This is a genomic window from Pseudomonas sp. TH21, assembly GCF_016651025.1.
Taxonomy (GTDB): Bacteria; Pseudomonadota; Gammaproteobacteria; order Pseudomonadales; family Pseudomonadaceae; genus Aquipseudomonas; species Aquipseudomonas aylmerensis.
On the sequence record NZ_JAEKEQ010000001.1, the window covers coordinates 1,150,662 to 1,208,332 of the forward strand.

The window sequence follows — 57,671 nt, forward strand, 5'->3', positions numbered from 1 at the left end:
GATACCCTGCCGCAAATCGCCAGCCAGTACTTGCACAAAGGCAAGATCGAGCTGTCGGAAATGATCGCGGTCGATGCCAAGAAAAAATTCGGCCTCGACGGTCGCGTGCACTTCAACGTCGGCGGTTCGCAGTCGATCGAAGACTCGCTGAAAGTGGTGCGCAACGCCACCAACGGCAAGAGCCTGATGTTCGCCTTCGAAGGCGGCTACCACGGCCGTACCCTCGGTGCGTCGTCGATCACTTCCAGCTACCGCTACCGTCGCCGCTACGGCCACTTCGGCGAGCGTGCGCAGTTCATCCCGTTCCCATACCACTTCCGCGGCCCTAAAGGCATGACCAAGGAAGAGTACGGCAGCCACTGCGTGCAGCAATTCGCCCGCCTGTTCGAGACCGAATACAACGGCGTGTGGGACCCGAAAGTCGGCCAGAGTGAATACGCCGCGTTCTACGTCGAGCCGATCCAGGGCACCGGCGGTTACGTGATCCCGCCGATGAACTTCTACCGCGAACTCAAGCAAGTGCTCGACCAGCACGGCATCCTGATGGTGTCCGACGAAATCCAGATGGGCTTCTACCGTACCGGCAAGCTGTGGTCGATCGAGCACTTCGACGTGCAACCGGACGTGATCGTGTTCGGCAAGGCGCTGACCAACGGCCTCAACCCACTGGGCGGCATCTGGGCCCGTGAAGAGTTGATCAACCCGAAGATCTTCCCGCCAGGTTCGACCCACTCCACCTTCGCCTCCAACCCACTGGGTACGGCGGTCGGCCTGGAAATGTTCAAGATGACCAACGAAGTCGACTACGGCGCGATGGTCATGGCCAAGGGCAAATACTTCCTGGAAGGCCTGCAGGACCTGCAGAAACGTTTCCCGATCATCGGCGACGTCGACGGCCTGGGCCTGGCCCTGCGCTGCGAAATCTGCGGCCCGGATGGCTTCACCCCGGACAAGGCGACCCTGGACTACATGGTCGAGGAAGGCATGAAGGGCGACATGGTCGTCGATGGCCAGAAACTCGGGCTGATCCTCGACGTGGGCGGCTACTACAAAAACGTGATCACCCTGGCACCGTCGCTGGAAATCAGCTACCCGGAAATCGACCTGGGCCTCAAGCTCCTCGAGCAACTGCTGGTGCGGGCGACCAAACGGTGAACAGCCTCGGGATCGACCTCGGTGAAGGTGATGCCGGCTTCGTTCTCGGTGAAGGTCCGGTCGGGATCCTGTTGATCCACGGCCTGACCGGCACCCCGACGGAATTGCGCCAGGTCGCCAAGGGCCTGGCCAAGGCGGGTAACTGCACGGTCTACGTGCCCACCCTGGCCGGGCACTGCGGCGATAACAGCGACCTGCAGGCCACCGGCTGGCTGGACTGGTACGAAGGCGTGCGCAAGACCTTCGTCCAGGTCAGGCAACGCCACGCGCAAGTCTTTGTCGGTGGCTTGTCCATGGGCGCGGTGATGTCGATGTACGTGGCCGCCGAGCACCCTGGGCAAGTCGCCGGGCTGTTGATGTATTCCACCACCTTGAAGTACGACGGCTGGAGCATTCACAAACTGGCGTTTCTGACGCCATTGCTGATGAAGATTCCGTTCGGCGTGCACATCTGCCGCTTCGAAGAGAAGCCGCCGTATGGCATCAAGAACGAACGCCTGCGGGCGATCGTCGAGCGCCAGATGAAGGAAGGGGAGAGCAGCGAAGCCGGTCTGCTGACCATGGAAGGCATCACGGTGCGTGAGTTGCATCGGATGAACGCCGTGGTCAAGAAACGCATGCCCGAGGTCAAGGTACCGGCGCTGGTGCTGCACTCCATCGAGGACGACATCACCAGTCGCTGGAACGCCGATTACGTGGAACGCCACCTCGGCGGGCCGGTGACCAAGATCCTGCTGGACAACTGCTATCACATGATCACCGTCGACCTGCAATACCGCCGGGTGATCGAGTTGAGTGCCGAGTTTGTCGAGCAGCATGCGCGCATCCGTGGTGAGCGGGTTTCACAGGGGCAACGAGCTTCTGCGGCTGAAGCTGTGTTCCAGGGTGAGGCAGCTTCGCATGCTGGAGCTGGTTTGCAGGCTGAACCTGCTGCTTATGCTGAAGCTGTTTTCCAGGCTGAACCTGCTGCTCATACTGAACATGTTTTCCACGGTGAACCTGCTTCTCGTGGCGAGCGGGCTTGCCCCGCGTTGGGTGGCGAAGCCGCCCCCTCGCTGACACTGCATGCTTCCCGTTAGGGCTGGGGTGGCTGGATTTGGGGCGGCTTCGCCGCCCAACGCGGGGCAAGCCCGCTCGCCACAATAGAGCGGTTGCCACGAGAGGATTGCTGCCACACCACGCCCGATCATGACCACAGGCCGGCTCGCTCAAGAAATAGAAAAAGGGAAATCCGTGATCACCGCCCAAGCCTTCTCGACCATCCGGGCCATCCAGCGCAGTGCCTGGAACGACTGTTTTCCCGGTGCACTGGAGGATTGGGACTTTTACGTGGCCGTGGAAAACGCGGCCATTGATGATTTCAAATGGCGTTACCTGGCGGTCTACGACAGCGGGTCGCTGGTGGCGGTTGCGCCCGCGTTCATCACGCAGTATCGACTCGACACCACGGTGTCGGGCACCGGCAAGCGCTTTACCGAGCGCCTGGAGCGACTGTGGCCGGGTGTTTTGCAGTTGCCGTTGTATGCCATCGGCTCTCCGGTGGCCGAGCGCTGTGATGCGGGCATTGCCAGTAGCGTGCCCGAGGCGCGGCGCCCGCTGATGATCACGCACGTACTCAAGGCCGCGCGCCAGGACGCCAACGCATTCGGCATCGGCCTGGTGGCGGTCAAGGATGTGCCCACCCACGATACGCAGTTTGCCGCCAGTTGCCGAGTTGCCGGATTTCAGAGCATGCCGAGCCTGCCCAGCGGCTGGCTGACGGTGCCTTACGGTTCGGTGGACGCCTACCTGGGGTCGCTGTGCAAATCGACCCGCAAGGACCTGCGCCGTAAACTGCGTGCGCCGGGGCCACGGGTGGAATGGCGGCACAACATAGACGACGTGTTGCCGCAGGTGATGCGCCTGTATGAAGACACGCTCAGCCGCGCGGATTTACAGTTCGAACGCCTGCCGGCGAGTTACTTCACCGGTATCCTTGAACGGCTTGAAAAACGTGCGGTCTGTGCACTTTATTGGGTGGACGAGCGCCTGGTGGCGTTCAACCTGATGCTGGTGGATCAGCACCGCTTGGTCGACAAGTTTTTCGGGCATGACCGTGAGTTCAGCCGTGAGTACAACCTGTACTTCAGGTGTTGGCTGACCAATGTCGACTATTGTATTCAGCACAATATCCCCGTGTATGAATGCGGCCAGGAGGGCTATGCCAGTAAGCTGCGCCTGGGGTGCGAATTCCGCGGCAACAACCTGTTTTTCCGTCACCGTAATCGGCTGGTCAACGGCCTGCTCAAACTTGTGAAGATGTACCTCCGACCGGATCGTTCCGACCCTGCCATGGCTGCTGCGATAAGCGAAACCTGATGATCACCAAGACCCGCCAGAAAGCCCGCCCCTTTGCCATTTCGCGTTGGAGCGTCCAGCGCAAGCTGGTGCTGGCGTTTTGGCTGGTCAGCGTCATTCCCACCATGATCGCGGCCGAACTGGCGGCGACCACGCTGTCGCAGATTTTCGACAGCAACGTGCGGATCTGGCTGCAAGAGTCGACCAAGATCGTCAAGGACGAAATCGGCGACATCCTTCATGACAACGCGCGCATGGCCAAACTGTTCCTGCGCTACACCAGCCCGCCGTCGAACAAGCAGGCGGCCAAGCACGACCGGCTCACCGCCGACATCGCCGATGCCACTGATATCGACGTGGTCGCGCTGATTCGAGTCAGTGACCACAAAGTGGTGTTCAGCACGGCGGCCGACGATGTCGTCAAACAGATCGACCTGACCAGCAACGCGGTGCTGCAGACGGTCAAGGTGGCGGGGGTGAGTACGGGCCTGGTGGTGTCGACCTTCGAAACCACCCAGGAGGGTGTCGACTACCTGCTGCTCGTGGCCACTTACCTGGACAGCAGCTTCCTGACCAGCGTGGCCGATGTGCATTCGCTGGATTTGCGCTTGTACCTGGCTAACCCCGACGGTTTCTCGGAGATCTTCTCGACCCAGCGTTTCGAGGATCACCCTTCGCGCATCCCGAAAAATGTCGAAGCCGCGATGCGCAGCACCAAGCAGCCCAGCGAGCAGTTCACCAATAACTACAGCGGTCTGTACTGGCCGATCTTCAACGATGCCGGCGACCTGCAAGGCGTGATCTTCAGCGGCCTGCTGCGCCACACCAGCCTGGTCGGGCTGGTGAACCAGAGCAACCTGTTCGTGCTGATTTTCCTGCTCAGCTCGGCGCTGTCGCTGGCGGCCGGGGTGTTGGTGTCGCGGCGCCTGACCAAGCCGCTGCGGGATTTGTCCCAGGGCGTGGACGCGGTGATTTCGGGCAACTACGAGCACCGGGTGCTGGTCAGCGGTGGCGACGAACTGGCGCAGTTGAGCAGCACCTTCAACCACATGACCGAGCGCCTCGGCGAGTTGCATCACCTCGAGGCCCAGTTGCGCCGCCGTGATCGCCTGCACGCCCTGGGCGAAGTCGCCATGGGCCTGGCCCACGAAATCCGCAACCCGCTGGGTATCATCAAGACCGCCACCCAGTTGCTGCACCGCCGCGCCGACCTGGCCGAGTCCGATAAGCGCCACCTGGAGTACGTGATCAGCGAAGTCAGCCGCATCAACGACCTGATCACCGAGTTCCTCGATTTCGCCAAGCCCAACCCGCCACTGCGTGTACTGCAGCCGGCCCGGCCGCTGGTGGAGGAGATCCTGGGCTTCTGCTCGCCGGAACTGGCCACCCATAACATTGATGCACAGATCGACGACCAGGCGCCGGGGGCGACGATCTACGCGGACGCCAAGCAGCTCAAGCAGGCCTGCCTCAACCTGATTCTCAACGCCATCGATGCCATGCCCGAAGGCGGCCGCCTGACCCTGGGCATTCGCAGCGTCGGCGACAATACCCTGATCAGCATCGGCGACACCGGCCAGGGGATCCCGGCGGAGATGATCGAGCGCATCTTCACGCCGTTTGTCACCACCAAGGCCTCCGGCACTGGCCTGGGCCTGGCAAAAGTCTATTCGATCATGGAAAGTCACGACGGCAGCATCGAATGCACCAGTGAGAAAGATGCCGGCGCCACCTTCAGCCTGTACATTCCGGCGATTGGCGAAGACGACGAGGACAGTCATGACGCATAACATTCTGGTAGTCGACGACGAACCCAAGCTCTGCGACCTGCTGGCCTCGGCCCTGGGCCAGAACCACGTGCAGGTGTTCATTGCCGGTAATGGCCTGCACGCGCTCAAGGTGCTGGAGCAGGAAGACATCGACCTGGTGATCAGCGACTGGCGCATGCCGGGCATGGACGGGCCGGCCCTGTTGGCGGAGATCAAGGTGCGCTACCCCCAGGTGCCGGTGATTGTGATGACCGCCTACAGCACGGTGAAAAACGCCGTGCAGTCGATGCGCAACGGCGCCTATGACTACATCGCCAAGCCGTTCGATATCGACGAGCTGGACATCACCGTGGCCAAGGCCCTGCAGTTTCGCGAGATCATGCGCGACAACGCGCGCATGCGCGCCGAGCTGGACGAGCACGCGCAATTCGACAGCCTGGTCGGCGACAGCCCGGCGTTTCGCAAAGTGCTGCAGGCGGTGGATTCGGTGCGCGACAGCGCTGCTACCGTGCTGCTGACCGGTGAAAGCGGCACCGGCAAGGAAATGGTGGCCCGCGCCATCCACAAGCACGGTAGCCGCGCCGACAAACCGTTCGTGGCGGTCAACTGCGCCGCCATTCCCGAGGGCTTGCTGGAAAGCGAGATGTTCGGTCATCGCAAGGGCGCCTTTACCGGCGCCGTGACTGACCGGGTCGGACGCTTCCAGCAGGCCGACAAGGGCACGCTGTTTCTCGATGAAGTGGGCGACATGCCGCTGGCGCTGCAGGCCAAGATTCTGCGGGCGTTGCAGGAGCGGGTGATCGAACCGGTGGGTGACCCGCGCGAGCGCAAGGTGGACGTGCGGGTGATTGCCGCCACCAACAAGAACCTGCTCGATGCGGTGGCCAATAAAGAGTTTCGCGAAGACCTGTATTACCGCCTCAATGTCTTCCCGATTCCGCTGCCGGCGCTGCGCGAGCGCGCCGAAGATATCGTGCCGCTGGCCCGCCACTTCGCCCAGACCCTGAGTGCTACCGCGGGTAAACGCATCACCGGCTTCAGCCCGGAGGCGCTGCAGGCCATGGCCGCCTATCACTGGCCGGGGAATATTCGCGAACTGCAAAACTGTGTGGAGCGCGCGACCATCGTGGCGGCCTCGCCGGTGATCGAGGATATCGACCTGCCGGCGTACCTGTTTGCTTCCCGGCCTGGCGAAGGCAGCGTCACCGCGCTGCTGGATGACACACCAGGCGTGCCTGCTGACCTGGACGCGGCCCTGGCCGAAGTCGAGAAAACCTACATTCTGGCGGCTCTGAATGAAAGCAACGGTGTGCAGGCCGCAGCGGCGGCGAAGATCGGGATATCCGAGCGCAGCTTCTGGTACCGCCTGAAAAAGCTGGGCATCCAGGTCGATAAGATCGTGCGCTGATCTCTCTTGAGCCACCGATCCAGATGTGGGAGCAGGCCTGCCTGCGATGGCGGTATGTCTTTGTCAGCTGAGTTGGCGGGTACACCGCTATCGCAGGCAAGCCAGCTCCTACAGTTTTGATCGGGTTGGGTCAGGTGTGAATGCGCGGCGGCGGAATCGGGATATCCGAGCGCAGCTTCTGGTACCGCCTGAAAAAGCTGGGCATCCAGGTCGACAAGATCGTGCGCTGATCTCTCTGTAGCCACCGATCCAGATGTGGGAGCTGGTTTGCCTGCGATGGCGGTATGTCTGTGCCAGATGAGTTGGCGGGTAGACCGCTATCGCAGGCAAGCCAGCTCCCACATTTTGATCGGGTTGAGTCAGGCGTGAATGCGCGGCGGCGGAATCGGGATATCCGAGCGCAGCTTCTGGTACCGCCTGAAAAAGCTGGGCATCCAGGTCGACAAGATCGTGCGCTGATCTCTCTGTAGCCACCGATCCAGATGTGGGAGCTGGCTTGCCTGCGATGGCGGTATGTCTGTGTCAGCTGAGTTGGCGGGTACACCGCTATCGCAGGCAAGCCAGCTCCCACAGTTTTGATCGTGTTGGGTCAGGCGTGAATGCGCGGCGGCGGAATCGGGATATCCGAGCGCAGCTTCTGGTACCGCCTGAAAAAGCTGGGCATCCAGGTCGATAAGATCGTGCGCTGATCTCTCTTGAGCCACCGATCCAGATGTGGGAGCAGGCCTGCCTGCGATGGCGGTATGTCTTTGTCAGCTGAGTTGGCGGGTACACCGCTATCGCAGGCAAGCCAGCTCCTACAGTTTTGATCGGGTTGGGTCAGGTGTGAATGCGCGGCGGCGGAATCGGGATATCCGAGCGCAGCTTCTGGTACCGCCTGAAAAAGCTGGGCATCCAGGTCGACAAGATCGTGCGCTGATCTCTCTGTAGCCACCGATCCAGATGTGGGAGCTGGCTTGCCTGCGATGGCGGTATGTCTGTGTCAGCTGAGTTGGCGGGTACACCGCTATCGCAGGCAAGCCAGCTCCCACATTTGGATCGGGTAGAGTCAGGTGTGAATGCGCGGCGGCGGAATCGGGATATCCGAGCGCAGCTTCTGGTACCGCCTGAAAAAGCTGGGCATCCAGGTCGACAAGATCGTGCGCTGATCTTTCTGTAGCCCCCGATCCAGATGTGGGAGCTGGCTTGCCTGCGATGGCGGTATGTCTTTGTCAGCTGAGTTGGCGGATACACCGCTATCGCAGGCAAGCCAGCGCCTGCAGATTTTGATCGGGTTGGGTCAGGCGTGAATGCGCACCCAGATGCTGACCAATATTGTCGCCGCCATCAGCCACGCCACCGCCGCCACGGCGAGTGATGCTTCCAGGCGCATCCGATCGACCATCAGATACAACGTCGCCAGGTACACAAAGTAAGGAATGATCGACCACATCCCGAACAGGATCGTGGTCTTCAAGTCGTCCAGCGAACGGCCCTTGCCGACGATGTAGTGGGCGATCAGCGCAAAGGTCGGAAACAGCGGCACCAACCCGGCGATGTAATAGTTTTTGGTCTTGGCCAATGCAGCCAATATCAATACCACTGCCGCGCCGAGGGCGGCCTTCAATACCAGATCCACAACGCGCTCCTTAGTGGCTCAAGCCATATTTCTTGACCTTGTCGAACAGGGTGGTCTTGGCCATCCCCAATTCCTGGCTGGCCTGGGTCAGGTTGCCGCCGCTGCGTTGCAGGGCATCGTTGAGCAGGTTGCGTTCAAAGGCTTCCACTGCTTCGGTGAAGGCCAGGCCATGGCTGCCGCTGCTCGCGCCGCTCTTCTTGAAGGCGGGCAGGCCGAGGGCGAAGCGTTCGGCGACGTTGCGCAGTTCGCGCACGTTGCCGGGCCAGTCATGGCTCATCAGGCTCGAGACGGTCTGGTTGTCCAGCTCCGGTGCCGCGCGATCAAAGCGCAGGGACGACTGCTGCAGGAAGTGCTCGAACAGTTGCAGGATGTCTTCACGGCGTTCGCGCAGGGGCGGCAACTCCAGGGTCACCACGTTGAGGCGGTAATACAGGTCGCTGCGGAACTGGTTGGCGCGGCTCAGTTCATCCAGGTCGGACTTGGTGGCGGCGATCACGCGGCAATCCACGGCCACGCTCTGGTTCGAGCCCAGGCGTTCGAGGGTGCGCTCCTGCAGGACCCGCAGCAATTTGATCTGCAGGTTGATCGGCATGCTTTCCACTTCATCAAGGAACAGCGTGCCTTCATGGGCGTGCTCGATCTTGCCGATACGGCGCTTGCCGGCACCGGTGAAGGCGTTGGCTTCGTGGCCGAAGATCTCGCTCTCGAAGAGGTTCTCCGGCAGGCCGCCGCAGTTCAGCGCGACAAACTGGTGGTCGTGGCGTCGGCTGAAATCATGCAGGCAGCGCGCCACCAGCTCCTTGCCGGTGCCGGTCTCGCCTTCGATCAACACGTTGGCCGAAGTGTCGGCGACGTTGGCGATCAGCTCGCGCAGGTTCTGCATGGCCGGTGATCGGCCGATGATGCGGCCTTCCAGCGAGTCGCGCTCGGCCAACTGGCGGCGCAGCGACCAGACTTCGCGTGCCAGCCCGCGTTGCTCCAGGGCGCGGCGGGCGACGTCGACCAGGCGCTCGGGAGAGAAGGGTTTTTCCATGAAGTCATAGGCGCCGTTGCGCATCGCGCCCACCGCCATGGAGATGTCGCCATGCCCGGTGATCAACACCACCGGCAGGCTTTTATCCAGGGCCTTGAGGCGCGTGAGCAGCTCCAGGCCGTCGATGCCCGGCAGGCGAATATCGCTGATGACAATGCCGGCGAAGTTCTCGCCGATGCGCTTCAACGCCTCTTCGGCGCTGCCCACGCCGACGCTGGGAATATCTTCCAGCGCCAGGGCCTGCTGGCAGCCGAGCAGCACATGCGGGTCGTCTTCGACGATCAGGACGGTGAGGTCTTTCGGATCTGTATTCATGTCGACTCAACATGTTGAGCGCCCACCAGCGGCAGGCACAGGACAAAGGCAGTACCACCACTGGCCGGGTGTTCGACGGCGAGGTTGCCGCCGGTGGCCGCCGCGAGGCTGGCGGACAGGGTCAGGCCCAGGCCCAGGCCTTGCTCGCCGGGCTTGGTGGTGAAGAACGGTTCGAATAAATGCTTGCGGGCCTCAGCGTCGATGCCGTGGCCGTTGTCACGTACCAGCAGGCGGTATTTACCGTCGGCGGCGCTGCCTTCCAGCCACAGTTCGGGGGCCGGTTGCGCTTGCATGGCGTCGAGGGCATTGCCGATCAGGTTGACCAGGATCTGTTCCAGGCGTGTCTGGTCGATCTGCAACTGGGCCGGCGCGAAGTCGCGGTGCAGGGTCAGCGACAGGTTGTCCAGGCGTGCGCCCATGACCTGGAACGCCGCGTCGACCGCCTTGCCCAGGCTGGCTTCGCCCTGGTCGTCGCCGCGCCGCGCAAAGGAGCGCAGGCTGGCGGTGATGCGACCCATGCGGTCGATCAGTTCGTTGATGGTCTTGAGGTTGGCGCTGGCGGTGTCCAGCGCGCCGCGTTCGAGGAAGCGCACGGTGTTGCCGGACAATGTGCGCAGCGCGGCCAGCGGCTGGTTCAGTTCGTGGGCGATGCTGGTGGACATCTGGCCGATGGCGGCGAGCTTGCCGGCCTGCACCAGTTCATCCTGGGCGCGGCGCAGGGTCTCTTCGGCCTGGCGGCGTTCGCGGATCTGGCTCTTGAGCCGTTCATTGCTGGCGCGCAAGTCGGCGGTGCGCTCGGCAATCCGGCGTTCCAGCTGGCTGTTGGCTTCCTGCAGCGCTTCGCGCGCGGCCAGGCGAGTGGCGATGACCTTGCGCCGCTCGTTCCAGGCAATCAGCAGGAAGGCCACCAGGCCAAAGGCCACGGCCACCAGGATGCCCTGGTTGATCGCCGCGCGGCGCAGGTCGTTGAGTGGGGTGAGCAGGGTGAAATTCCACGGCGTGTCGTTGAGCGGACGGGTTTGCGCGAGGTAGCTGACCTCGTGCTCGTCGTTCACCACTTCGCTGTTGGCGGGGAAGGTCAGTTTCTCGGTGCCTTCGTTGATACGCTCGCGGGCCAGCGGCTCCAACTCGTTCAGCGTCGCCCAGTAATATTGCAGGCTGTGGGCCAGGCGTTCCTTGGTGTCATCGCTGAGCGGGCGCACGGCCTTGAGGCGGCGGGCCGGGTCGCTGGAGAGGATGATGATGCCGTTTTCGTCGCTCACAAATGCTTCGAGACGCGCGCGCTGCCAGCGCTCTTCCAAGGCTTCGAGGCGCACCTTGACCACGGCGACGCCGATGATCTTGCCGTGTTCTTCCAAGCCATGGGCCAGGTAGTAGCCGGGTTCGCCGTTGGTGCTGCCGATGCCATAAAAGCGCCCGGGCTGACCGCGTACGGCATTCTGGAAATAGGCACGGAAGGACAGGTCTTCACCCTGGTAACTGTCGGCATCGCGCCAGTTACTGGTGGCCAGCACGCGGCCGGTGGTGTCCATCACGTAGATGGCCCGACTGCGACTGCGTCGGTTCAGGCCTTCGAGGTAATCGTTGACTGTCTGCCGGGTCTCCTGGTTGGGGTCGGCGAGCAGCTTGGAGACGCTGGACTCCAGCTCCAGCAGGCTGGGCAGGTAGGTGTATTTGCTGAGTTCGCTTTCGACGGTGCGCGCATGCAGCTCCAACTGGCGTTCGCCGTTGTCGCTGAGAGTGCGGATGCCGTAGTGCTCACTGACCCAGAAGCCGATATAACCCAGGCCGATCATCAGGGCGATGATCAACGGCGGCAGGAACAGTTGGCGAATCAGACGAGGTTTCACGGCAAGTGATGGCGGTGCGGCGCGAAATTGGTTGGGGTCGCATTTCATCACAGATGCCTTGGGTCAACCAGCGCTTGCCAGCCTGCGGGGTCCAATGTGGGAGCGGGCTTGCTCGCGAATGCGATCTGTCAGTGGATGCTTCAGTGACTGAAAGACCGCATTCGCGAGCAAGCCCGCTCCCACAATAGATCCGGTTTCTACAGTGGAAGCGCTGTAATGCTTAGTGCTGCAGGATTTTCTCAAGGAAGTGCTGCGCGCGTTCGGAGCGGGCGCTGATGTCGCCGAAGAACTCTTCTTTCGGGCAGTCTTCGATGATCTTGCCGGCGTCCATGAAGATCACGCGGTCGGCCACTTTGCGGGCGAAGCCCATTTCGTGGGTCACGCACATCATGGTCATGCCTTCGTGGGCCAGTTGCACCATTACGTCGAGCACTTCGTTGACCATTTCCGGGTCCAGTGCCGAGGTCGGTTCGTCGAACAGCATGACGATCGGGTCCATGGCCAGGGCGCGGGCAATCGCTACACGTTGCTGCTGGCCGCCGGAAAGCTGGCCAGGGTGCTTGTGGGCGTGTGCCGACAGGCCGACGCGCTCGAGCAATTGCAGGCCTTTCTTGGTGGCTTCTTCCTTGCTACGACCCAGCACCTTGATCTGCGCGATGGTCAGGTTTTCGGTGATGGTCAGGTGCGGGAACAGTTCGAAGTGCTGGAACACCATGCCCACGCGCGAACGCAGTTTTGGCAGGTTGGTCTTCGGGTCGGCGATGGAGGTGCCGTCGACCACGATGTCGCCCTTCTGGAACGGTTCCAGTGCGTTGACGCACTTGATCAGGGTGGATTTGCCCGAGCCCGACGGCCCGCACACCACGATCACTTCGCCTTTTTTAACCTCGGTGCTGCAATCGGTCAGCACCTGGAAGTCGCCATACCACTTGTTGATGTTCTTGATAGAGATCATACGGCAAACCTTTTTTGCAGACGCTTGACCAGCAGCGAGGCGGAAAAGCTGATGATGAAGTAGACGACACCGGCGAAGATCAGGAACTCATTGGAGCGGCCAATGATGTCGCCGTTGGAACGGGCGGAGTTGAGGAAGTCCACCAGGCCCACGGTGTAGACCAGCGAGGTGTCCTGGAACAGGATGATCGACTGCTGCAGCAGCAGCGGGGTCATCTTGCGGAACGCCTGGGGCAGGATGATCAGGCGCATGGTCTGGCCATAGCTCATGCCCATCGCCTGTGCAGCCGCCATCTGGCCCTTGGGGATCGACTGCACGCCGGCCCGCACGATCTCACAGAAGTACGCGGCTTCGAACATCATGAAGGCCACGACACAGGAGGTGAATGCGCCGATCGGGGTGTCTTCGCCGGTGATCCAGCGCAGCACGAACGGCACCGCCAGGTAGAACCAGGTGATCACCAGCAGCAGCGGGATCGAACGGAAGTAGTTCACATAGGCGCCGGCCAGGCGCGACAGCAGTTTGCTGGACGACAGGCGCATCAGCGCGAGGATCGTGCCCAGGACGATGCCGCCGACCACGCCCATGACCATCAGCTGCAGGGTCATGACCATGCCGTTCCACAGGCCCGGGATGGCGGGGATGATGCCGCTGAAATCGAAGTCCATTATTTACCCCCCACGGAGATCAGGCCGGGCACCGCGACTTTCTTCTCGACCAGGCGCATGAGCAGCATCAGGCTCATGTTCAGGGTGAAGTAGATCAGCGTGGCCAGGGTGAAGGCTTCAAACAGGTTGGCCGAGAACTCGGCGGTCTGTTTGGTTTGCGCCAGCAGTTCCATCAAGCCGATCAAGGACGCCACGGAGGAGTTCTTGAACACGTTGAGGAATTCCGAGGTAAGCGGCGGAATAATGATGCGGTAGGCCTGGGGCAGCAGCACGTTCCAGTAAATCTGCGGCAGCTTGAAGCCCATGGCGCGCGCGGCAGATTCCTGGCCACGTGGCAGCGCCTGGATGCCGGTGCGCACTTGCTCGCACACCCGGGCGGCAGTGAACAGGCCCAGGCACACGACAACGCTCAGGTAGGCCGAGGTGGTCGGGTTCAGGTCTTGTTTGTACCAGTCTTGCAGGTTCTGCGGCAGCAGGTCGGGTATCAGGAAATACCAGATGAACAGCTGGACCAGCAGCGGTACGTTACGAAACAGTTCCACGTAGCAGGTCGCGATGCCCGATACGATGCGGTTTGGCACGGTGCGCATGACCCCCAGAACGGAGCCCAGCAACAAGGCGATAATCCATGCCACGACAGCGATGGCGATGGTCCAGCCCAGGCCGGCGATGTACCAGTCGAGATAAGTCTCGCTGCCAACGCCAGTGGACTTGAAGAACACGCCCCAGTCCCAGTTGTAATTCATTAGGGTCTCCCCTCGAGATCGATCGATGTACAAGCACCCGCTTGGGGAAGATCCTTTCCCACCTGACGTTGAACGCCAGGCACACACGATCGGCTCGAAAACCGCCAGGTCGAGTGTTCCAAAGTAAAGCCAGCAGGTAGTAACAGACGCCTGAGGGAGGTTTGCTCCCTCAGGAGATAAGGTTAGTCAGAAATCAGATTTTTACGTCAGGCGCTGGCTTGTCGCTTGGGTTAGCGATCAGATCCTTAACCTTGTCGCTCATCGGGAAGTTCAGGTTCAGGCCTTTTGGTGGAATCGGGCTCTCGAACCACTTGCTGTAGATCTTGTTGATTTCGCCGGATTTGTACAGGCCGGTGATGGCGTCATCGACAGCCTTCTTGAACGCTGGATCGTCTTTACGAACCATGCACGCGTAGGCTTCAAACGACTGTGGAGTACCGGTGATGACCCAGTCATCCGGCTTCTTGGCCTTGGCTTCTTCGCCGGCCAGCAGGGCGTCGTCCATCATGAAGGCAACGGCGCGGCCGCTTTCCAGCATCTGGAAGGACTCGCCGTGGTCCTTGGCGGAGATGACGTTCATGCCCATCTGCTTGTCGGCGTTCATCGCCTTGATGATGCGCTCGGACGTGGTGCCGGCGGTGGTCACGACGTTTTTGCCTTTCAGGTCGGCAAAGTCGCTGTAGGACGGCTTGCCATCCTTGTCTTTCTTGACCAGCAGGCGGGTGCCGATTTCGAAGATGTTGACGGTGAAGTCGACTTGCTGGGCACGTTCGGCGTTATTGGTGGTGGAGCCGCACTCGATATCCGCGGTGCCGTTCTGGATCAGCGGGATACGGGTTTGCGAGGTGACCAGGTTGTACTTGGTCTTCAGGTCGGGTTTGTTCAGGTCTTTTTTCAGGGCTTCAACGATGGCCAGCTGAATGTCGTGGGAGTAGCCCACTGGTTTGCCCGAACCATCCGCGATGTAGGAAAACGGAATGGAGCTGTCGCGGTGAGCGAGAGTGATGGTGCCGGAGTCGTTGATTTTCTTCAGTGTGCCGGTGAGTTCGGCGGCGAAAACTGGAGTGCTGATCAGAGCAGCAGCGATAGCTGCGCCCAAGATATGGGGAACGATGCGCATCAATACTTCCTCGACATTTGTTTTTTTTATGAAGCCGGCTAAACGGCTCTCTTGTACAGCGAATGCCCGTGACGGCTCCTAAGGCGTCCCAGGTAATCGTCAGGAAGTGTAGAGCATGAGTCGTGCCATACCCGAATTAAAAGGCTAAGCGGCTGATTTATAAGCGTATTAACTTTGTGTAACGATGTATTTTCAAGGCTTGGGTCCGGCAAACCGAATGGTTGGGGGTATGTCGTTCGGAAAACCGAATGCCAGCGGGTCAGTATTTTCTGTAGGAACGAGCACGCCTGCGAGGGCATCGACCGGGCTTATTGATCTGCCCAGTGTCTGCATCGCAGGCGCGCCAGCCCTCACAGGGCTATCGACGGCAGGTTCTGCTGTCAGAAGGTGTAGTCGGCCGAGACCACCGCCGCACGCCCATCGCCAGGCACCGCCCAACCGTTGTTGCGGATGCGGGTCAGGTACTCCTTGTCGAACAGGTTGTTGACGTTCAACTGCAGGTTGAGCTGCTTGTTGACCTTGTAACCGAGCATTGCACGCTGCACCGCATAGCCAGGCGCAGTCGGTGCCCCGGCGGCGCTGACCAGGTACTGCTTGGTCTGCGCCGTGATGCCGTAACCCACCTGGAAGTCGTATGGCAGGTCGTACACCGTCCAGAGGCTGGCCGCATGCTTGGGGGTGAAGGTCAGCGGTTCACCTTTCTGCACATCGATACCGGTGGTTGCCAGGGTGTAGTCGCTGGCGCTGCGCAGTACACGGGTGTTGAGGTAGGTGTAGTTGGCGAAGACCTTCCAGCGATCCGTCAGCGCGCCGCTCAGGCCGAGTGCCACGCCATCGGCACGCGCCTTGCCGTCGAGGGTTTGCGTACCACTCAGGTTGCTCGGGTCGTTATCGGCGACTTTGTAGTTGGTGCGGTCATTGCGAAAGATCGCGCCGGTGACCGACAAGGCATTGTCGAGGAAGTCCCACTTGGTGCCGATCTCATAACTGACGGCGGTTTCCGGGGCGACGTTGCAGTTGTTGGTGGCCGTGCTGGAAGTCTTGGCCGGGGTGTAGCAGCCACCGTTGACGCTGGCTTGCGACGGCGTCTTGCTGTTGCCATAGGCGACATAGAAGCTGCCGTTTTCCACCGGCTTGTAGACCAGCGCCAGGCGGTAGGACGTCAGGTCGTCTGCCTGGCCGTAGCGCACGCCGGGCGTTTCCACGCCGGTGCTGGAATAGGCGTTGCTCACCGAACTGCCGGCGTTGTGCTCGTAACGCAGGCCGCCATTGATTTCCCATTGCGGGTTGAGCTTGAGCGTATCGAAGGCATAGGCGGCGCGGTTGTTCAGTGCTCCGTCGACGTGGGCCGCGCGGGTGAAGTTGACCGGGCCGGTCCAGTCGGAGTTCGGATCGCTGTAGCTGACCGGCGGCGGCACGATCGTGCTGCCGTTGCTGTTCGTCAGCCACTTGCCGGTATCGGCCTGGTATTCCTCGCGGCTGATGGCGATGCCGGTCACCAGCGTGTGGTCGATGAAGCCGGTGCTGAAGTGGCTGGTCACGTCAGTTTGGTTGGTGAACATTTTGTTCTGGGTGTTGCGCTCGTTACCCAATGAGCCACCGGCTGGCTGGAAAAAGCCCGGGCTCAGGCCTGCGGGGCAGGGGGCACCGGTAATCTGGGTGCCGCTGGCCAGGCAACCGGCCTGCGCACCTTCGGGGCCGGAGGCGCGCAGCTCCTGGCGTACGCGCTCGACGCGGGTGAAGTTGCGGACCGACACGGCATCGTTGAAGTCATGTTCGAGCTTGAGGCTGAACGCGTCCGAGGTGATGTTCTGGTCGTTGATGTTGTGGTAACCGTAATAGTCGCTCCAGCCCACGCCCGGCATCGGCTTGCCGTTGTAGATGGGGATGCCGTATTGCGGCGTGTTGTCATCTTTCTGATGTTCATAACTGACGGTCACGCGCGTCGGCGTACCGAGGCCGAAGGCGATCGAGGGGGCAATGCCCCAACGCGAGTAATCTTCATAATCGCGGCCAGGCACGTCGTTACCATGGGCCATCAGGTTCAAGCGGAATGCCGTCGTGTCATTAAGTGTCTGGTTGCTGTCCAGGGTGAGGCGCTTGTAGCTGTCTGTGCCGATGCCGGCGCTGATCGTGGTTTTGTCGCGCAGTTCCGGGGCCTTGGTGACGAGGTTGATGGTGCCGCCGACAGCGCCCGAACCCGAGTACACCGAGCTGGCGCCGCTGACGACTTCGACCTGCTCCAGGTTGAACGGGTCGGTGCGGCTGTATTGCGCACTGTCGCGCACGCCGTCCACGTAGATATCGCCGCTGGCGGAAAAACCGCGCAGGTTGATGCTGTCGCCATAGCCGCTGCCGCCTTCACCGGCACCGAATGTGATGCCCGGCACGGTGCTGAGCACGTCGCGCAGGGTCAGCAGGTTTTGATCGTGAATGACTTCCTTGGGCACCACCGTGATGGTCTGCGGCGTGTCGCGCAGCGCTTCGGTGTACTTGGGTGAAGACGGTGCCACCGGGTTGTAGGCACTTTGCGCCTGGCCTTCGATGCTGGTCGCGCCGAGCTGGATCGGCCCGGTGTTGTCGTCTGGTGCGGCATCCCCCGCATAACTGAAGCCTCCCTGCGCAGCCACTGCCAAACCCACTGCCGATGCGAGCAGATGCCGCGTGGAGAGGGGAGCGGAACGGGTGCCGGTCGTCATTGAATGGTCTCTTGTTAGTAGGATTGAGATGTGGTCGTGTTTGATAACCAATCTCAAATGTAATAGATTGTTACGTAATGTTTCATGAAAGTTTTGTAAGTTTATCCACCGTGGGGAGACGCAAATGCACAGCACCGAGCCTTCTGATTTGGCCGGTAACCCCCGGGCCTACGCACGGTGGGTGATGCACGCCGCACAATTGGGGGATGCCGACGCGCAAGCCACCTTGGGCCAGTTGCTGCTGGAGGGGCGTGGCATCCAACTGGACCAGGCCTTGGCGCTCAGTTGGTTTCGGATTGCTGCGCGCCAGGGGCATCCGATGGCAATCAATATGATCGGCCGTTGCCTGGAGCATGGCTGGGGCGACGCGATCAACCTGGAACAGGCCGCACGGCATTACCGGCAGGCGGCCGATCTGGGCCTGGATTGGGGGCTGTACAACTTCGGTCAGTTGCTGACCCGTGGCCGCGGCGTCGAGCAAGACCTGGCCGCGTCGTTCCAATTGTTCCAGCAGGCGGCTGCCCAAGGGCACGCCAAGTCGATGAACCTGCTCGGGCGTTTCCACCATGAGGGCGTCGTGGTGCCCAGGGATGTGCCGCTGGCACGCCAGTGGTACCAGCGCGCGGCCGAGGCCGGTGATTTCCGTGGGCAATACAACCACGCGGCGGAGTTGGCAGAAGCCGGCGACGAGGCGCAGGCCTGTGTCTGGCTTGAGCGCGCGCTGGTGGGCGCCACGCTGGGCTTCCTGCTGGCGGCTTACCCGGTGCTGCTCGGGTCGGCCTTGCCCGGTATCCGGGACATGGGGCTGCGTTATCAGCGCCAGGCCCTCGAGGCATGAAAAAGCCCCTGGACCTTACGGCACAGGGGCTTTTTTACGAGCGGTTGATCAGGCCGCTTCGATCTTGCGGTTCTGCTCGACCTTGGACAGGTAACGTTGCACGTTGTCCTGTTCCTGCGCCGTGGTGAACAGGCCCAGCTTGGTGCGCCGCCACAGCACGTCCTGAGGTTGGGTCACCCATTCTTCAGCGCACAGATAATCCACTTCGCGGGTGTACAGGCCGCCACCCAGGTGGTCACCAAGATCGGCCAGCGATTGCACGCCTTCGAGCAAGCGCCAGGTCCGGCTGCCATAAGTGGTGGACCAGCGGCGCGCTATCTCGCTTGGCACCCAGTCGAACTTCGCGCGAATGGCCTCGGCCAGAGCTTCCGGCGTGGTCATGTGCTCGCCGCCGGGCAGGCTCGCGGTGGCGGTCCAGCTCGGGCGCATCTGCGTGAAGTACGGCGCCAATTGCGCCATCGCCGACTCTGCAAGTTTGCGGTAGGTGGTCAGCTTGCCACCGAACACCGACAGGATCGGTGCTTCGCCCGTGCCGCCGGACAGCGACAGGGTGTAGTCACGGGTGATCGCCGACGGGTTATCCGACTCGTCGTTGCACAGCGGGCGCACACCGGAGTAGGTGTGGACGATGTCGTCGCGGCTCAGTTGCTTTTTGAAGTGCGCGTTGACCACCTTGAGCATGTAGTCGGTTTCGCCTTCGGTGATCGCCACTTTCGCCGGGTCGCCGGTGTATTCGCGGTCGGTGGTGCCGATGATGGTCAGGTGATTCAGGTACGGAATGGTGAAGACAATGCGCTGGTCTTCGTTCTGCAGGATGTGCGCGTGGGCGCCTTCATACAGTTTCGGCACGATCAAGTGGCTGCCCTGGATCAGGCGGATGCCGTAGGGCGAGTCCAGCTTCAAGTCTTCCTTGATGAACTTGGCAACCCACGGGCCGGCCGCGTTCACCAGGGCGCGGGCGCGGATCGAGAACAGGCTGCCGTCGGCGCGTTCCATGTTCATTTCCCACATGCCGTTGCTGCGGTGCGCGCTGACGCAGCGCGTCTGGGTGTGGATATGCGCGCCTTTTTCACGCGCGGCCATGGCGTTGAGCACCACCAGGCGGGCGTCGTCGACCCAGCAGTCGGAATATTCGAAGCCTTTGGTGATTTCGCTTTTCAGCGGGCTGTCGGCGCCGAACTTGAGGCTTCTGGAGCCGGCCAGCTTCTCGCGCTTGCCCAGGTGGTCATAGAGGAACAGGCCCGCGCGGATCATCCACGCCGGACGCAGGTGCGGCCGATGCGGCAGGACAAAACGCATTTGCTTGACGATGTGCGGGGCCTTGGCCAGCAGCACTTCACGTTCGGCCAGGGCTTCGCGCACCAGGCGGAATTCGTAATGTTCGAGGTAGCGCAGGCCGCCGTGGATCAGCTTGCTGCTGGCGGAGGAGGTGTGGCTGGCGAGGTCGTCCTTTTCGCAAAGGAATACCGACAAACCGCGCCCGGCTGCGTCTGCTGCAATGCCGACGCCATTGATCCCGCCGCCGATCACGGCGACGTCATAGACTTCGGCAAGCGGTGCAGCAGGCAAGGTAGAAGGGTTCATCGGCTGGCCTCGCGATCTTTTCGTATTGGAATTCGAACATTAATGTTCATTTGCGAAAATGGTAGCTGATAAACGCGCGCACAGCCACCCGACTTCGATTGAAAAAACTCATCGAAGGGCGGGAAAAGGAAAATTTGTGAACATAAACCTGTGGAAGCCCGGTTTGCAGGCGATGGCGATCTCAAGGCGCTATCGCCGGCAAGCCGGGCTCCCACAGGTGATCGCATTTCGCCAGGAATTACGCAGTCAAATGTGGGAGCGGGCTTGCCCGCGAAGACGATCTCAAGGGCGCTATCGCCGGCAAGCCGGGCTCCTACAGGTTGATCGCATTTCGCCAGGAATTACGCAGTCAAATGTGGGAGCGGGCTTGCCCGCGAAGACGATCTCAAGGGCGCTATCGCCGGCAAGCCGGGCTCCCACAGGTTGATCGCATTTCGCCAGGCGTTACGCAGTCAAATGTGGGAGCGGGCTTGCCCGCGAAGGCGTCGGTGCAGGCGCCACAGAGATCGAAGGGTCACACGACTTCGAGGCGAACCTTATGCTGATTCAACAGCTGCACCAGCGCGGGCACCGGCTGCTGGTCGGTTACCAGGCAGTCCACCAGGCTGATCGGCCCCAGCCGAATCATGGCATTGCGCCCGAATTTGCTTGAGTCCGCCGCCAGGATCACTTGGCGCGCATTGGCGATGATCGCCTGGGAAACCCGTACTTCCTGATAGTCGAAGTCGAGCAGGCTGCCGTCTTCGTCGATGCCGCTGATACCCACCAGGGCAAAGTCGACCTTGAACTGGTTGATGAAATCCACACTGGCCTGGCCTACCACACCGCCGTCACGGCGCACGTTGCCGCCGGTCAACAGCACGTCGAAGTCGTCCTTGGCGCTGAGCATGGTGGCGACGTTGAGGTTGTTGGTGATGATTTTCAGGTGATTGTGGTTGAGTAACGCGCGGGCGATGGATTCGGTGGTGGTGCCGATATTGATGAACAGCGAGGCATGATCGGGGATTTGCGCCGCGATGGCTTCGCCGATGCGCTGTTTCTCGTCGCGCATCTGGTCGGCACGCATGGCGTACGCGGTGTTTTCGACGCTGGAGTCATAGGCTGCGCCGCCATGGTAGCGGCGCAACAGATTGGCGTCCGCCAGCTGGTTGATATCGCGGCGGATGGTTTGCGGGGTGACGACGAACAGCTGCGCCATTTCCTCGATACTGACGTAGCCGCGTTCGCGGACCAGTTCGAGGATTTGTTGCTGGCGGGGAGGCAGATTCATGGGGCGTCCTTTGGGCTGCCATACAAAAGTGGCCCATGATGACGCAGGAATCCGCTCCCTGCCAGTTACAACCCTATCGCCGTCCGGCGCTTGGCTTATTCAGCGCCTTCGTGGGGTTCCCAGTCGCGGGTGCGGCTGACTGCTTTCTGCCAGCCGGCATACAGCTTCTCTTTGGCGACTTCGTCCAGTTGCGGTTCGAATTCGCGCTCGATCACGGCCTTGCCGCGCAGTTCGTCAAGGCTGCCCCAGAACCCGCAGGCCAGTCCGGCCAGATACGCCGCGCCAAGCGCCGTGGTCTCGCGCATTTGCGGGCGCTCGACCTGGGTGCCGAGGATGTCGGCCTGGAACTGCATCAGGAAGTTGTTGGCGACCGCGCCGCCGTCCACGCGCAGGGCCTTGAGGCGTTCGCCGGAGTCTTGCTGCATGGCGTCCAGTACGTCGCGGGTCTGGTAGGCAATCGACTCCAGGGCTGCACGAATAATGTGATCCACGCGTACGCCGCGGGTCAGGCCGAACAGCGCGCCACGGGCATACGGGTCCCAGTACGGAGCGCCCAGGCCAGTGAACGCCGGGACCAGGTACACGCCGTTGCTGTCTTTGACCTTGCCGGCGAAGTATTCGGTGTCGGTGGCGTCGGCGATGATCTTCAGCTCATCACGCAGCCATTGCACGGTGGAGCCGCCGTTGAACACCGCGCCTTCGAGGGCGTAAGCCACTTCGCCACGCGGGCCGCAGGCGATGGTGGTGAGCATGCCGTGCTTGGACTTCACCGCCTTGTCGCCGGTGTTCATCAGCAGGAAGCAGCCGGTGCCATAGGTATTCTTGGCCTGCCCGGCTTCGACGCACATCTGGCCGAACAACGCAGCCTGCTGGTCACCGGCGATACCACCGATGGCGATGCCGCTTTTGGTGCGGCCGTAGATTTCCGAGGAGGATTTCACCTCCGGCAGCATTTCGCGCGGCACGTCGAGAATCTCCAGCATCTTCGCATCCCACTCCAGGGTGTGGATGTTGAAGAGCATGGTGCGCGAGGCGTTGGTGTAGTCGGTGACGTGGGTTTTGCCGCCGGTAAATTTCCAGATCAGCCAGCTGTCGATGGTGCCGAACAGCAGTTCGCCGTTGCGCGCCCGCTCGCGGCTGCCTTCGACGTTGTCGAGGATCCACTTGAGCTTGGTGCCGGAGAAGTACGGGTCGGTCACCAGGCCAGTGGTGTCATTGATGTATTGCTCGTGGCCGTCGCGCTTGAGCTGCTGGCAGATCTCGGTGCTGCGGCGGCACTGCCAGACGATGGCGTTGTAGATCGGCCGGCCGGTGATCTTGTCCCATACCACGGTGGTTTCACGCTGGTTGGTGATACCGATGGCGGCGACCTGGTCATGGTGCAGGCCGGCTTGTGCCAGGGCCTCGACCATCACCGCGCTCTGGGTGGCGAAAATTTCCATCGGGTCGTGTTCGACCCAGCCGGCTTGCGGGTAATGCTGAGTGAATTCACGCTGGGCGGTGCAGACCACGTTGGCGTCGCGGTCGAAGATGATCGCGCGCGAACTGGTGGTGCCCTGATCAAGGGCAATGATGTAGTTCTTATTCTCGATATCGGTCATGTCAATTGCCTTGGACGAAATAAGGAAGTCAGAAATCAGCCTGGACCGCGAAGGGCAGGGGCCCAGGCTGGCGCTTTCAGGAAATACGGGTCTTGCCGTTGACAGCCGTGTCAGGTGTTTCAGCTATAGCAGGTGCGGCGCTCGGCAGATGACGGGCAATCAGCCCGCGATAGGCCGCAGCACCGAGGCATGCGCCGACAATCGGCGCGAAAATCGGAACCAGGAAGTAAGGAATATCACGGCCACCGGTAAAGGCCATTTCACCCCAGCCGGCGAAAAAGGTCATCAGCTTGGGCCCGAAATCCCTCGCCGGGTTCATCGCAAAGCCGGTCAGCGGGCCCATGGCGCTGCCAATCACGGCAATCAGCAAGCCGATGAGCAGCGGTGCCAGCGGGCCGCGTGGCAGGCCGTTGTTGTCATCGGTGAGGGCCATGATCACGCCCATCAGGATCGCGGTAATGACCACTTCCACCAGGAACGCTTGGGCAGTGCTCAGCAGCGCATGGGGGTAGGTGGAGAACACCGAGGCCAACTCCAGGCTGGCTTGTGAGCCGCGCACCATGTGGTGGGTTTGTTCGTAATCGAAAAACAGATTGCTGTAGAGGGTGTACACCAGGGCTGCCGAGCAGAAGGCGCCGGCGATCTGGGCGAGAACGTAGAAGGGCAGTTTGCGCTTTTCGAAATCGGCGAAGATGCACAGGGCGATACTGACCGCCGGGTTGAGGTGGGCCCCGGAAATACCGGCGCTCAGGTAGATCGCCATGCTGACGCCGACCCCCCAGATGATGCTGATTTCCCACAAGCCAAAGCTGGCACCCGCGACCTTGAGCGCAGCGACACATCCCGTACCGAAGAAGATCAGCAGCGCAGTCCCCAGGAACTCGGCCATGCATTGGCTCGAAAGTGAAGGCTGTTGAAGAGCAGTTGTCATGGAAAACCTCAATTGTTGTTCTTGTCTGGCGTTTGACCTCAACGGGTCATGCGCGATTTTCACCGTGGTGGGGATCCCCATCTCCGCCACGGCTTACTGCTCGAAACACGTAGGTGTATTCCTACAGTATTCGGAAACGAAAAAATATAGACAAGAATCACGGCTGTCAAAGGTCGAAAGTGAACGGTCGGTCACTTTCCAACTATTGGTCTGGTGAATGATCATGAGGCGCCCTCTGAAGCGATAGGTCACGAGCGCGCGCACTAGAGCGTTTCGCACGGGCTTGGCTTAGAATTGGTGCTCTGTCTGCCACGCCCGGAGAGGTCATGACACCTGCATTGGATTTGTTGAAAAAAGTTCGTGCCGAACATCGCATCCACAGTTATGAGCACGATCCGAAGTCCGCCTCCTATGGCCTGGAGGCCGCGGAAAAATTGGGCTTGGACCCGGCGCAGGTGTTCAAGACCTTGCTCGCCAGCAGTGAGAAGGGCGAACTGTTGGTCGCGGTGGTGCCGGTCGTCGGAAGTCTGGATTTGAAAGCGCTCGCCCAGGCGGCGGGGGTCAAGAAAGCCGAAATGGCCGACCCGGCTGCGGCGCAACGCTCCACCGGTTATTTGCTCGGCGGTATCAGCCCGCTGGGCCAGAAAAAGCGCCTGCGCACCTTTATCGATATGACGGCGCAGCAATTTGCGACGATTCACGTGAGTGCAGGGAGAAGGGGATTGGAGGTCGAACTGCCCGCAGCGGTGCTGGCCGAACACACCCAGGCCATGTTCGCGCCGATAGGCCGGGCCTGATCTCAAGCCAATGCAGATCCAGTGTGGGAGCGGGCTTGCTCGCGAAAGCGGTGTGTCAGGCAAAGATGCAGTGACTGATGTAGCGCATTCGCGAGCAAGCCCGCTCCCACATTTCGATAGGGTTTTGTCAGTTCGTTGGGCTGTAAGGGCGCATGCTGGGTTCGGAGTGATTTGTCGAACATACCCCAGGCCACGTTCGCGCCGATAGGCCGGGCCTGATCTCAGGCCGGTGCAGATCCAATGTGGAAGCGGGCTTGCTCGCGAAAGCGGTGTGACAGTCAAAGATGCAGTGACTGATGCAGCGCATTCGCGAGCAAGCCCGCTCCCACATTTCGATAGGGTTTTGTCAGTTCGTTGGGCTGGAGGGGCGCATGCTGTTCGAAGGGATTTGTCGAACATACCCCAGGCCACGTTCGCGTCGATAGGCCGGGCCTGATCTCAGGCCAACGCAGATCCAATGTGGGAGCGGGCTTGCCCGCGAAAGCAGTGTGACAGTCAAAGATGCAGTGACTGATGCAGCGCATTCGCGAGCAAGCCCGCTCCCACATTACGATGGGGTTTTGTCAGTTCGTTGGGCTGGAAGGGCGCCTGCTGTTCGAAGGGATTTGTCGAACATACCCCAGGCCAAGTTCGCGCCGATAGGCCGGGCCTGATCTCAGGCCAATGCAGATCCAATGTGGGAGCGGGCTTGCCCGCGAAAGCAGTGTGACACTCAAAGATGCAGTGGCTGATGCAGCGCATTCGCGAGCAAGCCCGCTCCCACATTAAGATAGGGCTTTGTCAGTTCGCCGGGCTGTAACGCCGCACACCGGATTCGGCATGCGGAATCTGCGCGGCAGTGCTGCCCGAGGCCTGGAACAACACCAGGTGTTCTGCCGCGACACGGATACCCACATCCGCGCCGACCTGGTGATCCGCATGGCTGGGGAAGATCGACTCCAGCTGCGCGCCCGTTGGCAATTGCAGGCGGTACAGGGTTGAGGCGCCCAGGAAGGTCTTGCCGACGATCCGCGCTTTCAGTGCGCTGTCCGGCGCATAGACGATGTCGTCCGGGCGCAGCAGCACGTCCACTGCGCCACCGGTAGGCCAGGTATAGGCACGATTGCCTCGCAGATCGCCCAGTTCGGTACTGACCGATTCCGGCGAGCTTAGCTGGCCACGGATGAAATAGCCCTGGCCAATAAAGCTGGCGACATACGGCGTCTGCGGCTCGTGGTAGAGGTTGTAGGGCGTGTCCCACTGCTCCAGCCGACCCTCTTTGAACACGCCCACCTGATCACTCACCGCGAAGGCTTCTTCCTGGTCATGGGTGACCAGAATCGCACTGGTGCCGCGTGCCTTGAGGATGTCACGAACTTCGTGGCTCAGCTTGCGCCGCAGTTCGCCATCGAGGTTGGAGAAGGGTTCATCGAGCAACAACAGTTGCGGTTCCGGCGCCAGGGCACGGGCCAGGGCCACCCGTTGTTGCTGGCCGCCGGAAAGCTCGTGGGGGAAGCGTTTGCCGAGGTTCTTCAGGTTCACCAGTTCCAGCAGTTCGGCGACCACGCGGTCTTTTTGCGGGTGCTTGCGAATGCCGAAGGCGATGTTGTCCGCCACGCTGAGGTGCGGAAACAGCGCGTAGTCCTGGAACACCATGCCGATGCGACGTTTCTCCGGGGCCAAGGTGAAGCCGGCACTGGATATCACTTCGCCGGCCAGGCTGATTTCACCTTCATGCACCGGCTCGAACCCGGCGATCGCCCGCAGGGTAGTGGTTTTGCCGCAGCCCGAGGAGCCGAGCAGGCACCCGATGTCGCCGGCGTTGAGGTGCAGGTTGAGGTTCTGCACCACACGTTGATCTTGATAGCCGCATGCCAGGTTGCGCAGGTTCAGCAGTAATGGCTGGCTCATGCGTGGTGGTACGCCGGCTCGACGAGGAACTCGAGCAGGGCCTTCTGTGCGTGCAGGCGGTTTTCTGCCTGGTCCCAGGCCACGGAGCGCGGGTCGTCGAGCAGGTCGAGGCTGATTTCCTCGCCACGGTGGGCCGGCAGGCAGTGCATGAACAGCACATCTGGCGCAGCCTGGTCGAGCAGGGCGCGGGTAACCTGGAAGGGCGCAAACAGCGCCAGGCGCTTGGCGGTTTCGTCTTCCTGACCCATCGAGGTCCACACGTCGGTGCTCACCAGGTGGGCGCCGATCACCGCGTCGCGCGGGTCACGCACCACGGTCACGCGGTCGCCGGCCTGTTCGAGGAAACGTGCGTCAGGCTCGTAGCCTTCCGGGCAGGCAATGCGCAGCTGGAAATCGAATTGGATCGCCGCTTCTATATAGCTGTTGCACATGTTATTGCCGTCGCCGATCCAGGCCACGGTCTTGCCCTGGATCGAGCCGCGGTGTTCGAGGAAGGTCTGCATGTCGGCCAGCAACTGGCACGGGTGCAGATCATCGGACAGGCCATTGATCACCGGCACGCGCGAGTTGGCAGCGAATTCGGTCAAGGTGCTGTGGGCAAAGGTACGGATCATCACCGCATCAAGCATGCGCGACATGACGATGGCGCAATCGCTGATCGGCTCGCCACGGCCCAGTTGGGTGTCGCGCGGCGACAGGAAGATGGCCTGGCCACCCAGCTGGATCATGCCGGCTTCGAAAGACAAGCGGGTGCGGGTCGACGACTTCTCGAAAATCATGCCGAGCACGCGGTTTTTCAAAGGCTCGAACAGTACGCCGCGGTTACGCAGGTCTTTAAGCTCAATGCCTCGACGGATCACGCTGACCAGCTCTTCGGGCGTGCAATCCATCAGGGAGAGAAAGTGCCTTGCGCTCATCATTAACTACCTTTTTGCAACAGACCGCAGATACTCAAAGCCTTGTTTATTGTGACAACGGGCGAGACCTGCGGCGAAAGCCGCACGGGGCGACGAAATAGGGGAAGGCGCGATCTTATAATTAAATGTCGCGTCTTACCAATAGGGCTACGGTTTTTAAGGGTGTTCAAGCAGGGCGCCGGAGCGCGTTTGAAGACGATTTCCTGACAGCAGCGGGCCATTTGTACACTGGCGCCGCAGCCTTTTGCAATGCGCGGGGACGCGCCCAGGCCAAGCTGCGTCGGTTTTGGCGGCTATGTGGGAAGTTTCTGAAACATTTGCTCACGTATACCCATGCCCGGGCCTGATGCCGGCCGATTCACGGGGCGAACGTTACTGGTCCCTGTGCCTGGCGCGGCCCATAGTGCAGCCATCCCCAATAAAGAGACTGGCCATGACCAAGACTCTCCATCACCGTGCCTGCCACCTGTGCGAAGCCATCTGCGGCCTGACCCTGGAAACCACCCAGGCCGACGACGGCAGCCTGGCGATCACCTCGATCAAGGGCGACGCGCTGGATACGTTCAGCCGTGGGCATATCTGCCCCAAGGCCGTTGCGCTGCAGGATATCCAGAATGATCCGGACCGCCTGCACCAGCCGATGCGGCGCGTGGGTAGCGAATGGCAGTCGATCTCGTGGGAAGAAGCCTTTGAGCTTGTAGCCGAACGGCTAGCGGGCATTCAGGCGCGTCACGGACAAAACGCGGTGGCGGTGTATCAGGGCAACCCCAGCGTGCATAACTACGGACTGATGACCCACAGCAACTACTTCCTGGGCCAACTGAAGACACGCAACCGGTTTTCCGCAACCTCGGTGGACCAGTTGCCCCACCACCTCACCAGTCACTTGATGTACGGGCACGGGCTGTTGTTGCCGATCCCGGACATCGACCACACCGACTTCATGCTGATCCTGGGCGGCAACCCGCTGGCGTCGAATGGCAGCATCATGACCGTCCCCGATGTGGAGAAGCGCCTCAAGGCCATCCAGGCGCGGGGCGGCAAAGTGGTGGTGGTCGATCCTCGGCGCAGCGAGACAGCGGCAATGGCTGACCAGCACCTGTTCGTGCGCCCGGGAGGGGATGCCGCGTTGTTGTTCGGGGTGCTCAACACGCTGTTTACCGAAAACCTGACCCGCGCCAGCCATCTGCCGGTTGAAGGCCTGGAGGAGGTGCGCCAGGCCATCGCCGGCTTTACCGCTGAGGCCATGAGCGGTCAGTGTGCGGTGCCAGCCGAACAGATTCGCCAGTTGGCGCGGGACTTTGCAGGCGCCGACAAGGCGGTGTGCTACGGGCGCATGGGTGTCTCGACCCAGGCGTTTGGCACGCTGTGCCATTGGCTGGTGCAGTTGATCAACCTGGTGACCGGCAACCTGGACCGCGTCGGCGGCGCCTTGTGCACCACCCCGGCCGTGGACTTGGTCGCGTCCACTGGCGGCGGGCATTTCAATCGCTGGCAGAGCCGGGTCTCCGGACGACCGGAGTACGGTGGCGAGTTGCCGGTGTCGGCCCTCGCCGAGGAAATGCTCACCGAAGGTGAAGGACAAATCCGCGCGCTGGTGACCGTGGCCGGCAACCCCGTGCTGTCGACGCCCAATGGTCGTCAGCTCGAACAGGCCCTGGATGGCCTGGAGTTCATGGTCAGTATCGACCTGTATATCAACGAGACCACGCGTTATGCCGACCTGATCCTGCCGTCCACCTCGGCGCTGGAAAACGATCATTACGACACCACCTTCAATATGTTTGCGGTGCGTAACGTCACCCGCTTCAATCGCGCAATCCTGCCCAAGCCTGCGGGCGCGCTGCATGACTGGGAGATTTTTGTCGGGCTGGCTCAAGCGTTTGCGGCGCACACCGGCGCTGCGCTCAAGCCCACCATGCCGCCAGCGCAGATGATCGATTTCGGGCTGCGGGCCGGGGCCTATGGTGATGCGTCCGGGTACAAGTTGTCGGTGGCGATGCTCGCCGAGCATCCCCATGGCCTGGACCTGGGCCCGCTCAAGCCCAACCTCGCCGCGCGTCTGAAAACCGCTGATGGCAAGGTGCGCGCGGCGCCGGCGGTGATCCTCGCGGACCTGGCGCGTTTTGCCGCGCAGCCGGTGCCGGTGGCTGACGAATTGTTGCTGATCGGTCGGCGCCATGTGCGCAGCAACAATTCCTGGATGCACAACTATCACCGGCTGGTGAAGGGCAAGCCTCGGCACCAGTTGCTGATGCATCCGGACGACCTGAGCCGTCGGCAGTTGAGTGATGGCCAGCGGGTGCGTGTGAGTTCGCGCATCGGCATGATCGAGGTCGAGGTGGTGGCCAGCCTGGACATGATGCCCGGCGTGGTCAGCCTGCCTCACGGCTGGGGCCATGGCCGCCCCGGCGTGCATATGACCATCGCCAGCAGCCAGCCGGGTGCGAGCGCGAACGACTTGACTGACGAACGGCAATTGGACGAATTGTCCGGCAACGCCGCGTTGAACGGGGTGCCGGTGCAGGTTGCAGCCGCTTAAGGAGCCCGAGCACCACGCTGGGATTTTGCGTTACAATGCGCCACCGTGCCGACCTGTGAGTCGCAAAGTTCCAGCCGAGGTGTTCCATGGATATCATCGAAACGATCAAAGAGCAGATTGCCAACAACACCATTCTGCTTTACATGAAGGGCGCTCCGAACGCTCCTCAGTGCGGTTTCTCCGCGAAGGCTTCCCAGGCCATCATGGCGTGCGGCGAGAAGTTCGCTTACGTGGATATCCTGCAAAACCCTGAAATCCGCGCCAACCTGCCGAAGTACGCCAACTGGCCTACTTTCCCACAACTGTGGGTTGCCGGTGAGCTGGTCGGCGGTAGCGACATCATCGTCGAAATGGCCGCTGATGGTTCGCTGCAGGCGCTGATCAAAGAAGCCGCGGCAAACGCTGCAGCCAAGACCGACGCTTGATTCTAGAAATCATCGGTCAATAAAAAGCCCCGCTTCTCATAAGAGAGCGGGGCTTTTTTGTACCTGTCGCCTAGGGCTTATTCACCCATCTGCGATTGTAGGTAGTTCTCCAGGCTGACTTTGTCGATCAGGCCCAGTTGGGTCTCCAGCCAGTCGATATGTTCTTCCTGGTCTTCCAGGATATCTTCCAGCAGTTCACGGCTGCCGAAGTCACCCTTGGTCTCACAGTGCGCAATGGCGGCCTTTAGGTCGCTGTGGCTCTTGCGTTCAAAGCCCAGGTCGCTGCTGATCATTTCCTGGGTGTGCTCGCCGATGTTGAGCTTGCCCAGGTCCTGCACGTTCGGCAGGCCTTCCAGGAACAGGATGCGCTTGATCAGCGCATCAGCGTCCTTCATGGCTTTGATGGATTCTTTGTATTCACGCTTGCCGAGCTTTTCCAGGCCCCAATCGTCATACATGCGCGCATGCAGAAAGTACTGATTGATCGCGACCAGTTCATTGGCAAGGATTTTGTTGAGTTGCTGGATGACTGAGATGTCGCCTTTCATGACTGGGGTCCTGCCCTGTAATAGCTGTGTATAAGGCGGAGTTTGAGCGGCGAAATCCTTAGTGTCAAACCTAAGTTATTGAATAATAAATGAAAATTAATCGGAATAAGAATGTTTGTGTTCCGCGTCTTGACGCTAACTAATTGAATTGCAGGCATAAAAAAACCGGACACTAAGTCCGGTTCTTTAAAACACGCGTATTCAGGCGTGTGTAAATTCTGCTGTGTAGGGGAGCGCGGCCTGGGCTGTCTGCAGCTGCGTCAGGGTTTCCCGTACCACTTGCTTGGCGAGGCAAGCACATTTTCCGCACTGGCTGGCAACGCCGGTGGTTTCACGTACTTCCTTGTAGCTGCAGCAACCTTCGTAGATTGCTTCGCGGATTTGTCCGTCGGTGACGCCAGTACACAGGCACACATACATAAGGGAGAACCGTCGCGGGTTTAAGGCTTAAGTGCGACGGATCTTAATGTTAACGAGAATGATTGTCAAAGTAGATTCGTAAGGTATTCACAGGCATTGCCCTCGCACTGACGAACGGTTTTTTCAGTGTATGATGCTCGGTCTTCACGAAGCGTGACTGTGTCACGGGCCTGTCGCTTGAATGCGGCTGACTTGAGGCCGGTCCTTTTACTTCAATCGTCACCCTACTATCAGGAGATAACCAATGAGCGTACTCGTCGGCAAACAAGCCCCGGATTTCGACGTACCTGCCGTCCTCGGCAATGGCGAAATCGTTGACAGCTTCAAACTGTCTGAAGCCATCAAAGGCAAATACGGCCTGGTATTCTTCTACCCGCTGGACTTCACCTTCGTCTGCCCTTCGGAGCTGATCGCTCTGGACCACCGCATGGACGATTTCAAGGCGCGCAACGTAGAAGTGGTTGCCGTTTCTATCGACTCCCATTTCACCCACAACGCCTGGCGCAACACTGCCATCAATGATGGCGGCATCGGCAAAGTCAAATACACCATGGCTGCCGACATGAAGCACGACATCGCCAAGGCCTACGACGTCGAGTCCGAAGGCGGCGTGGCTTTCCGTGGCGCGTTCCTGATCGACGACAAGGGCGTTGTACGTTCCCAGATCATCAACGACCTGCCGCTGGGTCGTAACATGGAAGAGCTGATCCGCCTGGTCGACGCTCTGCAATTCCACGAAGAGCACGGCGAAGTCTGCCCTGCCAACTGGAAAAAAGGCGACAAAGGCATGAACGCTTCGCCGGAAGGCGTTGCGGCTTACCTGACCGAGAACGCTGGCAAGCTGTAAGCCAGTTTCACGGTAAAAAAAACCGGCCTGAGAAGGCCGGTTTTTTTATGCGCGGGATTCAGCCGTGTGACTGGCTTTGAGTCGCGAGTGCGCTGCTTGTGGTCAGGAGGCCTCTTGTGGCAAGCGTGCTCACCACAACACAGCAACCAGATGACCGCATCAAGGCAAGCAGGCTGTGGTGAGTAGGCTTCATGTGGTGCACAAGCCTCGTGTGGTGAGCAGGCTTCTTGTGGTGAGCAGGCTTGCCCTGCGTTGGGCCGCGCAGCGACCCCAAAACCAGACACTGCGGTTTACCTGATAAACCCTGTGGTTGCCAATGGGGCTGCTGCGCAGCCCAACGCAGGGCAAGCCTGCTCACCACAACACAGCAGCCAAATTGCCGCATCAAGGCAAGTAGGCTGTGGTGAGTAGGCTCCCCGTGGGGAACAAGCTTCTTGTATTGAATAGGCTTCGTGCGGGGAACAAGCCTCGTGGTGAGCAGGCTTCTTGTGGCGAGCAGGCTTGCCCTGCGTTGGGCTGCGCAGCGGCCCCAAAACCAGACACTGCGGTTTACCTGATAAACCCTGTGGTTGCCAATGGGTCTGCTACGCAGCCCAACGCAGGGCAAGCCTGCTCACCACAACACAGCAGCCACATTGCCGCATCAAGGCAAGCAGGCTGTGGTGAGTAGGCTCCCCGTGGGGAACAAGCTTCTTCTAGTGAATAGGCTTCGTGTGGGGAACAAGCCTCTCGTGGTGAGCAGGCCTCTTGTGGCGAGCAGGCTTGTCCTGCGTTGGGCTGCGCAGCGGCCCCAAAACCAGACACTGCGGTTTACCTGATAACCCCTATGGGTGCCAATGGGGCTGCTGCGCAGCCCAACGCAGGGCAAGCCTGCTCACCACAACACAGCAACCCGATGGCCACAGTAGGGTAAGCAGGCTGTGGTGAGTAGGCTCCACGTGGGGAACAAGCTTCTTGTATTGAATAGGCTTCGTGTGGGGAACAAGCCTCTCGTGGTGAGCAGGCTTCTTGTGGCGAGCAGGCTTGTCCTGCGTTGGGCCGCGCAGCGGTCCCAAAACCAGACCCTGCGGTTTACCTGATAAACCCTGTGCGTGCCAATGGGGCGGCTACGCAGCCCAACGCAGGGCAAGCCTGCTCACCACAACAGCGCAGCCACATTGCTACATCAGGGCAAACCGGCTTGCCACATCAGGGCAAGCAGGTCGCCACATCAGGGCAAGCAGGGCGCCACAACCGCGCCGTCAGTCGTTGAAGTCTTCCCAACCGCCCATCTGCTTCCAACGGTTGACGATGCCGCAGAACAGCTCGGCCGTCTTCTCGGTGTCGTAGCGCGCCGAGTGGGCTTCGCGTCCGTCAAAGTCGATACCGGCTGCCTGGCAGGCTTTCGCCAGTACGGTCTGGCCATAAGCCAGGCCTGCGAGGGTGGCGGTGTCGAAGCTGGAGAAGGGGTGGAACGGGTTACGCTTCATATCGAGGCGCGCCACGGCAGCATTCAGGAAACCCAGGTCGAAGCTGCTGTTGTGGCCTACCAGGATTGCGCGTTTGCAGCCATTAGCCTTCAACGCCTTGCGCACGCCACGGAAAATATCGGTCAGCGCCGCTTCTTCACTCACCGCCATGCGCAGTGGGTGATCGAGCTTGATCCCGGTGAATTCCAGGGCTGCTGCTTCGATATTGGCGCCTTCGAACGGCTCGACGCGAAAGAAGTGGGTGTGCTCCGGGAACACAAAACCTTGTTCATCCATGCCGATGGTGGTGGCGGCGATTTCCAGCAAGGCGTCGGTGGCGCAATTGAAACCACCGGTCTCTACGTCGATGACAACCGGCAGATAACCGCGAAACCGCTCGGCCATCGGGTGACGGGAGCCGCCACCACTGTGCTCGTGTTCGTCATCGTAATGGTCTTCACTCACTTGCTTTCCTCCAGCAGGCGCCAGCGCAGTGTTTCACCGGCGCGCAGCGGGATAACAGTCAGCTCGCCAAACGGCAGGCTGGCAGGGGCGGTCCAGTCTTCACGGACCAGGGTAATGCGGTCGGTGTTCGCCGGCAGGCCGTAGAAACGCGGGCCGTTGAGGCTGGCGAAACCTTCGAGCTTGTCCAGGGCGTTGCGTTGTTCAAACGCTTCGGCATACAACTCGATGGCGGCATACGCGGTGTAGCAGCCGGCACAGCCACACGCGGCTTCCTTGGCGTGTTGGGCATGGGGCGCGGAGTCGGTGCCGAGGAAGAACTTCGGATTACCGCTGGTCGCGGCATCCAGCAGGGCGACCTGATGGGTGTTGCGTTTGAGAATCGGCAGGCAATAGAAATGCGGTCGAATCCCGCCCACCAGCATGTGGTTGCGGTTGTAGAGCAGGTGGTGCGCAGTGATGGTCGCGCCCACGTTGGCCGAAGCCTCGGTGACGAACTGCACCGCATCGGCCGTGGTGATGTGTTCGAACACCACCTTCAGGGTCGGGAACAGCTCGACCACGCGGCGCATGTGCTCGTCGATGAAGATCTTCTCGCGATCGAACACGTCGACATCACCACGGGTCACTTCGCCGTGGATCAGCAGCGGCATGCCGACTTCCGCCATGGCTTCGATGGCCGGCAGGATCTTGTCGATACTGGTCACGCCGGAATCGGAGTTGGTGGTCGCGCCCGCCGGATACAGCTTGGCGGCGTGCACGAAACCGCTGGCCTTGGCCTGGCGAATCTCTTCAGGCTGGGTGCGGTCGGTGAGGTAGAGCACCATCAACGGTTCAAAGCGGCTGCCGGCCGGCCGCGCAGCGAGGATACGCTGGCGATAGGCGTCGGCTTCAGCGGCGTTGCGCACCGGAGGTACCAGGTTGGGCATGATGATGGCGCGGCCAAACGTGCGCGCTACATCGGCCACGGTTTGAGGCAACGCAGCACCATCGCGAAGATGAATATGCCAGTCGTCGGGACGCAGCAGGGTCAGGCGGTCGGACATTGGGGATTCCAGGCGGGTCAATCTGGTGGGAATGCTACCGGAAAAGACTCTTGCAGGCACTCGCTATCAAGTTTTGCCGGATGCAACCGATAGCCCTAGGTATGCCTTAACGATGTATGACGCTTTGAAGTGTTGTAGAAACCAGTGGAGCCTCCCGTGCGCCAGCATTATCTAGCCCTGCTCAGTGTGTTCGCCAGCCTGCCTGCGATGGCCCTCACGTTCCAGACACGTCTGGAGAATATTGAGTGGAAGGTGGAAGGCGATCAGTTCGAGTGCCGCCTGACCCAGCCAATTACTGATTTCGGCTCGGGTGAGTTCGTGCGCCGGGCCGGCGAGCAGGCAACATTTCGTCTGAAAGCCTACAGCGGCGCGCTGGGCGCGGGCTCGGCCACGTTGTTGGCGGCGGCTGCCCCTTGGCAACCGGGCCGGGGCGATATCAACCTCGGCGCGGTGCGGGCAGGCAGTGGCGATGTACTGTTCAACAGCTCTCAGGCCCAGGCCGGGCGCTTGTTCACCGGTTTGCTGGAAGGACGCAGCCCGACCGTGCGGCATTACGGGCGCGAAGGCGGCTATTCGGAAATTCGCCTGTTGCCGGTGAAATTCAACAAGGCCTACAACGACTATCAGTTGTGTACCACCAAGTTGCTGCCGATGAATTACGATCAGGTCAAGCAGACCGAGGTCGGTTTCCCCGGTGGCGGCATCGAACTGGATGCGGCCGCGAAGAAAAAACTGTCGGTGATTCTTGCGTTCATGAAGGCGGATCCCACCGTCAACCATATCGAGTTGAACGGGCATTCGGACAACAGTGGCAATCGCCTCACCAACCGCGATGTCTCGCGCCGCCGCGCGTTGGCGGTGATGGATTACTTCAAGGCCAATGGTATCCAGGAGTCGCAAATCACCATGCGTTTCCACGGCGAAAGCTATCCCTTGGCACCCAACACCAATGCGGCCAACCGGGCGCGCAACCGCCGCGTGAATATTCAGCTGGAGCGCGTGGCCGCTCCCGAGAAACCGGCGCCCCAGGCTACTGCGCCGAGCAACCCGGCACACACGTCATAAGCCCGTCCCTGTGATGCGACCATCGGTCGCTCACTCGACATAATCTGTCGCTTTATCTTCATTTGCTGTCGCGCCTCTGTAAATTCACGGTTTTGGTCGGTAGAATCGACGGCTTTCCGTACAACCCCGTGGAGTGATGGCATGGCCGACGTAAACAAGGTCGTTCTCGCGTATTCCGGCGGCCTGGACACTTCGGTGATCCTCAAGTGGCTGCAGGATACTTATAACTGTGAAGTGGTGACCTTCACCGCTGACCTGGGTCAGGGCGAAGAGGTCGAACCTGCACGTGCCAAGGCGCAAGCCATGGGCGTGAAAGAGATCTACATTGACGACCTGCGCGAAGAATTCGTCCGCGATTTCGTCTTCCCGATGTTTCGCGCCAACACCGTCTACGAAGGCGAGTACCTGCTGGGTACTTCCATCGCACGTCCGCTGATCGCCAAGCGCCTGATTGAAATCGCCAACGAAACCGGCGCCGACGCCATTTCCCATGGTGCTACCGGCAAGGGCAACGACCAGGTGCGCTTCGAATTGGGCGCCTACGCCCTCAAGCCAGGCGTCAAAGTGATTGCCCCTTGGCGTGAGTGGGACCTGCTGTCGCGTGAAAAGCTGATGGATTACGCTGAAAAGCATGCGATCCCGATCGAGCGTCACGGCAAGAAGAAGTCCCCGTACTCGATGGATGCCAACCTGCTGCACATCTCCTATGAAGGCGGCGTGCTGGAAGACACCTGGACCGAGCACGAAGAAGACATGTGGCGTTGGACCGTCTCCCCGGAGAACGCACCTGACAAGCCGCAATACCTGGAACTGACCTACCGCAACGGCGACATCGTCGCACTGGACGGCGTCGAAATGACCCCGGCCACCGTGCTGGCGACCTTGAACCGTATCGGTGGTGAACACGGTATCGGCCGTCTCGACATCGTCGAGAACCGCTACGTGGGCATGAAGTCCCGTGGCTGCTACGAAACCCCAGGCGGCACCATCATGCTGCGCGCCCACCGCGCCATTGAGTCGATCACCCTGGACCGCGAAGTGGCTCACCTCAAAGACGAGCTGATGCCCAAGTACGCCAGCCTGATCTACACCGGCTACTGGTGGAGCCCAGAGCGTTTGATGCTGCAGCAGATGATCGACGCTTCCCAGGCCCACGTGAATGGTGTGGTGCGCCTGAAGCTGTACAAGGGCAACGTGATCGTCACCGGGCGCAAGTCCGATGAGTCGCTGTTCGATGCCAATATCGCCACCTTCGAAGAAGATGGCGGCGCCTACAACCAGGCGGACGCTGCGGGCTTCATCAAGTTGAACGCACTGCGCATGCGCATTGCGGCCAACAAGGGTCGCAAGTTGTTCTGAGTGTCAGACGCGTTGTGAGAATGGCCCCTTTATCAAGGGGCCATTTTTTTTGCCTGTCGATTAAGCAACACAGTCTCATGTTTATAAATGTTTAAAGTTGCCGAGCTGTTAAGGGTTAAAAGTTTCAATCCTGAACATTTGTTGTCGATTCTTGGAGGGGGCGAATTATTTACATCTGACTAGGAACTATGTCTTACAGAAAATTCACACATGTAAGTGTGTTTTGACTAAGCGTTTATGAAAGTTCTGTAGGAGATTTTGAGTGTAAATGGATATGTCAAATGGAACTGAGCGCGTCGGCCGCTTTTCGCCGGCCCGCGTATGCCTACGCCCCAAGCAAGGGATGTTTCCTGAAGGTTGCGTACGCCGCGTTTACCCCAACCCCCTTATTGGTTGGATATTTCATTCAAAATATGTGCGACCCAGGAAAGGTCTGAAAGGCCACATAAATCTCGACACATCCGAGTTGGCGTTTTTTTGTAGGTTAATTCCGAAGTGGTTGTGGGTTGGGTCTCTGGTTGCTCTAACTTGGGGGTGAATGCTATGCCAACTAGGAAACGACTAGGCTATTGTGTTTGCTCTGAATAATTCGAACAGCGAAATTGGACTTTCTCATGAATAAAGTGCTGATCGTGGATGATCATCCCGTCATTCGTCTTGCTGTGCGTATGCTAATGGAGCGTCATGGTTATGAGGTCGTTGCCGAGACCGATAACGGTGTCGATGCGTTGCAACTTGCGCGCGAGCATATGCCGGACATTGTCATACTGGATATTGGAATTCCCAAGCTCGACGGCCTGGAAGTCATTTGCCGACTGTCGTCCACCAAGCAGGCCACACCGTTCAAGGTGCTGGTGCTGACGTCGCAGGCCCCCGGCCATTTCTCGATGCGCTGCATGCAGGCGGGGGCTGCCGGCTATGTGTGCAAGCAGCAGGATCTGACCGAGTTGCTGAGTGCCATAAAAGCGGTGCTCTCGGGCTACAGCTATTTCCCCAACCAGGCGCTGAACTCGGTGCGCTCCACCATGGGCAACGCCAGCGAGGCTGACATGGTCGAGCGCCTTTCCGGTCGCGAGATGATGGTGTTGCAACAGTTGGCCCGAGGCAAAACCAACAAGGAGATCGCTGACGGCATGTTCCTCAGCAACAAGACCGTCAGCACCTACAAGACACGCTTGCTGCTCAAACTCAATGCACGGTCGCTGGTGGACCTGATCGAGTTGGCCCAACGCAACGGTCTGGTATAGGGCCGCTGTCAATCCAGGTGTGCCGGCACAAAAAAGCCTCCGTAAAGGAGGCTTCCGGCCGTTACAGGCTCTATCAGAGGTCGAAGTCGTAGTCGGCCAACTGTTTTTGCAAGCGTCGCTCTTCCAGAAGATTGTCGATGGTGCGGCGTTTGCTCAGATTGGTCTTGGCCACCTCTGCCACAGGTGCTTCTGCCCCATCGTCATCCGACTCAACGAGGTCGTCTTCCACTTCCAGTTGTTCTTTGCCAGTGCTCATAAGGTTAACTCCGGGCTAAGACTGCCGTTGGCGCTCCTTATAACGATATTCCATGAGCGGGTAAAAAAGATTTTTTCAATCGACTGATCGAGAAAATCAATGATTGCTCAATCGTCGGAGGTTTTTTCCTTGTATTCGCACAGGTCTTCGATCCGACAGCTGCCGCAGCGAGGCTTGCGCGCCTGGCAAACGTAGCGCCCATGCAGGATCAGCCAGTGATGGGAGTCGAGCAGATAGGGCTTGGGGACAAATTTCATCAACTGCTTTTCGACTTCCACCACATTCTTGCCACGGGCAATTCCGGTGCGATTGCTGACCCGAAATATATGCGTGTCCACGGCCATGGTCAGTTGTCGGAACGCGGTGTTGAGCACCACGTTGGCGGTTTTACGGCCCACTCCCGGCAGCGCTTCAAGGGCTTCGCGGGTTTGCGGCACTTCGCTGCCGTGCAGTTCGACCAGCAGGCGGCAGGTTTCGATCACGTTCTTGGCCTTGCTGTTGTACAGGCCAATCGTCTTGATGTATTCCGATAACCCTTCCACTCCCAGGGCGTAGATCGCCTCGGGTGTGTTCGCCACCGGATACAGCTTCGCCGTAGCCTTGTTGACGCCAACGTCCGTGGATTGGGCCGAGAGGATCACCGCAATCAGCAACTCGAACGGCGTGGTGTAGGCCAGCTCGGTCTTGGGTTCCGGATTGTCTTCGTGAAGCCTGCGAAAAATTTCCAGGCGTTTTGCGGCGTTCATGGGGCGGTGGGTTCCTTGCAAACGGTCGACATCAGTATGAAAAGTGGATCCAGGCTTCGGGCCCGCGGGCGATGACCCGAGCAGGATAAACCATCGCCACGGCGCACGGCAGCGTCGCCTGCAGTGGGTCAAGCGCCGACGTGAGTGTCCACCCGCTGCTGCGCTTGCTCCAGCGCGTGTTGTGCGGCTTTGAGTTGATCCGCACTGACGCCTGGTTGGCGTTGTAGCTTGGCGACATCGGCTCGAGCATAGGCCAACGCCGTTTTCAGCTGTCGCAGTTGGGCGTCGATCGGACGTTTTTCCACGCGCTGTAAATCGGGCCGGGGCTGCTCACTGTCAATCTCGGCGTCATGCAAGGCTTGCTCGGCGCTGGACAGCGCAGCGCTCAAGGTCGCCAGCTGCTGCTCGTCAGCGTTCAGGTCCTGAGCTTTTTTCAATTCGGCGCGGCGCATCGCCAATTGGATTTTTGCGCGTTTGAGCGCAGGGTCTTTTTGCGCGGGCGGCGCCGCTCGCTCGGTGACCTCCAGGGCCGCCAGCGCCTGCTCCGCCGCTTCGAACTGCTGCTGCAGGACGATCAATTGCGACTGCTGCTCAAAGGTCGGCGGGTGGCCGAATGCCTTCAAGGATTTGTGCAGTTGCGCGCGGCTCATGGCGAGCGTGATCTTGGCCTTCTTGATCGCGGCGTCTTGTGCTGCTTGAGCGGCATCGGGTGGCGTGGGGACCTCTGGTGCGGCGCGCTTGGCCCGTGCCAGGCGTTCAGCGAGCTTGAAGGCTTCTTCCCGTTGCAGGCGTGCGTTGCGCTGTTCAAAGCGCCGCCGCGCGCGATCGCGTTTCAGGCCGCGTGCATGACGCTGGGACTCATTGGTCGCCAAGCCGCCCACAATCGGCAACACGCTGGCCGTTGGGCGCATCTCAATGCAATCGACAGGGCAGGGCGCGACACACAAGTCGCAACCGGTGCACTCATCGACGATAACGGTGTGCATCAACTTGGCGGCGCCGACAATCGCGTCCACCGGGCAGGCCTGGATGCATTTGGTGCAGCCGATGCATTCGGCCTCGCGGATGTAGGCAACCTGGGCCGGGGCTTCGCCACGGCTGGTGTCCAGTTCCAGCGCTGGCACACGCAGCAAGAGCGCCAGGCCGACGATGGTTTCCTGCCCACCGGGCGGACATTTGTTGATCGCCTCACCACGCGCGATGCCCTCGGCGTAAGGCTTGCAACCCGGGTGCCCGCACTTGCCGCATTGGGTCTGCGGCAGCAGCGCGTCGATACGTTGAATCAGATTCATGGAGTAATCATTGGCATGCCGGTTGGACAAACAGAGCGTTTAGATACAAGCCACAAGCTACAAGCCACAAGCCTCAAGCCTCAAGCCTCAAGCTACAAGCTACAAGCTACAAGCCTCAAGCCTCAAGCTACAAGCTGGCTCGTGGCTCTTAGCTTGTAGCTTGTAGCTTGAGGCTTGTGGAAGGCTGTTGTGGTGAGCGGGCTTGCCCCGCGTTGGGCTGCGAAGCAGCCCCATCAGGGCCGCCGCATTCCTACAGACAGAACCGGGTGCCTGGTTCAGGGCCGCTACGCGCCCCAACGCGGGGCAAGCCCGCTCACCACAACAAGCCCAGCTCACCACAACAAGCCCGGCTAATCACAACAAGCCCGGCCAACCACACCAGGCCCGCTCACTGAAGGCCTAGACGCTTACTTGATACGCTGGCCTGGCTTGGCGCCGCTGTCAGGGCTCAGCAGGTAGATCTCTTCGCCGCCAGGGCCGGCTGCCATCACCATGCCTTCAGAGATGCCGAACTTCATTTTCCGTGGCTTGAGGTTGGCGATCATCATGGTCAGGCGACCATCGAGCTTCGACGGATCTGGATAAGCGCTCTTGATCCCGGAGAATACGTTGCGTCGCTCGTCACCGATATCCAGGGTCAGGCGCAGCAGTTTGTCGGCTCCTTCCACGGCTTCGGCCTTGACGATCAGGGCAACACGCAGGTCCACAGCGGCAAACGCGTCGAAATCGATCTCCGGGGAGAGCGGGTCCTTGGCCAGTTCGCCGTTGCCGGCCGGAGCCGATTCGCCGGTGTCGGTCTGGCTGGCGACCAGGTCCTCCTTGGACGCGTCGGTCATGGCCTGCACCTTGACCGGGTCGATACGGGTCATCAGCGGCTTGAACTCGTTCAACTGATGGTTGCTGAGCAAGGTGGCGTGGTCGTTCCAGGTCAGTGGTGCGACATTGAGGAACGCCTCGGCGTCGGCGGCCAGCAATGGCAGGACCGGCTTGAGGAAGATCACCAACTGACGGAACAGGTTGACGCCTGTGGCGCAGATCGCCTGGACTTCAGCCTGCTTGCCTTCCTGCTTGTTCAGCGACCACGGCGCCTTGTCGGCAATCCAGGCGTTGGCGCGGTCGGCCAGGCCCATGATTTCGCGCATGGCGCGGGCAAAGTCGCGCGCCTCGTAGGCGTCGGCGATGCTGGGCGCAGCCGCCAGGAACGCTTCGGTCAGCTCCGGCGCGGCGTTCTCGGCGACCAGCAGACCGGCGTTGCCCTTGTGGATAAAACCGGCGCAACGGCTGGCGATGTTGACGACTTTGCCCACGAGGTCCGAGTTGACCTTCTGTACGAAGTCTTCCAGGTTCAGGTCCAGGTCGTCGACGCCACGGCCCAGCTTGGAGGCGTAGTAGTAACGCAGGTATTCCGGCGACAGGTGGTCCAGGTAGGTGCGCGCCTTGATAAAGGTGCCACGGGACTTGGACATCTTCTGGCCGTTGACGGTCAGGTAGCCGTGCACGGCGATGCCGGTTGGCTTGCGGTAGCCGGAACCTTCGAGCATCGCCGGCCAGAACAGCGCATGGAAATTGACGATGTCCTTGCCGATGAAGTGGTACAGCTCGGCCTTGGAATCCTTGTTCCAGAACGCATCGAAGTCCAGCTCCGGCGTACGGTCGCAGAGATTCTTGAAGCTGGCCATGTAGCCGATCGGCGCGTCCAGCCACACGTAGAAATACTTGCCCGGCTCACCGGGAATCTCGAAGCCGAAGTACGGCGCATCGCGGGAGATGTCCCACTGTTGCAGGCCGGCATCCAGCCATTCGGCGATCTTGTTCGCCACGGCATCCTGCAGGGTGCCGCTGCGGGTCCAGGTTTGCAGCATCTGCTGGAAATCCGGGAGCTTGAAGAAGAAGTGCTGGGAGTCCTTGAGCACCGGGGTGGCGCCGGAGATGGCCGACTTCGGATCCTTCAAGTCGGTGGGTGCGTAGGTGGCACCGCATTTCTCGCAGTTGTCGCCGTACTGGTCTTCAGTGCCGCATTTCGGGCAGGTGCCCTTGATGAAGCGGTCGGCCAGGAACATTTTCTTTTCCGGGTCGAAATACTGCGTGATCGAGCGCGTGGCAATGTGCCCGGCATCTTTCAAGCGCAGGTAGATCTGGCTCGACAGCTCACGGTTTTCTTCGGAGTGGGTCGAGTGAAAGTTGTCGAAATCAACCAGGAACTCGGCAAAGTCGGCGCTGTGTTCAGCCTGCACATTGGCGATCAGTTGTTCCGGGGTGATCCCTTCCTTTTCGGCGCGCAGCATGATGGCCGAACCGTGGGCGTCGTCCGCGCAGACATAAATGCATTGATTGCCGCGATGCTTCTGGAAGCGCACCCACATATCGGTCTGGATGTACTCAAGCATATGGCCAAGATGGATGGAACCATTGGCATAGGGCAGGGCGCTGGTGACGAGGATCTTGCGTGGCTCGGACATGGGGCTCGGCTACTTGATGAAACGGAGGTCGGCCACTATAAAGCGCCGGGAAATTTATTTCACCCCGTGCTGCTGTTTCAGAATCTTCCTTGCCCGCGAAAGCATGCCGCAACGACGCTGGAACGGTTAGGATAGCCGCCTGTTTCAGTCAGTCTTTTTTCGGGAGTTGCCCATGAGCGCCGTCAATCGCGCAGCGGTGGAAGCCGTTCTTCGCCAGTACACCGACCCCTATTTGAACCAGGACCCGGTCAGTGCCGGCTGTGTACGCGCCATCGAGGTCCAGGGGGGCCAGGTGTCCGTCCAGATGGAGCTGGGCTATGCCGCCGGGCTGTTCAAGAGCGGCTGGGCGCAGATGCTGCAAATGGCCATTGAAGGCCTCGACGGCGTGAGTTCGGCCAAGGTCGACATCCAATGCGTGATCGCCCCGCACAAGGCCCAGGCACAGATCCCGGGCCTGGCCAACGTCAAGAACGTGGTGGCGGTGGCATCCGGCAAGGGCGGCGTGGGCAAATCCACCACCGCCGCCAACCTGGCCCTGGCGCTGGCCCGGGAAGGCGCGCGCGTGGGTATCCTCGACGCGGATATCTACGGCCCCAGCCAGGGCGTGATGTTCGGCATTGCCGAAGGCACGCGGCCCAAGGTCAAGGATCAGAAGTGGTTTGTGCCGATCGAGTCGCTGGGCGTCGAAGTAATGTCCATGGCCTTCCTTACCGATGACAACACGCCGATGGTCTGGCGTGGGCCGATGGTCTCCGGCGCGCTGCTGCAGTTGGTCACGCAGACCGCTTGGGGCGACCTGGATTACCTAGTGATCGATATGCCACCAGGCACCGGTGATATCCAGCTGACCCTGGCGCAGAAAGTCCCGGTGGCCGGCTCGGTGATCGTCACCACGCCTCAGGACCTGGCGCTGCTCGACGCGAAAAAAGGCGTGGAGATGTTCCGCAAGGTCAACATCCCGGTGCTGGGCGTCGTGGAAAACATGGCGGTACATATCTGTTCCAACTGCGGGCACGCCGAGCATTTGTTCGGCGAGGGCGGTGGCGAGAAACTGGCCACCCAGTACGGCGTCGAGCTGCTGGCCTCGTTGCCGCTGTCGATGGTGATTCGTGAGCAGGCCGACGGCGGCAAACCGACCGTGGCCGCCGAGCCGGACGGCCAGATCGCCATGATCTATCAGGAACTGGCCCGCCATGTAGGCGCGCGGATCGTCCTTCAGGAAGCGGCGGCGCCGGCAATGCCGACGATAACGGTCAGCGACGACTGAGCGGATTGAAAGGAAAAAGCCTCGACGGTGTCGGGGCTTTTTCTTGCCTGCAAATCACCCCAAGGTCTCCAATGACACTTTTTCGCAATTGCGCTTGTAAGCATTCACTTACTTTTTCGTAAGTGTTTGGGTTTTTTCCTGGGGGGTAGAGGTCTCGAGTGCTCGAAAGACTTTTCTATCTTGTTGAAATATAACAACTATTTATGTTGGCGTTAGCGTTGGCATCTGTCAGTCGGCTCGTTGCATCCCGTTGAACTTCCCAGGGAACTCTCTAACATCAGCCCTGTGTCCACGGATTGACACAGCCATCAAGGAACGATGGTTTTAGGGAACGTCGCAGGATGCGATTCATCAGGACGATGAAAAGGACTACAGGGACTAGGGAAAAAATGTGGGCGGGTCATACCGCCCCTTTTTTTTGCCCGCAGGAAAGTGAATCCCGTCATCCAGAAACGCAAAAAGGCCCGCAAGGGGCCTTTTTAGAGGGCGGCGACGCTATCAGCGTTCGAGGTCTGCAATCTTACCTTTCTTGCCATCCCACTCTGCCGCATCCGGCATCGGGTCTTTACGTTCGGTGATATTCGGCCAGATTTCCGCCAGCTCGACGTTCAACTGAATAAATTCCTGCATCTCTGCCGGGACTTCGTCCTCGGAGAAAATGGCGACGGCCGGGCATTCAGGTTCACACAGGGCGCAGTCAATGCACTCGTCCGGGTGGATGACCAGGAAGTTCGGGCCTTCGTAGAAGCAGTCCACCGGACACACTTCTACGCAGTCGGTGTACTTGCACTTGATGCAGTTGTCGGTGACGACGAAGGTCATTTCTAATTTTCTCCTCAGGCGGCGGCAGCGAAACCCTTTGTGGCAGGGCTCGCGAGGTTCGGGAGCGATAGTCTGCGGACCAGGCTAAAAGCCCGCAGCATCCCAAACCGCGCGAGAGTCTACCAGCTTGCAAGCGTCTGCGTTATATCCGAGTCTTAAGTGCATATAACATTTCGAGCGCTTTTCGCGGCGTCAAGTCATCCAGGTCAAGTTTAGCCAACTCGTCCAGCACTGGGTGGGGCAGGCTGGCAAACAGATCGCTCTGGTGGGGCGCGCTGGCTTTTTTGCTGGCTTTGGCCGGGCTTGCCACGGGAAGCTCGTGGGGCAGTGCGGTTTCTTCCAGGCGGCTCAGGTGCTCGCGGGCACGGGTGATCACCTCCGTGGGGACACCGGCCAGTTGCGCCACGGCCAGGCCGTAACTCTGGCTCGCCGGCCCAGGCAGCACGTGGTGCAGGAACACGATGCGCTCGTTGTGCTCGGTGGCATTGAGGTGCACGTTGGCCACCAGCGGCTCGTTTTCCGGCAGCACGGTCAGCTCGAAATAGTGCGTGGCAAACAGCGTATAGGCGCGCAGATGCGCCAAACGCTCGGCTGCAGCCCAGGCCAGGGACAGGCCGTCGAAGGTGCTCGTGCCGCGACCCACTTCGTCCATCAGCACCAGGCTGCGTTCGGTGGCGTTGTGCAGGATGTTGGCGGTCTCGCTCATTTCCACCATAAAGGTCGAACGGCCACCGGCCAGGTCATCGCTGGAGCCAATCCGCGTGAAGATGCGGTCCACCAGCGACAATTCGCAACTGGCCGCCGGCACAAAGCTGCCGATGTGTGCGAGCAGCACGATCAAAGCGGTCTGACGCATGTAGGTGGATTTACCGCCCATGTTCGGACCCGTGATCACCAGCATGCGAGTATCGTCATCCAGCGACAGGTCGTTGGCGACGAATGGCGTGGTCAATACCTGCTCTACAACCGGGTGGCGACCTTGCACGATGCGCATGCAGGGCTCGCTGACAAAACGCGGGCAGTTCAGGTCGAGGTTCAGCGCGCGTTCGGCGAGGTTACTCAGTACGTCCAGTTCCGCCAGGGCGGCTGCCGTGTCCTGCAGCGGCGCCAGTTGGCTGATCAGGTCTTCAAGCAGGTTTTCATAGAGCATCTTTTCCCGAGCCAGGGCGCGGCTCTTGGCCGAAAGTGCCTTGTCTTCGAATTCTTTCAGCTCAGGGGTGATAAAGCGCTCGGCACCTTTGAGGGTCTGGCGGCGCTGGTAGTCGATCGGCGCCGACTCGGCCTGCTTGCTTGGCAACTCGATAAAGTAGCCATGCACGCGGTTGTAGCCGACTTTAAGGTTGGCCAGGCCAGTGCGGGCCTTTTCGCGGGCTTCCAGGTCGATCAGGAATTGCCCGGCGTTTTCGCTCAGGGCCTGGAGTTCGTCCAGTTCGCTGTCGTAACCGGTCTTCAATACGCCGCCGTCACGGATGATTGCCGGCGGGTTGTCGATGATCGCCTTTTCCAGCAACGCCGCCAGTTCCGGGTAGGTGCCGGCGGTGACGGCCAGTTGCTGCAGGTGCGGCGTGTCCAATTCGGTCATCGCCGCTTGCAACTGCGGCAGGGCGCCGAGTGCATCGCGCAGGCGCGCCAGGTCACGCGGCCGCGCGTTGCGCAGGCCGATCCGTGCCAGGATGCGTTCGATATCGCCAATTTCCTTCAGCTGTGGCTGCAGTTTTTCAAAGCGATAGCGGTCGAGCAGGCAGGTAATAGAGGTCTGACGAGCTTGTAGCACGCTCAAATCGCGCAGCGGACGGTTCAGCCAACGGGTCAGCAAGCGGCTGCCCATGGCGGTCTGGCAACGGTCGACTACCGACTGCAGGGTGTTATCACGCCCGCCTGACAGGTTGGTGTCCAGTTCCAGGTTGCGACGGCTCGCGCCATCGAGCACCACGGTATCGTCCAGACGCTCATGACGCAGGCTGCGTAAGTGCGGCAGGGCGGTGCGCTGGGTTTCCTTGGCATAACTGAGCAGGCAACCGGCAGCGCCGATGGCCAGGGTTAGGGTTTCGCAACCGAAGCCCTTGAGGTCCTGCACCGAGAACTGCTGGCACAGACTTTTCAGCGCCGAATCCCGCTCGAAATCCCACGGCGCACGGCGTTTTGTCCCACGGCGTTTTTCCGCCGGCAGGTCCTTGGGCCAATCATCCGGGATCAACAGCTCCACCGGGTTGATACGCTCCAACTCCGCCAGCAGGTTCTCCCAACCCTTGATCTCCAGCACGCTGAAGTTGCCGCTGGTGATGTCCAGTACCGACAGGCCGAACAGACGCTCGTCGCCCAATACCGCCGCGATCAGGTTGTCGCGACGCTCATCCAGCAGCGCCTCATCACTCACCGTCCCCGGCGTGATAATGCGCACCACCTGGCGTTCGACCGGGCCTTTACTCGTCGCGGGATCGCCGATCTGCTCACAGATCACCACCGACTCGCCCAGCTTTACCAGCTTGACCAGGTAGCCTTCCAACGAGTGGTAAGGAATCCCGCACATCGGAATCGACTGCCCCGCCGACTGCCCACGCGCGGTCAGGGTGATATCCAGCAGCTTGGCAGCCTTCTTCGCGTCTTCGTAGAAGATCTCGTAGAAGTCGCCCATGCGATAGAACATCAACTGATCAGGGTGCTGGTTTTTCAGGCGCCAGTACTGCTGCATCATCGGAGTGTGGGAGGACAGATCGGACGTGTTTTTACTCATTGGGTCGTAGGCAAATTCGTTGAAAGTGATGGGGCAAAGGGGGCGCTTGGCCCAGCATTTTTTGCGATGGGCGCAAGGTTAACACGCGAGGTCGGCCCTTCGCAGGATGCAAACGGCTAGGGAAAACGCAAAGGCGCTGCGGCCCCCTATACCCATCACTTAATAAAGAACACCGTCACTGTGGCGAGGGAGCTTGCTCCAAGCGGCCACATCAAATCGCCGCATACACCAGAGACGACAACCGCCTGGGCCGAGGATCAATCATCGAATGGCTGCCCGAGGTGGTGGTGACAAAACCAAAGCTCACTTGCTTTTCGGGATCGGCGAAACTTATCGGTCCGCCCAGCCCGATATGGCCAAAGGTGCCCGGGCCCATGGCGTGAGAAGCCGTCGGGTCGCGTTGTTGCTCCAGCATGCAGCCTAATCCATAACGCATGGGGCGCATCCATACCCGATCCATGCCATGACTGTGCTCTTGCGTGAATTCACTGAGCAGTTCGTGACCGATATAGTTGCCCGCCATCAATGCACTGTAGAAGCCGGATAAACCCCGCGCCGTAGCGTGCGCGCACACAGCCGGTTGCTGATAGGCCCACCAGCGCGGGTCACTGGTTCGCCTGGGTACCATGCCGGGATTGGTGAAGGCCAATGTTGCGATATGCGCAGGTTGGTTTTTCAGCACCGTGCGCAACGCTTGTGAGTAAGGATCACCGACCCGCCCCGAGGCACTGTCGAATCGCGCGATACGATGAAAGTGTTGTTCGTCCACGCCAAGGTGAACATCGAGGTCATGGGGGGCCAGCATCTCCTCGTGGATAAAGACGCAGGGATCTCGTCCGTCCACCCGACGAATCAACTCACCGAGAATCCAGCCAAAGGTGGTTGTGCCGTAGCCCAAGTCTGTTCCCGGCTCCCACCAAAGCGGTTCGGCCGCCAATACCTGCACCATATGCTCCCAGTCGTACATCATGGCGTTATGGTCGGGGGCTCGCAGCGCCGGCAGTCCCGCAGTGTGGTTCATCACTTGACGCAAGGTGACTTCGGCTTTGCCGTTCTGGGCGAACTCAGGCCAGTAACGGGCCACAGGTGCGTCCAGCTCCAACTTGCCGCGCTCGACCAACATCAGAACGGCCACCGCGACATAGGGTTTGATAACGCAAAAGGTATTGGCCAGCGTATCGCGCGCCCAAGGCTTCACGCCCGCCTGGTCCGCCATGCCGGCCCACAGGTCGACCACCACTTCTGCACCAACCTGTACGCACAGCCCGGCGCCACGCTCCTGCGGATCATCAAACATCTCCTCGAAGGCCTGCTTGACCGCTTCAAACGGCCTGGCACATATCCCTTGCGCTTTCATACTCCGGACTCCTTGTAGGTGAAGTGCTGCCTCTGAAACGTGCGCCACGCGACGAACTCACCCTCGCGAGCGAGTTTGAGAGTGCTCTTTGGAAAAACGGTTGGCTCGTTTGTATGTGCCGAAGTCATTGAACCTGACGCCTGCCTGCGCCATGACTTTATGAGCATAAGGCGCTGTCATCTGGCGAAGATAGAACGGGTCTCTCACCACGAAGTGGTGAATGCTGTGCGTGCTGCCGAAGTTGAAGCAGAACAGTTGAAACGGCCACAACCACCACGGGTTCATTACCTGGGTTTGTTGTAGCGGATTACGCGGGGCTACATCGCCATAATAGTGCATGTTTGAACTTATAAAGAACAAACAGAACTGCCGTAGCAGGTTGGGGGCAATGAGGATTACGACGATGCTGTTGACGATATCCATAAACGCCAGGGTCGCCGCAGAACTGTGAATCGCTTCACCCATAAGTGACCCCACCCCGGCGTAGAGGTGATAGCCAAGGAATACATACCAGCAACCCCAATACAACAGCCCAAACGGCGTGTTGAGTCGAATAATCTTGCCTAACAATTTTACCTTTTGCCGCCATCCCGGCGCGAACACCGCATTTAGAAAACCAAATAAAAACCCATCGACCAGTTTCAATAAACGCAGTATTCCCCACGGGCTGCCACTGGTCGTAATCCATGCTTCGACATCCGACTCAGTGCCGGACTCTTTATGGTGATGAAAGTGCAGTGTGCGCCTTAGCCATGGACTGGGCATGCCCGGCCGGGCCAGCCAGCACAAAAACATCATGGCGTTGTGAGCGAAGGGTTGCTTTCTGAAATAGAGGCGATGAATCAAGTCATGTTCGATTTCATGAATAAATGACGTCAGCAGCGCATTGATCAAAATGCACGCCCATCCGGGAATAAAACCCTTTATGTAGAGACCTCCCGTGATGACCATCCCTGCCAGGGAAAAGACCATCACGCTTGCCCCCAATGCATTTTGATACTGCAGGATAGGGTAACGCTGGCGCAGGTGGTTTCCGTGCTCGGTAATGCTCCGGGTTACCGTCTCGATCTTTTCTTGATCGGTATTCGGTCGATCAATTTCGATGGCTCCTTCCAAGATCTTCATCCATTCATCCTCTGCTTGCATCGGGGAGTAACCAGCCTTGTCAAGCCGGTCAAGTCAATACGCTGGGCAATAAAGCGGTCGGCATTAAAATTCCCTGGCGAATTAACGCGCAACGAAATCGACGGTGTGTTGAAAAGTTGTTAGGCTTATTCCAGGTCTCAAAATGATAAGGTAAGTTAAAGTCTTTGCAACTGTGTATTTTAGGTGGGTTAGCTATACAGTTCTTTGTGTAAAGTTTTAAAACTAAAGGATTTAGTTACAGTTTGTACAAGTATTAAAGGACTGTGTACAAGTACTGCCAAGGAGGCATCATGAGATTACATCGCATCAAGTATTTCCGGCACTCTCTGCAACAATCTGACGGCAGCGTAGAGACAAACAGCCACGATGTATTTGACGCAGTGTTTTACGATGAGCCTGACGACAATGCCGCGAATCGTGCAGGCCTTGAAGGGCTGATTCGCTACCTTCAGTGCGGAGATACTGTGGTAGTGGACAGCATGGCAACGCTCACTTCCAGTACCGAGCAGCTGTGCATCATCATTCGACGACTGATTGATAAGCAGGTAACGCTGGAGTTTTCCAACGAAAGCCTGATCTTTCGGCATGACTGTCTTGAAGTGGTGGAGACCATTATTGCGGTAATGGAGTTGGTTGCAGAGTTCGAGCGCACGGCGATGAGGGAAAAACAGGCCGCCGGTATCGCCAGTGCAAAGCGTCGCGGAGTCTACAGAGGTCGCAAGAAAAAACTGTCTGACAATCAGGTTGTCAATTTAATTGACCGAGCCGGCGCCGGTGAAAGCAAATCCAAATTGGCGCGTGATTTTGATATCAGTCGCCAGACGCTTTATCGATACTTGAGATCGACATAGGCGCGCCTGCGGAGGAATCGCCGCAGGCTTGCCCGGATTTGAAGTCGCCGATTGCGTAGGCTCCAGGGCCGATGCAAGGCGTGGGCTGGATTTTCTGATTGCATAAATTATGCAAATTAGCATTTGCCAACCCTAAAAACTCCCGTCACTATCCGCGTTATGCAAAAACGCAACGTTTCTATCGTCTTAAGAGAACTGCTGGATCGCGACCGGATCTCCCCTACGGAGCTTCACCGGCGTACCGGCGTGCCTCAATCCACACTGTCCCGGATCCTCAGCGGCAAGATCGTTGATCCGTCGGATAAACACATTTCCCGCATCGCCGAGTACTTTCGCGTGAGCACCGACCAGTTGCGCGGGCGCGCGGCGGTGGGCGCTTTGCGCGAGGACGGGCGCGACCCGATGCATTCGGAACTCAAGGACATAAGCCTGTGGGACGACGACACACCCGTGAATGACGACGAGGTGTCGATCCCCTTTCTGCGCGAGGTTGAATTGGCTGCTGGATCAGGAAGATTCGTCATCGAGGAAAGCGAAAAGGCCAGCCTGCGTTTTGGAAAACGCAGCCTGCGACACAACGGTGTGCAGTTCGACCAAGCCAAGTGTGTGACGGTGCGCGGCAACAGCATGTTGCCGGTACTGCGTGATGGCGCCACGGTGGGGGTGAATGCGGGCAAGAGTGGCATTGGTGACATCGTCGATGGTGACTTGTATGCCATCAATCACAATGGCCAACTGCGGGTGAAACAGCTCTACCGCCTGCCTTCCGGGATTCGTCTGCGCAGTTTCAATCGCGATGAACACCCGGATGAAGACTACAGCTTCCAGGATATCCAGGATGAGCAGATCAGCATCCTCGGTCATGTGTTCTGGTGGGGCATGTACGCCCGTTAAGCTTCTTGCGTAAGACAAAGCCCGCTCATTAGCGGGTTTTTTTTCGCCTGCAGAAAATCGGCAAACCCTGGCGCTGCAAGGCCTGAAATGCATTCGTGCATTTCACGGCTAAAAATAAATGCATTTGTGCATTGACTGTATATGCATACATGCATATTCTCCATCTCAAGCCAGCCAACAAGGCCTGGTGGAGGCGGCAAGGATGCTGCCAAGGAAGACAAGGAAGGCACGCAACATCGGCAAGGACGCCATCAGAGCGATGGCAGGGAGGCCAGGCAACACCGGCAAGGATGCCGACGCTCTTTAGTCATACCGCTTCAACAAAAAAGGCAGCGATGAACCGGCCTGATAACGGTTCAGAGGGTTGGCAACTGACCCAGGTGTGCAGCGTAAAGCACCAGAAGCAGTTATCCGGCAGACAGGGATCGTGGTCGGAAAAACATTGAGGAAAGATCCGTACCGCGCCAGTAGCGCCGAAAGATCGATGTTGGACCGCATTACTGAAAAGCCTGGGCAACCGGGCTTTTTGGAATGCCTACCCATAAATGGATTTACCCAAGAGCCGGCCCTGCGCCGGTAGTGCTCAGCCAGGAGGCGTGACATGACAAACGAGCAGCAAGCGTTAGCGGAAATGCCTATCTGGCTGGTGATCGTACTGGCCCTGATCGGCGGGGTGTCCGGTGAAATGTGGCGCGCCGACAAGGAGGGCGCGCGCGGTTGGTCACTGGTACGGCGCCTGGCCTTGCGGTCCGGTGCATGCATGGTCTGCGGAGTCTCGGCACTGATGCTGTGCTACGCCGCCGGCATGTCGATCTGGACTGCCGGCGCCATTGGTTGCCTGACCGCCATGGCCGGCGCGGATGTCGCCATTGGCCTTTATGAACGCTGGGCGGCCAAGCGCATCGGGGTCAACGAGACCCCGACCTCGCGCCCGGACCAGCAGTAACCGCTGCAAGGATGCAACCACATGAGCCTTATCGAAAAACCTTCCCAGTTGCCCGTGGCGATTGGGGCGGCGCTGAAGAGCGCCTTCCCAGACTTGCCTGTAGGCAATTATCAGGACTTTACCGGCGTCGCGGATAAAACCGGCGTGCTGATCAGCGTCGAGCGCAACGGGCCCGCCGTTCGCTCCCTTGAAGGGCGCAAGGCGCATGCCTTGTCGGTCTCACTCAGGGCCACGGTCGCCAGCGGGGCGGCAGCCTTTGAAGCCTGCGACCTGGCCAGCCAATTGATGGACCTGGCCCTGGATAACCGCTGGGGCCTGCCACCCGACCAGTGTGACCTGCCGACGGCTATCGTCGCGGCGCCTTCCGGATTGACCGGGACCGAAACGGACTACGACACCTGGATCGTTTCCTTCACCCAAACCCTCTATCTCGGCCCGTTACTGCTCGAGGATCCCACAGGCAAACCGCTGTTTGCCCGTACCTGGGAAGTCTCGGACATCGACGATCCAGATCAATATCGACCCCTGCAGGAGTAGTCCATGTTCGATGCATTACTACGCATGCAACTGGGGCCGATCGTCGAGCGCCTGGCGGAAATGGAAGCCCAGCTGGAAGACCTGTATCGACGCGCAGAAAGCTTCTGCCGGATTGGCGTGTGCCAGGAGGTTGATGCCGCCAGTGGTACCTGCAAGGTCAGCCACGGTGACCTACTCAGCCCGGCGATCCAGTTTTTCAACCCGAGCGCTGGGGCGCAAACCGAAACCCGCATCCCTTCAGTGGGCGAGCAGTGCCTGCTGCTCAACTACGGCGGCGGGGAAGGGGGGACGCAGTCTGTGGCTTTGTTCGGCCTCAACAGTGGTCTGTTTCCGTCTGTGTCCGCTGTGGCGTCGCTGACGCGCCGTCGTTATCAGGACGGCACCCAAAGCGACTATGACGACGCCAGCCACATTTTCAATTGGGTCAACGGCCCCACCACATTCAGCGGCTCCCGCGAGCAGGTCGACCTCAAGGTCGGCGCCGCGAGCCTGAGCATGAATGCCCAGAGCATCACCCTGCAGCTCGGCGCCACCGGCTTATTGCTGGATGCCGCCGGTGTGCATTTGAGCGGCCCGGTGGTGGATCACCAGGGTCGCGTGATCAGCAGCGCATAAGGATTTGCCATGATCGGAATCGACAGGAACACCGGGGCAGCCGTGGATGACTGGCTGCAATTTGTACAGCGCGCCACCCGAGCGCTGACCACCCCCGTGGGGACACGCCAGAAGCGCCCGTTGTACGGCTCGATGGTCCCGCAACTGCTCGGCCAGAACCTCGGCGATGACCTCTTGCTCCTCGCCCAAAGCCATGCCGCCCAAGCCTTTTTCAACCCTCAGAACGGCATCGCCGACTTCCAACCCCAGGTCATCGTCGCCACTCGCCAGGGCGCCGGCCTGCTGCTGCGTTTTGCCGGCAGCTGGAAAAACCGCCAACAAACTTTTGAGGTCGTGACATGAGCATGTTGATCCCAGGCCAGAACCAACTGGCGGAACCGGCGATTATCACGGTCGACGCGTTCGAGCCGTTGCTCGCCGAGTTCAAGGCGTTTGTCGTCGACTATGTCGCCACCCGAGCGCCGCAAAGCGCGGCCAAGCTCAAGGTCAGCCTCGACAATGAAAGCGAACTGCTGACCCTGGCCCTGGAAGCGTTTTGCGTGCGCTTGCAAACCCACGAACGCAAGTACAACGCCCGCATCAAGCAGATGCTGGCGTGGTGGGCGACCGGCAGTAACCTGGATGCACGCCTGGCGGACATGGGCCTTGAGCGCCAGGTGCTCGATCCAGGCGATCCCGCCGCGTTCCCGCCCGTGCCGCCGACCCTGGAAAGCGATGATGATGCCCGCCTGCGCTATTACCTGGCGCCCCATGCGCCGGCAGCAGGCTCGCGCATGCAGTATCGCCGTGAGGTGTTCACCCTCGGCGAGCGGCCGGCGGTGAAGGTGCAAAGCGCCACCCCTGGCGTGGTGACCGTCAGCTACACCTTTGATCCGGACGGTTATGCGGCCCAGGTCAAGGACGGAAACGCACGACGCACCGCGCCCGGTGAAGTGATGGTCACTGTGCTGTCCAGGGAGGGTGATGGCAGTGCTTCTGCCGATTTGCTTGACGGTGTGCGTCGACATTTCGCACGGCCCGATGTACGACCGGAAACTGACCTCGTCACGGTCCAAGGTGCACAGATTCAACACTACAAGATTCGCGTGGTGGCCAAGATCAATGCCGGTCCGGATTCGGGCCTGACCCAAGTGGCTGCACAACAGCTGCTGCAAACCTATGCCGACTCCTGCCATCGGCTGGAAGGGCGCGTCGACCCAAGCTGGATCGACTACGCCATCCACAGTGCCGGCGCCGCGCAGCTGCAAATCCTCGAACCGCTGCAGCCGATTATCAGCACGGCATTCCAGGCCCCGTACTGCACGGGCGTCGAGGTGGAGGTGCGCACGCTATGACTGAACCCAAAGCGAGCTTGTTGCCCGCCAACAGCTCACCGCTTGAGAAAGCCCTGGACCTGGGGTTCGGCTATTTGCTGGAGCGGGTCACGCCGCCTTTCCCACAGTTGATGGACCCGGATCACACGCCTTCGGCGTTCTTGCCCTACCTGGCAGCGGACCGCGCGGTGAACGAATGGAGCACCACGGCCCCCGAGGCGGAGAAGCGCCTGACCGTCAAACTTGCCTGGCCCACCGCGCGACAGGCCGGCACCCGCCAGGCCCTGGAAAATGCGGCCAAGGGCTTGCAACTGAGCCCCGAAGTGCGCGCCTGGTACGAACAGAAACCACCGGGTGTGCCCTACAGCTTTGCCGTACGCGCCTGGACCGATTTGCCCTACAGCGAAACCATTGATGCCCGACTCGACCGCCGCTTGGCCGATGCCAAAAGCGAGCGCGACATCCTGTCGATCTCGGTGGGCCTGAGTGCTTTCGGTCGCCATGTCATTGGCGCCGCCACGCTGTGCGGCGAACTCACCACGATCTACCCAAGCGTGCTGGCTGGCGTCGAGGCCGCGGGCCGCGCCTTTATGGCGGCCGGTCTGTACAGCGTCGAAACCACCACCCTTTATCCACAGGAGCACTAAATGGCTGACTATTACACCCTGCTCACGAATGCGGGGATCGCCTACGAAACCGCCTGCAAGGCGGCTGGCGTGCCGATCAAACTGGCGCAGATTTCCGTCGGCGACGGCAACGGCGCCGTCTACAACCCCGATGCCAGCGCAAAAGCGCTGAAACGCGAAGTCTGGCGCGGGCCGCTGAATGCGCTGTTCCAGGACGAGAAAAACGCCAACTGGCTGATGGCCGAAGTCACCATTCCATCGGATGTCGGCGGCTGGTATGTGCGCGAAGCCGGGCTGTGGACGGACACCGGGATCTTGTATGCCATCGTCAAGTATCCAGAGTCGTATAAGCCGGTGTTGGCGACTTCGGGCTCGGGGAAGGAGTTTTATATTCGCTCGATCTTCGAGACGAGTAACGCGGCGATTGTGACGTTGTTGATTGATGACACGGTGGTGAAGGCGACTCGGGCTTGGGTGATGGATTATCTGGGCAGGCAGCTGGCTGAGGGGACTTATACCAAGGCTGAGATTGAGACGCTGATTGCTCAGTCCTCGGCGCTGCCGGTGGGTTCTATGGTTGCGTTTCCAGTCGACAAGGTCCCGGTTGGGTTCCTGGAAATTGATGGCAGCGTGAAGAGTGCCTCGGCTTATCCCGATTTGGCCAAGTTCCTGGGCGCGGCGTTCAATAAGGGGGATGAGGGCGCCGGGAATTTTCGACTGCCAGAGTCGCGTGGGGAGTTTTTGCGGGGTTGGGATCATGGGCGGGGGTTGATGCTGGGCGGGTAGTTGGTAGCTATCAGTCCGATGCGGTGCAAAATGTCACTGGTAATTTCGGCCGAGTGGTTCCGGTGGGGGATACGATCAAGGATGCATCGGGGCCGTTTCAGCCTGGTGATGCGA

At 60.1% G+C, this 57,671-nt stretch carries 47 protein-coding genes and 2 pseudogenes (2 of these 49 cut by a window edge); 23 read left to right on the plus strand and 26 right to left on the minus strand.

Annotation, left to right across the window (positions count from 1 at the left end; all coding sequences use genetic code 11):
* The 5 genes and pseudogenes from JFU04_RS05050 to JFU04_RS05070 all read left to right on the plus strand — a co-directional run.
* Positions 1–1,155, plus strand: partial view of an aspartate aminotransferase family protein gene (locus JFU04_RS05050; protein ID WP_107338926.1) — the 3' portion only. 240 nt of this gene lie to the left of the window's left edge; 1,155 of the gene's 1,395 nt are visible here — the last part of the coding sequence; its start codon lies beyond the left edge, outside the window; its stop codon occupies positions 1,153–1,155.
* Positions 1,152–2,006 (plus strand): annotated as a pseudogene (locus tag JFU04_RS05055) (alpha/beta hydrolase); the annotation flags it as partial. The gene JFU04_RS05050 and the pseudogene JFU04_RS05055, both read left to right, overlap by 4 nt.
* A gap of 382 nt (positions 2,007–2,388) precedes the next feature.
* Positions 2,389–3,513, plus strand: a complete 1,125-nt coding sequence (locus JFU04_RS05060) for a GNAT family N-acetyltransferase (protein ID WP_201143614.1) — start codon at positions 2,389–2,391, stop codon at positions 3,511–3,513.
* On the plus strand, positions 3,513–5,282 hold the full coding sequence (locus JFU04_RS05065) for a HAMP domain-containing sensor histidine kinase (protein WP_065906806.1): 1,770 nt from the start codon (positions 3,513–3,515) through the stop codon (positions 5,280–5,282). The genes JFU04_RS05060 and JFU04_RS05065 overlap by 1 nt, the downstream gene beginning before the upstream one ends.
* Positions 5,272–6,669, plus strand: coding sequence for a sigma-54-dependent transcriptional regulator (locus JFU04_RS05070; RefSeq protein ID WP_201143615.1), 1,398 nt, complete (start codon positions 5,272–5,274; stop codon positions 6,667–6,669). The genes JFU04_RS05065 and JFU04_RS05070 overlap by 11 nt, the downstream gene beginning before the upstream one ends.
* A 1,279-nt stretch (positions 6,670–7,948) precedes the next feature.
* Here the strand turns inward: JFU04_RS05070 and JFU04_RS05075 are convergent.
* The 8 genes from JFU04_RS05075 to JFU04_RS05110 all read right to left on the minus strand — a co-directional run bounded on the left by JFU04_RS05075 (position 7,949) and on the right by JFU04_RS05110 (position 17,673).
* Entirely contained in the window at positions 7,949–8,287 is a 339-nt protein-coding gene (locus JFU04_RS05075; RefSeq protein WP_065906802.1) for a GlpM family protein, read from the minus strand.
* A 10-nt stretch (positions 8,288–8,297) separates the two neighbouring features.
* Entirely contained in the window at positions 8,298–9,635 is a 1,338-nt protein-coding gene (locus JFU04_RS05080; RefSeq protein WP_106805024.1) for a sigma-54-dependent transcriptional regulator, read from the minus strand.
* Entirely contained in the window at positions 9,632–11,533 is a 1,902-nt protein-coding gene (locus JFU04_RS05085; protein WP_065906797.1) for a sensor histidine kinase, read from the minus strand. Before JFU04_RS05085 ends, JFU04_RS05080 begins: the two co-directional genes overlap by 4 nt.
* A 172-nt stretch (positions 11,534–11,705) precedes the next feature.
* Positions 11,706–12,440 carry an amino acid ABC transporter ATP-binding protein gene (locus JFU04_RS05090; protein ID WP_007916729.1) on the minus strand — a complete coding sequence of 245 codons (735 nt, stop codon included), beginning with the start codon at positions 12,438–12,440 and terminating at the stop codon, positions 11,706–11,708.
* The gene (locus tag JFU04_RS05095) at positions 12,437–13,108 is read right to left on the minus strand and encodes an amino acid ABC transporter permease (protein WP_065906795.1); all 672 of its coding nucleotides are present in this window, start codon (positions 13,106–13,108) and stop codon (positions 12,437–12,439) included. The genes JFU04_RS05090 and JFU04_RS05095 overlap by 4 nt, the downstream gene beginning before the upstream one ends.
* On the minus strand, positions 13,108–13,854 hold the full coding sequence (locus JFU04_RS05100) for an amino acid ABC transporter permease (RefSeq protein WP_106805023.1): 747 nt from the start codon (positions 13,852–13,854) through the stop codon (positions 13,108–13,110). Before JFU04_RS05100 ends, JFU04_RS05095 begins: the two co-directional genes overlap by 1 nt.
* A gap of 193 nt (positions 13,855–14,047) precedes the next feature.
* Positions 14,048–14,974, minus strand: coding sequence for a glutamate/aspartate ABC transporter substrate-binding protein (locus tag JFU04_RS05105; RefSeq protein WP_065906791.1), 927 nt, complete (start codon positions 14,972–14,974; stop codon positions 14,048–14,050).
* Between the two features lie 380 nt (positions 14,975–15,354).
* Positions 15,355–17,673, minus strand: coding sequence for a TonB-dependent receptor (locus tag JFU04_RS05110; protein WP_106805022.1), 2,319 nt, complete (start codon positions 17,671–17,673; stop codon positions 15,355–15,357).
* Positions 17,674–17,797: 124 nt separating this feature from the next.
* On the opposite strand from JFU04_RS05110, the gene JFU04_RS05115 reads away from it, so the two are divergent.
* Complete coding sequence (locus tag JFU04_RS05115) at positions 17,798–18,511, plus strand: tetratricopeptide repeat protein (RefSeq protein ID WP_201143616.1); 714 nt, start codon at positions 17,798–17,800, stop codon at positions 18,509–18,511.
* Positions 18,512–18,559: 48 nt separating this feature from the next.
* Here JFU04_RS05115 and glpD read toward each other — a convergent pair whose 3' ends face one another.
* From glpD to JFU04_RS05135, 4 genes are all read right to left on the minus strand, one after another.
* A complete protein-coding gene (glpD, locus tag JFU04_RS05120) occupies positions 18,560–20,095 on the minus strand; it encodes a glycerol-3-phosphate dehydrogenase (protein WP_201143617.1) in 1,536 nt (511 codons plus the stop codon).
* A 514-nt stretch (positions 20,096–20,609) separates the two neighbouring features.
* The gene (locus JFU04_RS05125) at positions 20,610–21,365 is read right to left on the minus strand and encodes a DeoR/GlpR family transcriptional regulator (RefSeq protein ID WP_010212755.1); all 756 of its coding nucleotides are present in this window, start codon (positions 21,363–21,365) and stop codon (positions 20,610–20,612) included.
* Between the two features lie 95 nt (positions 21,366–21,460).
* On the minus strand, positions 21,461–22,966 hold the full coding sequence (gene glpK / locus JFU04_RS05130; protein WP_065906783.1) for a glycerol kinase GlpK: 1,506 nt from the start codon (positions 22,964–22,966) through the stop codon (positions 21,461–21,463).
* 76 nt (positions 22,967–23,042) lie between these two features.
* Positions 23,043–23,897 (minus strand): MIP/aquaporin family protein, encoded by an 855-nt coding sequence (locus JFU04_RS05135; protein WP_201143618.1) that lies wholly within the window; start codon positions 23,895–23,897, stop codon positions 23,043–23,045.
* Positions 23,898–24,223: 326 nt separating this feature from the next.
* Between JFU04_RS05135 and ybaK the strand changes: the two genes are divergently transcribed.
* Complete coding sequence (ybaK, locus tag JFU04_RS05140; protein WP_201143619.1) at positions 24,224–24,694, plus strand: Cys-tRNA(Pro) deacylase; 471 nt, start codon at positions 24,224–24,226, stop codon at positions 24,692–24,694.
* Between the two features lie 780 nt (positions 24,695–25,474).
* Here ybaK and JFU04_RS05145 read toward each other — a convergent pair.
* Both JFU04_RS05145 and argF read right to left on the minus strand, forming a co-directional pair.
* Positions 25,475–26,584: an ABC transporter ATP-binding protein gene (locus JFU04_RS05145; RefSeq protein ID WP_120447738.1), complete on the minus strand. Its 1,110-nt coding sequence runs from the start codon at positions 26,582–26,584 to the stop codon at positions 25,475–25,477.
* Positions 26,581–27,501 carry an ornithine carbamoyltransferase gene (argF, locus tag JFU04_RS05150; RefSeq protein ID WP_065906772.1) on the minus strand — a complete coding sequence of 307 codons (921 nt, stop codon included), beginning with the start codon at positions 27,499–27,501 and terminating at the stop codon, positions 26,581–26,583. The genes JFU04_RS05145 and argF overlap by 4 nt, the downstream gene beginning before the upstream one ends.
* Positions 27,502–27,934: 433 nt before the next feature.
* Here argF and JFU04_RS05155 point away from each other — a divergent pair, with 433 nt between their 5' ends.
* The gene (locus JFU04_RS05155; protein ID WP_201143620.1) at positions 27,935–30,043 is read left to right on the plus strand and encodes a molybdopterin oxidoreductase family protein; all 2,109 of its coding nucleotides are present in this window, start codon (positions 27,935–27,937) and stop codon (positions 30,041–30,043) included.
* Between the two features lie 86 nt (positions 30,044–30,129).
* Positions 30,130–30,468: a Grx4 family monothiol glutaredoxin gene (grxD, locus tag JFU04_RS05160; protein WP_065906770.1), complete on the plus strand. Its 339-nt coding sequence runs from the start codon at positions 30,130–30,132 to the stop codon at positions 30,466–30,468.
* Positions 30,469–30,545: 77 nt separating this feature from the next.
* Here the strand turns inward: grxD and bfr are convergent, their stop codons facing one another.
* Together bfr and JFU04_RS05170 are read right to left on the minus strand one after the other, a co-directional pair.
* The gene (gene bfr / locus JFU04_RS05165; protein ID WP_012722487.1) at positions 30,546–31,016 is read right to left on the minus strand and encodes a bacterioferritin; all 471 of its coding nucleotides are present in this window, start codon (positions 31,014–31,016) and stop codon (positions 30,546–30,548) included.
* A gap of 201 nt (positions 31,017–31,217) precedes the next feature.
* Complete coding sequence (locus JFU04_RS05170; RefSeq protein WP_078740971.1) at positions 31,218–31,436, minus strand: bacterioferritin-associated ferredoxin; 219 nt, start codon at positions 31,434–31,436, stop codon at positions 31,218–31,220.
* Between the two features lie 244 nt (positions 31,437–31,680).
* Here JFU04_RS05170 and JFU04_RS05175 point away from each other — a divergent pair, with 244 nt between their 5' ends.
* Entirely contained in the window at positions 31,681–32,283 is a 603-nt protein-coding gene (locus tag JFU04_RS05175) for a peroxiredoxin (RefSeq protein ID WP_003172097.1), read from the plus strand.
* Positions 32,284–33,524: 1,241 nt separating this feature from the next.
* Here the strand turns inward: JFU04_RS05175 and rnt are convergent.
* Together rnt and pyrC are read right to left on the minus strand one after the other, a co-directional pair.
* Positions 33,525–34,196, minus strand: coding sequence for a ribonuclease T (rnt, locus tag JFU04_RS05180; protein WP_010564138.1), 672 nt, complete (start codon positions 34,194–34,196; stop codon positions 33,525–33,527).
* Positions 34,193–35,239 (minus strand): dihydroorotase, encoded by a 1,047-nt coding sequence (gene pyrC / locus JFU04_RS05185; RefSeq protein ID WP_106805015.1) that lies wholly within the window; start codon positions 35,237–35,239, stop codon positions 34,193–34,195. The genes rnt and pyrC overlap by 4 nt, the downstream gene beginning before the upstream one ends.
* A 156-nt stretch (positions 35,240–35,395) precedes the next feature.
* Between pyrC and JFU04_RS05190 the strand changes: the two genes are divergently transcribed.
* The 3 genes from JFU04_RS05190 (at position 35,396) to JFU04_RS05200 (ending at position 38,910) form a co-directional block, all read left to right on the plus strand.
* Positions 35,396–36,304 carry a flagellar protein MotY gene (locus JFU04_RS05190; protein ID WP_065906763.1) on the plus strand — a complete coding sequence of 303 codons (909 nt, stop codon included), beginning with the start codon at positions 35,396–35,398 and terminating at the stop codon, positions 36,302–36,304.
* A 141-nt stretch (positions 36,305–36,445) separates the two neighbouring features.
* Positions 36,446–37,663, plus strand: a complete 1,218-nt coding sequence (locus JFU04_RS05195; RefSeq protein ID WP_007938916.1) for an argininosuccinate synthase — start codon at positions 36,446–36,448, stop codon at positions 37,661–37,663.
* 614 nt (positions 37,664–38,277) lie between these two features.
* Complete coding sequence (locus tag JFU04_RS05200) at positions 38,278–38,910, plus strand: response regulator transcription factor (RefSeq protein WP_017844627.1); 633 nt, start codon at positions 38,278–38,280, stop codon at positions 38,908–38,910.
* Positions 38,911–38,983: 73 nt separating this feature from the next.
* Here JFU04_RS05200 and JFU04_RS05205 read toward each other — a convergent pair whose 3' ends face one another.
* The 4 genes from JFU04_RS05205 to metG form a co-directional block, all read right to left on the minus strand.
* On the minus strand, positions 38,984–39,166 hold the full coding sequence (locus tag JFU04_RS05205) for a PA3496 family putative envelope integrity protein (RefSeq protein WP_028619066.1): 183 nt from the start codon (positions 39,164–39,166) through the stop codon (positions 38,984–38,986).
* A 107-nt stretch (positions 39,167–39,273) separates the two neighbouring features.
* A complete protein-coding gene (gene nth, locus JFU04_RS05210) occupies positions 39,274–39,912 on the minus strand; it encodes an endonuclease III (protein WP_065906761.1) in 639 nt (212 codons plus the stop codon).
* 128 nt (positions 39,913–40,040) lie between these two features.
* Positions 40,041–41,204 (minus strand): electron transport complex subunit RsxB, encoded by a 1,164-nt coding sequence (gene rsxB, locus JFU04_RS05215; protein ID WP_201143621.1) that lies wholly within the window; start codon positions 41,202–41,204, stop codon positions 40,041–40,043.
* 407 nt (positions 41,205–41,611) lie between these two features.
* A complete protein-coding gene (gene metG, locus JFU04_RS05220; RefSeq protein WP_120447742.1) occupies positions 41,612–43,663 on the minus strand; it encodes a methionine--tRNA ligase in 2,052 nt (683 codons plus the stop codon).
* A gap of 172 nt (positions 43,664–43,835) precedes the next feature.
* On the opposite strand from metG, the gene apbC reads away from it, so the two are divergent.
* Positions 43,836–44,930, plus strand: coding sequence for an iron-sulfur cluster carrier protein ApbC (apbC, locus tag JFU04_RS05225; protein ID WP_065906755.1), 1,095 nt, complete (start codon positions 43,836–43,838; stop codon positions 44,928–44,930).
* 498 nt (positions 44,931–45,428) lie between these two features.
* On the opposite strand, the gene fdxA is transcribed toward apbC, so the two are convergent.
* The 4 genes from fdxA to JFU04_RS05245 all read right to left on the minus strand — a co-directional run bounded on the left by fdxA (position 45,429) and on the right by JFU04_RS05245 (position 50,968).
* Positions 45,429–45,752 (minus strand): ferredoxin FdxA, encoded by a 324-nt coding sequence (gene fdxA, locus JFU04_RS05230; protein ID WP_003208688.1) that lies wholly within the window; start codon positions 45,750–45,752, stop codon positions 45,429–45,431.
* A gap of 142 nt (positions 45,753–45,894) precedes the next feature.
* Positions 45,895–48,486 (minus strand): DNA mismatch repair protein MutS, encoded by a 2,592-nt coding sequence (mutS, locus tag JFU04_RS05235; protein WP_065906753.1) that lies wholly within the window; start codon positions 48,484–48,486, stop codon positions 45,895–45,897.
* A 211-nt stretch (positions 48,487–48,697) separates the two neighbouring features.
* Positions 48,698–49,843 (minus strand): serine hydrolase domain-containing protein, encoded by a 1,146-nt coding sequence (locus JFU04_RS05240; protein WP_201143622.1) that lies wholly within the window; start codon positions 49,841–49,843, stop codon positions 48,698–48,700.
* 57 nt (positions 49,844–49,900) lie between these two features.
* Entirely contained in the window at positions 49,901–50,968 is a 1,068-nt protein-coding gene (locus JFU04_RS05245; RefSeq protein WP_201143623.1) for a fatty acid desaturase, read from the minus strand.
* A 311-nt stretch (positions 50,969–51,279) separates the two neighbouring features.
* On the opposite strand from JFU04_RS05245, the gene JFU04_RS05250 reads away from it, so the two are divergent.
* The 9 genes and pseudogenes from JFU04_RS05250 to JFU04_RS30225 form a co-directional block, all read left to right on the plus strand.
* The gene (locus tag JFU04_RS05250) at positions 51,280–51,840 is read left to right on the plus strand and encodes a recombinase family protein (RefSeq protein WP_201143624.1); all 561 of its coding nucleotides are present in this window, start codon (positions 51,280–51,282) and stop codon (positions 51,838–51,840) included.
* A gap of 159 nt (positions 51,841–51,999) precedes the next feature.
* Positions 52,000–52,734: a LexA family transcriptional regulator gene (locus JFU04_RS05255; RefSeq protein WP_083221365.1), complete on the plus strand. Its 735-nt coding sequence runs from the start codon at positions 52,000–52,002 to the stop codon at positions 52,732–52,734.
* A gap of 601 nt (positions 52,735–53,335) precedes the next feature.
* Complete coding sequence (locus tag JFU04_RS05260) at positions 53,336–53,680, plus strand: phage holin family protein (protein ID WP_065903324.1); 345 nt, start codon at positions 53,336–53,338, stop codon at positions 53,678–53,680.
* Between the two features lie 21 nt (positions 53,681–53,701).
* Positions 53,702–54,217 carry a hypothetical protein gene (locus JFU04_RS05265; protein ID WP_120447746.1) on the plus strand — a complete coding sequence of 172 codons (516 nt, stop codon included), beginning with the start codon at positions 53,702–53,704 and terminating at the stop codon, positions 54,215–54,217.
* Positions 54,218–54,220: 3 nt separating this feature from the next.
* Positions 54,221–54,832 carry a phage baseplate assembly protein V gene (locus tag JFU04_RS05270; RefSeq protein WP_201143625.1) on the plus strand — a complete coding sequence of 204 codons (612 nt, stop codon included), beginning with the start codon at positions 54,221–54,223 and terminating at the stop codon, positions 54,830–54,832.
* Positions 54,833–54,841: 9 nt separating this feature from the next.
* Positions 54,842–55,174, plus strand: a complete 333-nt coding sequence (locus tag JFU04_RS05275; protein WP_065903317.1) for a phage baseplate protein — start codon at positions 54,842–54,844, stop codon at positions 55,172–55,174.
* A complete protein-coding gene (locus JFU04_RS05280) occupies positions 55,171–56,166 on the plus strand; it encodes a baseplate J/gp47 family protein (RefSeq protein ID WP_106805007.1) in 996 nt (331 codons plus the stop codon). Before JFU04_RS05275 ends, JFU04_RS05280 begins: the two co-directional genes overlap by 4 nt.
* The gene (locus JFU04_RS05285; protein WP_106805006.1) at positions 56,163–56,792 is read left to right on the plus strand and encodes a phage tail protein I; all 630 of its coding nucleotides are present in this window, start codon (positions 56,163–56,165) and stop codon (positions 56,790–56,792) included. The genes JFU04_RS05280 and JFU04_RS05285 overlap by 4 nt, the downstream gene beginning before the upstream one ends.
* A pseudogene (locus JFU04_RS30225) lies at positions 56,793–57,671 on the plus strand (phage tail-collar fiber domain-containing protein); it runs 1,094 nt beyond the window's last position.

What these genes read in the sequence shown, in the direction of transcription:
- JFU04_RS05275 (WP_065903317.1), top strand. Translation starts at nt 54,842, where the DNA reads ATGATCGGAATCGACAGGAACACCGGGGCAGCCGTGGATGACTGGCTG.
- JFU04_RS05085 (WP_065906797.1), bottom strand. Translation starts at nt 11,533, where the DNA reads ATGAAATGCGACCCCAACCAATTTCGCGCCGCACCGCCATCACTTGCC.
- JFU04_RS05105 (WP_065906791.1), bottom strand. Translation starts at nt 14,974, where the DNA reads ATGCGCATCGTTCCCCATATCTTGGGCGCAGCTATCGCTGCTGCTCTG.
- glpD (WP_201143617.1), bottom strand. Translation starts at nt 20,095, where the DNA reads ATGAACCCTTCTACCTTGCCTGCTGCACCGCTTGCCGAAGTCTATGAC.
- JFU04_RS05285 (WP_106805006.1), top strand. Translation starts at nt 56,163, where the DNA reads ATGACTGAACCCAAAGCGAGCTTGTTGCCCGCCAACAGCTCACCGCTT.
- JFU04_RS05095 (WP_065906795.1), bottom strand. Translation starts at nt 13,108, where the DNA reads ATGGACTTCGATTTCAGCGGCATCATCCCCGCCATCCCGGGCCTGTGG.
- JFU04_RS05100 (WP_106805023.1), bottom strand. Translation starts at nt 13,854, where the DNA reads ATGAATTACAACTGGGACTGGGGCGTGTTCTTCAAGTCCACTGGCGTT.
- rsxB (WP_201143621.1), bottom strand. Translation starts at nt 41,204, where the DNA reads ATGAATCTGATTCAACGTATCGACGCGCTGCTGCCGCAGACCCAATGC.
- JFU04_RS05170 (WP_078740971.1), bottom strand. Translation starts at nt 31,436, where the DNA reads ATGTATGTGTGCCTGTGTACTGGCGTCACCGACGGACAAATCCGCGAA.
- fdxA (WP_003208688.1), bottom strand. Translation starts at nt 45,752, where the DNA reads ATGACCTTCGTCGTCACCGACAACTGCATCAAGTGCAAGTACACCGAC.
- mutS (WP_065906753.1), bottom strand. Translation starts at nt 48,486, where the DNA reads ATGAGTAAAAACACGTCCGATCTGTCCTCCCACACTCCGATGATGCAG.
- glpK (WP_065906783.1), bottom strand. Translation starts at nt 22,966, where the DNA reads ATGACCGATATCGAGAATAAGAACTACATCATTGCCCTTGATCAGGGC.
- JFU04_RS05280 (WP_106805007.1), top strand. Translation starts at nt 55,171, where the DNA reads ATGAGCATGTTGATCCCAGGCCAGAACCAACTGGCGGAACCGGCGATT.
- JFU04_RS05115 (WP_201143616.1), top strand. Translation starts at nt 17,798, where the DNA reads ATGCACAGCACCGAGCCTTCTGATTTGGCCGGTAACCCCCGGGCCTAC.
- ybaK (WP_201143619.1), top strand. Translation starts at nt 24,224, where the DNA reads ATGACACCTGCATTGGATTTGTTGAAAAAAGTTCGTGCCGAACATCGC.
- nth (WP_065906761.1), bottom strand. Translation starts at nt 39,912, where the DNA reads ATGAACGCCGCAAAACGCCTGGAAATTTTTCGCAGGCTTCACGAAGAC.
- JFU04_RS05260 (WP_065903324.1), top strand. Translation starts at nt 53,336, where the DNA reads ATGACAAACGAGCAGCAAGCGTTAGCGGAAATGCCTATCTGGCTGGTG.
- JFU04_RS05090 (WP_007916729.1), bottom strand. Translation starts at nt 12,440, where the DNA reads ATGATCTCTATCAAGAACATCAACAAGTGGTATGGCGACTTCCAGGTG.
- pyrC (WP_106805015.1), bottom strand. Translation starts at nt 35,239, where the DNA reads ATGTCCGACCGCCTGACCCTGCTGCGTCCCGACGACTGGCATATTCAT.
- JFU04_RS05270 (WP_201143625.1), top strand. Translation starts at nt 54,221, where the DNA reads ATGTTCGATGCATTACTACGCATGCAACTGGGGCCGATCGTCGAGCGC.
- apbC (WP_065906755.1), top strand. Translation starts at nt 43,836, where the DNA reads ATGAGCGCCGTCAATCGCGCAGCGGTGGAAGCCGTTCTTCGCCAGTAC.
- JFU04_RS05065 (WP_065906806.1), top strand. Translation starts at nt 3,513, where the DNA reads ATGATCACCAAGACCCGCCAGAAAGCCCGCCCCTTTGCCATTTCGCGT.
- argF (WP_065906772.1), bottom strand. Translation starts at nt 27,501, where the DNA reads ATGAGCGCAAGGCACTTTCTCTCCCTGATGGATTGCACGCCCGAAGAG.
- JFU04_RS05110 (WP_106805022.1), bottom strand. Translation starts at nt 17,673, where the DNA reads ATGACGACCGGCACCCGTTCCGCTCCCCTCTCCACGCGGCATCTGCTC.
- JFU04_RS05255 (WP_083221365.1), top strand. Translation starts at nt 52,000, where the DNA reads ATGCAAAAACGCAACGTTTCTATCGTCTTAAGAGAACTGCTGGATCGC.
- JFU04_RS05145 (WP_120447738.1), bottom strand. Translation starts at nt 26,584, where the DNA reads ATGAGCCAGCCATTACTGCTGAACCTGCGCAACCTGGCATGCGGCTAT.
- JFU04_RS05070 (WP_201143615.1), top strand. Translation starts at nt 5,272, where the DNA reads ATGACGCATAACATTCTGGTAGTCGACGACGAACCCAAGCTCTGCGAC.
- grxD (WP_065906770.1), top strand. Translation starts at nt 30,130, where the DNA reads ATGGATATCATCGAAACGATCAAAGAGCAGATTGCCAACAACACCATT.
- JFU04_RS05240 (WP_201143622.1), bottom strand. Translation starts at nt 49,843, where the DNA reads ATGAAAGCGCAAGGGATATGTGCCAGGCCGTTTGAAGCGGTCAAGCAG.
- JFU04_RS05200 (WP_017844627.1), top strand. Translation starts at nt 38,278, where the DNA reads ATGAATAAAGTGCTGATCGTGGATGATCATCCCGTCATTCGTCTTGCT.
- JFU04_RS05125 (WP_010212755.1), bottom strand. Translation starts at nt 21,365, where the DNA reads ATGAATCTGCCTCCCCGCCAGCAACAAATCCTCGAACTGGTCCGCGAA.
- JFU04_RS05250 (WP_201143624.1), top strand. Translation starts at nt 51,280, where the DNA reads ATGAGATTACATCGCATCAAGTATTTCCGGCACTCTCTGCAACAATCT.
- JFU04_RS05155 (WP_201143620.1), top strand. Translation starts at nt 27,935, where the DNA reads ATGACCAAGACTCTCCATCACCGTGCCTGCCACCTGTGCGAAGCCATC.
- JFU04_RS05135 (WP_201143618.1), bottom strand. Translation starts at nt 23,897, where the DNA reads ATGACAACTGCTCTTCAACAGCCTTCACTTTCGAGCCAATGCATGGCC.
- JFU04_RS05205 (WP_028619066.1), bottom strand. Translation starts at nt 39,166, where the DNA reads ATGAGCACTGGCAAAGAACAACTGGAAGTGGAAGACGACCTCGTTGAG.
- JFU04_RS05175 (WP_003172097.1), top strand. Translation starts at nt 31,681, where the DNA reads ATGAGCGTACTCGTCGGCAAACAAGCCCCGGATTTCGACGTACCTGCC.
- JFU04_RS05080 (WP_106805024.1), bottom strand. Translation starts at nt 9,635, where the DNA reads ATGAATACAGATCCGAAAGACCTCACCGTCCTGATCGTCGAAGACGAC.
- metG (WP_120447742.1), bottom strand. Translation starts at nt 43,663, where the DNA reads ATGTCCGAGCCACGCAAGATCCTCGTCACCAGCGCCCTGCCCTATGCC.
- JFU04_RS05195 (WP_007938916.1), top strand. Translation starts at nt 36,446, where the DNA reads ATGGCCGACGTAAACAAGGTCGTTCTCGCGTATTCCGGCGGCCTGGAC.
- JFU04_RS05245 (WP_201143623.1), bottom strand. Translation starts at nt 50,968, where the DNA reads ATGAAGATCTTGGAAGGAGCCATCGAAATTGATCGACCGAATACCGAT.
- JFU04_RS05265 (WP_120447746.1), top strand. Translation starts at nt 53,702, where the DNA reads ATGAGCCTTATCGAAAAACCTTCCCAGTTGCCCGTGGCGATTGGGGCG.
- bfr (WP_012722487.1), bottom strand. Translation starts at nt 31,016, where the DNA reads ATGAAAGGCGACATCTCAGTCATCCAGCAACTCAACAAAATCCTTGCC.